The 57,358-nt window shown below is 69.9% G+C and carries 46 protein-coding genes (1 of these 46 cut by a window edge); 5 read left to right on the top strand and 41 right to left on the bottom strand.

Annotated elements, in window-relative coordinates:
- The first annotated feature begins 370 nt into the window (after positions 1-370).
- Positions 371-2,731, top strand: coding sequence for a GumC family protein (locus tag KUG38_RS17095; RefSeq protein WP_216918916.1), 2,361 nt, complete (start codon positions 371-373; stop codon positions 2,729-2,731).
- 9 nt (positions 2,732-2,740) lie between these two features.
- Here KUG38_RS17095 and KUG38_RS02605 read toward each other — a convergent pair whose 3' ends face one another.
- The 28 genes from KUG38_RS02605 to KUG38_RS02740 form a co-directional block, all read right to left on the bottom strand.
- Positions 2,741-3,325, bottom strand: coding sequence for a protein-tyrosine phosphatase family protein (locus tag KUG38_RS02605; RefSeq protein WP_216918917.1), 585 nt, complete (start codon positions 3,323-3,325; stop codon positions 2,741-2,743).
- Positions 3,326-3,365: 40 nt separating this feature from the next.
- Positions 3,366-4,031, bottom strand: a complete 666-nt coding sequence (locus tag KUG38_RS02610) for a hypothetical protein (RefSeq protein WP_216918918.1) — start codon at positions 4,029-4,031, stop codon at positions 3,366-3,368.
- Complete coding sequence (locus KUG38_RS02615) at positions 4,028-4,966, bottom strand: exosortase/archaeosortase family protein (protein ID WP_216918919.1); 939 nt, start codon at positions 4,964-4,966, stop codon at positions 4,028-4,030. Before KUG38_RS02615 ends, KUG38_RS02610 begins: the two co-directional genes overlap by 4 nt.
- Positions 4,963-6,870 (bottom strand): polysaccharide biosynthesis protein, encoded by a 1,908-nt coding sequence (locus tag KUG38_RS02620; RefSeq protein WP_353617699.1) that lies wholly within the window; start codon positions 6,868-6,870, stop codon positions 4,963-4,965. The genes KUG38_RS02615 and KUG38_RS02620 overlap by 4 nt, the downstream gene beginning before the upstream one ends.
- A 359-nt stretch (positions 6,871-7,229) precedes the next feature.
- The gene (locus KUG38_RS02625) at positions 7,230-8,168 is read right to left on the bottom strand and encodes an MraY family glycosyltransferase (protein ID WP_216918921.1); all 939 of its coding nucleotides are present in this window, start codon (positions 8,166-8,168) and stop codon (positions 7,230-7,232) included.
- Positions 8,165-9,088: an SDR family oxidoreductase gene (locus KUG38_RS02630; RefSeq protein ID WP_216918922.1), complete on the bottom strand. Its 924-nt coding sequence runs from the start codon at positions 9,086-9,088 to the stop codon at positions 8,165-8,167. The genes KUG38_RS02625 and KUG38_RS02630 overlap by 4 nt, the downstream gene beginning before the upstream one ends.
- Positions 9,089-9,105: 17 nt before the next feature.
- On the bottom strand, positions 9,106-9,840 hold the full coding sequence (locus tag KUG38_RS02635) for a YdcF family protein (RefSeq protein WP_216918923.1): 735 nt from the start codon (positions 9,838-9,840) through the stop codon (positions 9,106-9,108).
- Between the two features lie 28 nt (positions 9,841-9,868).
- Entirely contained in the window at positions 9,869-10,750 is an 882-nt protein-coding gene (locus KUG38_RS02640) for a glycosyltransferase (protein ID WP_216918924.1), read from the bottom strand.
- Positions 10,747-12,498 (bottom strand): carbamoyltransferase family protein, encoded by a 1,752-nt coding sequence (locus KUG38_RS02645; RefSeq protein WP_216918925.1) that lies wholly within the window; start codon positions 12,496-12,498, stop codon positions 10,747-10,749. The genes KUG38_RS02640 and KUG38_RS02645 overlap by 4 nt, the downstream gene beginning before the upstream one ends.
- 294 nt (positions 12,499-12,792) lie before the next feature.
- The gene (gene asnB / locus KUG38_RS02650; protein ID WP_216918926.1) at positions 12,793-14,631 is read right to left on the bottom strand and encodes an asparagine synthase (glutamine-hydrolyzing); all 1,839 of its coding nucleotides are present in this window, start codon (positions 14,629-14,631) and stop codon (positions 12,793-12,795) included.
- Between the two features lie 5 nt (positions 14,632-14,636).
- Positions 14,637-15,857: a glycosyltransferase family 4 protein gene (locus KUG38_RS02655; protein ID WP_216918927.1), complete on the bottom strand. Its 1,221-nt coding sequence runs from the start codon at positions 15,855-15,857 to the stop codon at positions 14,637-14,639.
- Positions 15,854-16,888 carry a GDP-mannose 4,6-dehydratase gene (locus KUG38_RS02660; protein WP_216918928.1) on the bottom strand — a complete coding sequence of 345 codons (1,035 nt, stop codon included), beginning with the start codon at positions 16,886-16,888 and terminating at the stop codon, positions 15,854-15,856. The genes KUG38_RS02655 and KUG38_RS02660 overlap by 4 nt, the downstream gene beginning before the upstream one ends.
- Before the next feature lie 106 nt (positions 16,889-16,994).
- Positions 16,995-17,798 (bottom strand): glycosyltransferase family 2 protein, encoded by an 804-nt coding sequence (locus tag KUG38_RS02665; RefSeq protein WP_216918929.1) that lies wholly within the window; start codon positions 17,796-17,798, stop codon positions 16,995-16,997.
- Positions 17,795-19,252: a hypothetical protein gene (locus KUG38_RS02670; protein WP_216918930.1), complete on the bottom strand. Its 1,458-nt coding sequence runs from the start codon at positions 19,250-19,252 to the stop codon at positions 17,795-17,797. Before KUG38_RS02670 ends, KUG38_RS02665 begins: the two co-directional genes overlap by 4 nt.
- On the bottom strand, positions 19,249-20,427 hold the full coding sequence (locus tag KUG38_RS02675) for a glycosyltransferase (RefSeq protein WP_216918931.1): 1,179 nt from the start codon (positions 20,425-20,427) through the stop codon (positions 19,249-19,251). Before KUG38_RS02675 ends, KUG38_RS02670 begins: the two co-directional genes overlap by 4 nt.
- Entirely contained in the window at positions 20,424-21,689 is a 1,266-nt protein-coding gene (locus KUG38_RS02680) for a glycosyltransferase family protein (protein WP_216918932.1), read from the bottom strand. The genes KUG38_RS02675 and KUG38_RS02680 overlap by 4 nt, the downstream gene beginning before the upstream one ends.
- A gap of 1 nt (position 21,690) precedes the next feature.
- Complete coding sequence (locus tag KUG38_RS02685; protein WP_216918933.1) at positions 21,691-23,754, bottom strand: glycosyltransferase; 2,064 nt, start codon at positions 23,752-23,754, stop codon at positions 21,691-21,693.
- Positions 23,751-24,686 (bottom strand): glycosyltransferase family 2 protein, encoded by a 936-nt coding sequence (locus KUG38_RS02690; RefSeq protein ID WP_216918934.1) that lies wholly within the window; start codon positions 24,684-24,686, stop codon positions 23,751-23,753. Before KUG38_RS02690 ends, KUG38_RS02685 begins: the two co-directional genes overlap by 4 nt.
- Positions 24,686-26,713, bottom strand: coding sequence for a glycosyltransferase family 2 protein (locus tag KUG38_RS02695; RefSeq protein WP_216918935.1), 2,028 nt, complete (start codon positions 26,711-26,713; stop codon positions 24,686-24,688). Before KUG38_RS02695 ends, KUG38_RS02690 begins: the two co-directional genes overlap by 1 nt.
- Positions 26,706-28,049, bottom strand: coding sequence for a glycosyltransferase family 4 protein (locus KUG38_RS02700; RefSeq protein ID WP_216918936.1), 1,344 nt, complete (start codon positions 28,047-28,049; stop codon positions 26,706-26,708). The genes KUG38_RS02695 and KUG38_RS02700 overlap by 8 nt, the downstream gene beginning before the upstream one ends.
- Complete coding sequence (locus KUG38_RS02705; RefSeq protein ID WP_216918937.1) at positions 28,046-28,930, bottom strand: glycosyltransferase family 2 protein; 885 nt, start codon at positions 28,928-28,930, stop codon at positions 28,046-28,048. The genes KUG38_RS02700 and KUG38_RS02705 overlap by 4 nt, the downstream gene beginning before the upstream one ends.
- 22 nt (positions 28,931-28,952) lie before the next feature.
- Positions 28,953-30,074, bottom strand: coding sequence for a glycosyltransferase family protein (locus tag KUG38_RS02710; protein WP_216918938.1), 1,122 nt, complete (start codon positions 30,072-30,074; stop codon positions 28,953-28,955).
- A gap of 16 nt (positions 30,075-30,090) precedes the next feature.
- Positions 30,091-30,975: a glycosyltransferase family A protein gene (locus KUG38_RS02715; protein WP_216918939.1), complete on the bottom strand. Its 885-nt coding sequence runs from the start codon at positions 30,973-30,975 to the stop codon at positions 30,091-30,093.
- Positions 30,972-31,883 (bottom strand): glycosyltransferase family 2 protein, encoded by a 912-nt coding sequence (locus KUG38_RS02720; RefSeq protein WP_216918940.1) that lies wholly within the window; start codon positions 31,881-31,883, stop codon positions 30,972-30,974. Before KUG38_RS02720 ends, KUG38_RS02715 begins: the two co-directional genes overlap by 4 nt.
- Positions 31,876-33,105: a glycosyltransferase family 4 protein gene (locus KUG38_RS02725; RefSeq protein WP_216918941.1), complete on the bottom strand. Its 1,230-nt coding sequence runs from the start codon at positions 33,103-33,105 to the stop codon at positions 31,876-31,878. The genes KUG38_RS02720 and KUG38_RS02725 overlap by 8 nt, the downstream gene beginning before the upstream one ends.
- Complete coding sequence (locus tag KUG38_RS02730; RefSeq protein ID WP_216918942.1) at positions 33,102-34,652, bottom strand: asparagine synthase-related protein; 1,551 nt, start codon at positions 34,650-34,652, stop codon at positions 33,102-33,104. Before KUG38_RS02730 ends, KUG38_RS02725 begins: the two co-directional genes overlap by 4 nt.
- A complete protein-coding gene (locus tag KUG38_RS02735; protein ID WP_216918943.1) occupies positions 34,649-35,578 on the bottom strand; it encodes a glycosyltransferase family 8 protein in 930 nt (309 codons plus the stop codon). The genes KUG38_RS02730 and KUG38_RS02735 overlap by 4 nt, the downstream gene beginning before the upstream one ends.
- Before the next feature lie 49 nt (positions 35,579-35,627).
- Positions 35,628-37,547 carry an ABC transporter ATP-binding protein gene (locus KUG38_RS02740; protein ID WP_216918944.1) on the bottom strand — a complete coding sequence of 640 codons (1,920 nt, stop codon included), beginning with the start codon at positions 37,545-37,547 and terminating at the stop codon, positions 35,628-35,630.
- 381 nt (positions 37,548-37,928) lie between these two features.
- On the opposite strand from KUG38_RS02740, the gene KUG38_RS02745 reads away from it, so the two are divergent.
- Positions 37,929-39,062: a TIGR03790 family protein gene (locus KUG38_RS02745; protein WP_286195572.1), complete on the top strand. Its 1,134-nt coding sequence runs from the start codon at positions 37,929-37,931 to the stop codon at positions 39,060-39,062.
- On the opposite strand, the gene galE is transcribed toward KUG38_RS02745, so the two are convergent.
- From galE to KUG38_RS02790, 9 genes are all read right to left on the bottom strand, one after another.
- A complete protein-coding gene (galE, locus tag KUG38_RS02750) occupies positions 39,016-40,062 on the bottom strand; it encodes a UDP-glucose 4-epimerase GalE (RefSeq protein ID WP_094585499.1) in 1,047 nt (348 codons plus the stop codon). The two genes, KUG38_RS02745 and galE, sit on opposite strands and share 47 nt — an antisense overlap.
- Complete coding sequence (locus KUG38_RS02755) at positions 40,059-41,027, bottom strand: GDP-L-fucose synthase family protein (RefSeq protein WP_216918945.1); 969 nt, start codon at positions 41,025-41,027, stop codon at positions 40,059-40,061. The genes galE and KUG38_RS02755 overlap by 4 nt, the downstream gene beginning before the upstream one ends.
- Before the next feature lie 130 nt (positions 41,028-41,157).
- On the bottom strand, positions 41,158-42,282 hold the full coding sequence (gene gmd / locus KUG38_RS02760; protein ID WP_216918946.1) for a GDP-mannose 4,6-dehydratase: 1,125 nt from the start codon (positions 42,280-42,282) through the stop codon (positions 41,158-41,160).
- A gap of 305 nt (positions 42,283-42,587) precedes the next feature.
- Positions 42,588-43,316 carry a Bax inhibitor-1/YccA family protein gene (locus tag KUG38_RS02765; RefSeq protein ID WP_106220722.1) on the bottom strand — a complete coding sequence of 243 codons (729 nt, stop codon included), beginning with the start codon at positions 43,314-43,316 and terminating at the stop codon, positions 42,588-42,590.
- A gap of 103 nt (positions 43,317-43,419) precedes the next feature.
- A complete protein-coding gene (locus KUG38_RS02770; RefSeq protein ID WP_216918947.1) occupies positions 43,420-43,926 on the bottom strand; it encodes an FUSC family protein in 507 nt (168 codons plus the stop codon).
- 10 nt (positions 43,927-43,936) lie between these two features.
- Entirely contained in the window at positions 43,937-44,953 is a 1,017-nt protein-coding gene (locus KUG38_RS02775; RefSeq protein ID WP_216918963.1) for a PhoH family protein, read from the bottom strand.
- Positions 44,950-45,369, bottom strand: coding sequence for a 30S ribosomal protein S16 (gene rpsP / locus KUG38_RS02780; protein WP_216918948.1), 420 nt, complete (start codon positions 45,367-45,369; stop codon positions 44,950-44,952). The genes KUG38_RS02775 and rpsP overlap by 4 nt, the downstream gene beginning before the upstream one ends.
- Positions 45,370-45,415: 46 nt before the next feature.
- Entirely contained in the window at positions 45,416-46,909 is a 1,494-nt protein-coding gene (gene ffh, locus KUG38_RS02785; RefSeq protein WP_216918949.1) for a signal recognition particle protein, read from the bottom strand.
- Positions 46,909-48,876 carry an ARC6/PARC6 family protein gene (locus KUG38_RS02790; protein ID WP_216918950.1) on the bottom strand — a complete coding sequence of 656 codons (1,968 nt, stop codon included), beginning with the start codon at positions 48,874-48,876 and terminating at the stop codon, positions 46,909-46,911. Before KUG38_RS02790 ends, ffh begins: the two co-directional genes overlap by 1 nt.
- A gap of 108 nt (positions 48,877-48,984) precedes the next feature.
- On the opposite strand from KUG38_RS02790, the gene pdhA reads away from it, so the two are divergent.
- Positions 48,985-50,094, top strand: a complete 1,110-nt coding sequence (gene pdhA, locus KUG38_RS02795; protein WP_216918951.1) for a pyruvate dehydrogenase (acetyl-transferring) E1 component subunit alpha — start codon at positions 48,985-48,987, stop codon at positions 50,092-50,094.
- Positions 50,095-50,381: 287 nt separating this feature from the next.
- Positions 50,382-51,158 carry a hypothetical protein gene (locus KUG38_RS02800; RefSeq protein ID WP_216918952.1) on the top strand — a complete coding sequence of 259 codons (777 nt, stop codon included), beginning with the start codon at positions 50,382-50,384 and terminating at the stop codon, positions 51,156-51,158.
- A gap of 12 nt (positions 51,159-51,170) precedes the next feature.
- On the opposite strand, the gene KUG38_RS02805 is transcribed toward KUG38_RS02800, so the two are convergent.
- The gene (locus KUG38_RS02805) at positions 51,171-52,103 is read right to left on the bottom strand and encodes a sigma-70 family RNA polymerase sigma factor (RefSeq protein ID WP_216918953.1); all 933 of its coding nucleotides are present in this window, start codon (positions 52,101-52,103) and stop codon (positions 51,171-51,173) included.
- Positions 52,104-52,348: 245 nt separating this feature from the next.
- Positions 52,349-53,989 (bottom strand): NAD(P)H-hydrate epimerase, encoded by a 1,641-nt coding sequence (locus tag KUG38_RS02810; RefSeq protein WP_216918954.1) that lies wholly within the window; start codon positions 53,987-53,989, stop codon positions 52,349-52,351.
- A 148-nt stretch (positions 53,990-54,137) separates the two neighbouring features.
- Here KUG38_RS02810 and mnmA point away from each other — a divergent pair, with 148 nt between their 5' ends.
- Complete coding sequence (gene mnmA, locus KUG38_RS02815) at positions 54,138-55,253, top strand: tRNA 2-thiouridine(34) synthase MnmA (RefSeq protein ID WP_216918964.1); 1,116 nt, start codon at positions 54,138-54,140, stop codon at positions 55,251-55,253.
- On the opposite strand, the gene glf is transcribed toward mnmA, so the two are convergent.
- The gene (gene glf / locus KUG38_RS02820) at positions 55,238-56,362 is read right to left on the bottom strand and encodes a UDP-galactopyranose mutase (RefSeq protein WP_286195574.1); all 1,125 of its coding nucleotides are present in this window, start codon (positions 56,360-56,362) and stop codon (positions 55,238-55,240) included. The two genes, mnmA and glf, sit on opposite strands and share 16 nt — an antisense overlap.
- Before the next feature lie 24 nt (positions 56,363-56,386).
- On the bottom strand, positions 56,387-57,358 hold the 3' portion of the coding sequence (locus KUG38_RS02825) for a radical SAM protein (RefSeq protein ID WP_353617700.1). It continues 81 nt past the right edge of the window; only the last 972 of its 1,053 coding nucleotides appear in the window; its start codon lies beyond the right edge, outside the window; it ends in the stop codon at positions 56,387-56,389.

The following is a 57,358-nucleotide window of genomic DNA, read 5'->3' on the forward strand; positions in this document are numbered from 1 at the left end:
ACTGGCCTGCAGATCCCTGGCGTACAGATGTTCTGGGAGGAGAAGCCACCGAAGGACATTAATCGGATTACCACCATAGACGCCCGAGTCAAGGGGGCATTCTTTGCTGGTTGCCATTATCATCGGCTCAACTTTCCCTGCGGTTCATAACGTGACAACGACGGGTGTTCCTCCTGAGACCTTTCCGGGTGGAAGCGCGCGCCCGCTGTCCCTTCCCGCCGCGGGTGGTCCGGGTCCAGGCGCTTTCGATCCGTCGCAGCAGAGCCCTCTCAGCCCCATCGGCGAGGGCCAGTCCGGCGGCGGCGGCCTGGGGGGCCTCGTACGGACGGTCAAGCGCCGCCAGTCCATCTTCCTGATCACCTTCGCGGTGGTGACCGGCGTTCTGGCGATCAACACGCTGCGTCAGCGCATCTTCTCCCCCGTCTACCAGGGGGGGTTCCAGATGCAGATCAGCAACCCCTTCGACAACCCGGGCGGCGGTGGCGGCGGCGGTTCCGTTGAGACGATCGCCCGCAGCGAGATCAAGACCGATGTGCCCAGTCTCATCGTTCTGATGCGCAGCCCCCTGCTGCTCGGGCCGGTCGCCCAGCGCCAGGGCGTGCCGCTCCGGGCCCTGGAGAGCAACCTCTCCATCAATCAGGAGTCGGCCAGGGTCGACAACGTCCTCAACGTGTCCCTGCGCTGGCCCGATCCAGCCAAGGGCAAGGCCATCCTGCGCCAGCTCGCCAAGGATTACACCGCCTTCTCCCTGACCCAGCGCCAGGCGGCGGTCAACTCCGGTGTCCGCTTCCTCGACGAGCAGGCCCCCGCCATTGAGGAACGGGTCACCAAGCTCTCCCAGGAGATGCTCAGGTTCCGGGAACGGAACAATTTCGTTGACCCGGCCACGGCGGCCAGTCAGATCCTCGGGGCCCGGGAAGGTCTCGTCAACCAGCTGCGCACCCTTCAGAACGAGCAGGTGCAGCTCGACAGCCAGCTGAAATCGATCCAGACCGGCAAGCTGCAGTTCACCCCCAGCGGCGCCCCCACGGCCCTTGAGCAACTGGGCCGGAACAGCATTCTGGTGCCGGGCAGGGGAGGCTCTTCCGGAGCCGAGGCGGCCAGCGGCACCAAGACACCCCTTGACCTCCTCAACCAGTTCGAGCAGGAACTGGCCACCGCCAAGGGCACCTTCAAGGAGAACTCCCCGATCGTTCAGTCCCTGATCGCCCGCCGCAACCAACTGCTCCCCGTTGTGCAGCGGCAGGCCGCCGACGCCGTCAAGGCCCGGCTGCTTTCCAACGTGGCCCAGCAGGATGAGATCAACCGCCAGATCCTTCTGCTGAGCGAGAACTTCCGGAACAATCCCCAGAAGATGTCGGAGTTCGAGAACATCAACCAGCGGCTCTCGATCGCCAGGGAGCAGTACTCCTCCTATATCCAGGCCAGGGAGCGTTACCGGCTCGAGATGGCCCGTTCCATCTCCCCCTGGGAGGTGATCGGACCACCCGATTTCGGCGGCAGTCCGGTGGAGCCCAACATCCAGCGCAACCTGCTGAGGGCGATCATGATCGGTCTCCTGGCCGGTCTCGGTGCCGCCATCCTCCGCGAGCGGACCGACAACGTCTTCCACACCCCCATGGAGGTGGAGAAGGATCTGCAACTGCCAGTTCTGGGTCTGATCCCCTACCTGCCCCTGGAGCCCGGTGTCGACATCGCCACCAGCATCTCCAAGATGTCCTCGAGCGAGCGCTTCGCCATCAAGGAGTCCCTGCGCAGCCTGTTCACCACCTTCCGACTGCTCCGCGCCGACAGCAACATCCGCATGGTGGGGATCACCTCCTCCACCCAGGGGGAGGGCAAGTCGACGGCGGTTGCCGTGTTCTCCCGCACCCTGGCCGACCTCGGCCTCAAGGTGCTCGTCATCGACTCCGACATGCGGCTGCCGATGCAGGCCCGCTACCTGGGGGTGGAGCAGGGCGATGGCCTCTCCACGCTGCTCTCGGATTCGACCCGCAAACCGACGGATTTCATCCACTCCATTGTCGAGAACATGGATGTGCTTCCGGCCGGCCCGAAGCCGCCCGATCCGGCTAAGCTGCTGAATTCCAGCCGCTGCAAGGAGATCATGGACGAGATCCGTGCCCTCCCCGGCTACGACATCATCATCGTGGATGCCCCTCCCTGCCTGATGCTGGCCGATCCGATCCTGCTGGGAGAGAAGCTTGACGGCATCCTCTTCCTGGTCGGCCTCGGCAAGGTGAGTCGTGAGCTGGCTCCCCAGGCCAGCCGTCGCATCCGGGCCTCCGGGGTGGATGTGCTCGGGATCATCTGCAACCAGGTCAACTTCCCCAGCCGCCTCAACGATTACGGCTACGAATACGGCTACTACTACCACTACGCCTACGCGTCGGCGTCGGGTTACGCCAAGAGTGCCAGCGAACCTTCCACGGGTGGATTCGGCAGTTATGTGCAGCGCTATCGCGACAGCTACATGAAGGGTGCCGCGACCAATTCCTACATCTCCGCCCGCTACAACGAGGGCGAATCCGACGTCAAGACCTACTACCGCGACGACGAGGATCAGCCGTCTGCGCCCGTCGCCACCAATGGCGGCCTCGGACCCACCGCCGGCTCCTCCAGCTCCCTGCCTCCCGCCGAGAGGGTTCCCTCCCGCCGCCACCGTGCCTCCAGTGAAGGTGGTGGCGGCCCGATGGGCTGGCTGCGCAAGCGCTTCGGCAACAGGGGCTGAGGGCCCTTTTCAGGGGCCGTTCCCCCCGCCAAGGAGGGGCTCCACCGGCCCCGTCGCCCACCCGTCGCCCTGGGCTGGGCGGGTGGACAGCAGGATCTCGAGCATCACCAGGTGGTCATAGATGGGCATGGCCATCGGGTGGCAGCGACGCACCCAAGCCAGGGCCGCCAGCGGATCGATGCCGCGCAGTCGGGCCGTGAGGCCAACCGCCAGAAGGGGGGAGCGTTCGTACCCTGCCATGCAGTGCAGATAGATGGGCGCAGCCTGGTTCACCAGCGCTTCCGCCCTCGCCAGGGCCAGGGCCAATCGCTCCTGACGCAGGGGCTCCTGTTGCCTGTGGTCGGGCAGGGAGACCCGGTCGCTGCTCCAGCCGGGGGGAACGATCAGGGCGCTTTCCTCCTCCGGGTAGCAGCAGCTGAAGCGGCTGCGGATCCCGGCCTCTTCCAGCTGTTGCCAATGCCTGGCCGTGCGCGGCATGGGACCGATCGCCAGCTGACCGTTGAGCACCCAGCTGCAGGGCAGGGAGCGGTCGGACATCGGCGGCAGGGGCCGGTCCTGCCTCAGGCTCTGGAGAAACCGCCGCAGGGGGCCCATCATCGGCGTGCCCACCACGGGTGGCGCTTGTCGGTTGCGCTCACGTCCGGGTTCGCAGCACCGGCTCCACCAGGGCCAGCACCTGCTGCCAGAGGCGCTCGGAGGGGGGCTTGCCCTTGGGCCCACGCAGGCTGATCAGGGTGCAGGCATAGACGCGATGGGGCTGGAGTCCGATCACCTTCTCGATGGCGGAGTCCCTGCCGACCGCCAGACGATCGGTGATGGTGGTGAGCTGTTCCCGGGTGACCCCGAAGGGCTTCTCCGGGCCAGGGCCTGGCACCAGGCAGGTCTGGAGGGTGGGGCGGTCCTGGGTCAGTCCCCTTGCCGTCGGGACTGGGGTGCCGATCAGCCGGCGCTGGCTGAGATTCAGGCTGGCCTGCCCCCGGCCGATGACACTGGTCTGGAAGTTGAAACGCTGGCGCACCGCGCCGCCCATCAGGGTCAGCTCGAACCCGTCCCGCAGGGGCAGGACCACCGGAGCCGATGTCGCCACTTCGTAGCTGCGCTTCGCCGGCCAGGCGGGGGCGAGGGCGGGAGCCGTCTCCGGCAGCAGCCGGGCCCCCCGCAGCGCGGTCTCAAGATCCTCGGCCGGGAGAGGGCGCGGAGCCGCTGGCCAGCGCGGCAGCAGGATCGCCTGGGTCGCCAGAAGGGACGCAGCGATGGCCAGCGCGCCGTACCACCGCACCAGCAGGGGAGGGGTGATCACGCCCCTTCCCCCGATTGCGGCGGGGCGGGCAGGGGGGGCAGTTCGCGCTCGAGCAGCCGCATGTAGACCATGCCGAAGATCAGCACCGCCACCCCGGAAAAGACCAGGGAGCCGGTGCTCTCGTGGAAGAAGTCGAACAGCCAGCTGCCCTTGGAATGGCCGTTGCCCGCGAACACCGCCAGCAGGGCGATGCGGAAGGTGTTGCAGACCAGGCCGATCACCGGTGCCACCAGCAGCACCACGGTGCGGCTGGTCCAGGAGCGGATCGGAAAGGCCAGCAGGAAGATCACGGCCACGCAGACGATCTGGGCCATCAGGTCGACCCCGTTGCAGGGGCCCAGCACCCGTACGCCGCCGCCTGGCAGCAGCACGCTGCGGTCGTTCACCGTGACGTCGAGTCCGAGCACGCTCAGCCAGAGACCGGAGAGGCTCGCGGTGAGCAGGCTGATGGGGGCTTCCGGCAGGGTTCGCATCAGCAGGGCGAAGCTTGGAAGCAGCATCAGGCAGAGCAGCGGATCGCGGAAACGGCCCAGGCTGGCCGGTTTCTCCGCCATCAGAGCCAGGCTGAGGCCGCCGACCGGCGCCAGGGCGAACAGCAGACCGTCCCAGTGCAGGATCAGCGCCGAGCGGGCCAGGACCCAGACCAGCAGCAGGCTGCCGATGACCAGTCCCCAGGCGCCTGGGCTGGGCCGGAGGTCCTCGAACTGGTCCTCCATGCAGATCACCGCCCCCCCCCACACCAGCACCGCGAACACGGTGATGTGCTCGCTTTGGCTGCTCTGGAAGACGGCGATGTTCTGGACCGCCACGGCGGCGGCCAGGGCCAGCCAGAGGTTGCGGGGCGTGGGCGGGGGAACGGCCGGGATCGCAGCCCGCCAGCCCGGAGGAATTCTCTGAAGGAGGCCGCTGGAGAGTCGCTCGATGGTGTTGCTCATCGGGCCAGGGCGTCGAGCAGAGGGGAGGCCGGGAGACCCTCATCAGGATCGTATTCCGGGACCAGGCGCCGCAGCAGCTGGCTCGAGGCGGCTTCGTCCCACTGGGCGAGTGCCTCATGCAGCTGCTGGATCAGGGGCCCCAGCTGTTCGCTGTCCCGATGGGGTTCGGTGGCCCTGCGGATCAGCGGGTGCTGGGTGGGCTGGTCGGCGGCGCTGATCAGGAGCTCTTCGTAGAGCTTTTCCCCCGGCCGCAGACCGGTGTACTGGATGGCGATGTCCCCGTCGCTGTTGTGCTCGTCGCGCACCCGCAGCCCGGAGAGCTCGATCATCTGGCGGGCCAGGTCGGCGATCCGGACCGGCTCGCCCATGTCGAGCAGGAAGAGATCGCCGCCCATGGCCATGCCGGTGGGCTGCAGGACCAGCTGGACCGCCTCCGGGATGGTCATGAAGTAGCGGGTGATGGCCGGATGGGTGACGGTGACCGGCCCACCTCTGGAGATCTGCTGATGGAACAGGGGGATCACCGAGCCGGAGGAGCCCAGCACGTTGCCGAACCGGACCATCGAGAGGATCGGGCCACCGTCCGCGATCTCGGCCGCAGCGGCCTGGATCAGCAGTTCGCAGATGCGCTTGCTCGCTCCCATGACATTGGTGGGGCGAACGGCCTTGTCGGTGGAGATCAGGGTGAGCCGGCTCACGCCCGAGGCCCGGGTGGCGGCGATCACGGCCTCGGTGGCGCCGATGTTGTTGGCGATGCCGGCGCAGAGGTTGGCCTCAACGAGGGGAACGTGCTTGTAGGCGGCGGCATGGAAGATCGTGTCGACCCGGTGCTGACGGCAGATCAGGGTGAGGCGGGCCGCGTCACAGGCATCGCCGAGGACGGCATGGAGCTCGACGCCGCAGGGCTGGGAGCCCAGCTCCCGCTCGATGGCGTAGAGGGCGAATTCGTTGCGCTCGACCAGCAGCAGCCTGGCGGCGCCCAGGCCCACGACCTGGCGGCACAGCTCGCTGCCGATCGAGCCACCGGCGCCCGTCACCAGAACCACCTTCCCCGCGACGCCGGCCTTGAGCAGCGCCGGGTCGGGGTTGGAGGGTTCGCGGCCAAGAAGATCCTCGATCGCCACCGGCTGCAGGTCGGAGACGATCCTCTGGCCGGTGGCCATCTGGGCCAGGGAGGGGACCGAAAGGACTTCCAGGCCCCGGTGGGTGAGCTGATCCACCAGCAGCCGTTTGCGCCGCCGCGACATGGTCGGCATCGCCAGCAGGACCTTGCGGACGTCGTGACGCTCGATCAGGCGGGGCAGCCGCAGGGGCGAGTGGATGGCCATGTTCTGGAGGGTCCGGCCCTGCAGGCCCTCGTCGTCATCGAGGAAGCCGACGATGCGGAAGCGGGGGTCGTTGCGCAGGGCCAGCAGCAGACCCATGCCGGAGGCACCGGCGCCGTAGATGAGGGTGCCATCACCCTGGGAGCCGCCGGGGGAGTGGTTCTCCCGTTGATCAAGGTGATGGACCAGGACGTCGCGCAGCACGATGCGGCTGGCGATGGCCCCGCCGGTGAACAGCAGCCAGTAGAGAATCCAGAAGGATCTTGGTGGCTGGGCACCGCCGATCAGGGTGCTGCTCAACAGCAGGATCAGCACCATGGCGCCGGAGCGGGGCACCAGCCCGTAGAGGGAGTGGCTGCCGGCGTAGCGGGTGAGCCCCCGATACCAGCCCGAGACCACCAGAACAGGCAGGCCGGTGATGACGGCCAGGGGCAGCAGCAGGATCGTGGAGGGCATGAAGCCCTTCAGGGTGGTGGCGTCCGGCAGACGCAGGATGAAGGCGCCGAGATAGGAGGCGACGATCATCAGACCATCGAAGACCACAAGCAGCAGCCGGCGGGCCAGCAGCTGCTTCTGCACGTAACGAAGAAATGAGAGCTGGGGAATCAATCGTTCAGTTCGGCGGTGATCGACGAATCAGGGAATGCAGTGGGGATGCAGTGGGAATGCAGCGGTGAAACAAAGCTGCGGCGAAGAGAAGGAATCGACGTCTGAATGGCTGCCCGCCAGTGTTGGCTTACATCGATGACTTGCCCGCACAACGCTTTCGCTCAAGCGAACAGGAGGCGAGCAGATGCATGAGAGGAGTGATTGGCGCCGACTGGACGGATCAAGGCTAGGCAATCACATGGAGATCGTCATTCTCACACACCAATAGTGTGATGCCGGAATGGATCATGGCCTTGGCAATACCTGCACCCTTTGACGTTACTGCCCATTCAGGGGGAGAAGGGGACGGCCTGGTGCCGATCGAGCCACAGGCCCAGAGCCAGCTCCAGCAGCAGCAGGCCGAGCTCCAGGGGCAGGCCCTGGAGCAGCAGGGCCGCCCCCAGCAGGGCGGTGGCGCCGATGTAAAGCAGGGCCACCCGGGCATGGGGCCAGCCGGCCTGATGCAGGCGCTGATAAAGGTGCAGACGGTGGGCCTGGAAGATGGGTTGCCCCGCGGCCAGCCGGCGCAGGACGCAGAGGCAGGCGTCCCCCAGCAGCGGGAACCCCGCCAGCAGCAGGCCCAGGGCCAGGGCCGGCGTGGCCTGCTGCAGCACCATCCCGGCGATGACCGCCCCCAGGAAGGTGCTGCCCACATCCCCCATGAACACTTTTGCCGGGCTCCAGTTCCAGGCCAGGAAGCTCAGCAGGGCACCGATCAGCGGCACCAGGCCGTGGCCGCCATCGGGGGGCAGCGCCAGCACGGCCACGGTCAGCAGCACCGCGGCGCAGCCGGCGACGAGGCCGTCGAGCCCGTCGCTGAAGTTGACGAAGTTGATCACCGCCGTGGCCGCGAACACCGCCACCGGCACCAGCCACCAGCTCAGGGCCAGGGGGGAGATCGCCACCAGCGCCACGGCCGTGGCGATCTGCACGCCGTAGCGCCAGGCGGCCGGCAGATCGAGGCGATCGTCCAGCAGGCCCACCAGGGCCAGCGGCAGACAGATCAGGGGAATCCAGGCCGGCCAGCCCTCCCCGGCGAACGGAGCCAGGGCGCTGCCCACGAGCACGAAGGCCAGCCCGCCGCCCCTGGGGGTGGGCCGCTGATGGGAGCTGCGGGCGTTGGGCTGATCCACCAGCCGGCGCCGCAGCAGGGGCAGGAGCCGGTGCAGCAGCAGCGCGCCGAGGCCGGCGCCCAGCAGCAGGAACGCCGGGCCGTGCAGGGGGGTCATGGCACCAGCGGCAGCAAGGGAAAGGGTTCGGGGGATCCCCCCAGAAGGTGGTGGGCCGGCGTGAAGCCGGCCAGGTCGGCGCCCATGCGCAGCACCGCCTCGAAGCGCTTCGGGGAGAGCAGCAGCAGCGGCGAGGCGAGGGCCAGGAACAGCCGCGGCGGCAACGCCACCAGGCGGCAGCGGCGGGCCCGATCCCCCCGGTCGGTCGCGTCCTGCAGGCGCCGGAGCATGGCCGCGTAGCTCAGGGTGTCGTCGCCGCCGAGGGGGAGGTGCACCGGTTGGGACGGGTCGAAGCCGTCCTCGGCCAGGCGGTCGGCCAGGTGCAGGGCCACGGCGGCCAGCTGGCGGCAGTGGATGGGCTGGCGCAGCCCTCCTTCGCCGGGCAGGGGCAGCAGGGGCAGGCGGCGCAGCAGCTGGCGCAGCCGGCTGAGGTTGCGATCACCCAGGGGGCCGGCCTGGCCGTAGATGAGGGTGGGGGCCAGGATCCGCAGGGGGCGGGCGTGGGCCGCGCACGTCCGGCTCAGCGACTCCTCCGCCTGCCGTAGCCGCCGCACCAGATCGCGGTCGAAGCGGTTGGCGGCGAAGCGCTTGGTGATCACCGAGGAGGAGGAGCAGGCGATCACCCCCTGCAGCCGGCCGAAGCCGGCAGGGTCGCGGCCGGCGAACCGCTCCAGCCAGGGGGCGAACGACCAGATCGGGGCAAAGCTGACCAGCAGCCCCGCCGGCACCTCGGCCCCGGCACCGGTGTCCTCCAGGTCGCAGCGCAGGAACGGCGGTGCCTCGCCACCGCCGCTATCGCCGCTGGCCGGGGGCAGCGGCGGCCGGCGCCCCGCCACCACCAGCTCCCGCCCTGCCGCCAGAGCGATCAGGGCCTGGCCGCTCGGGCTGGTGGCCCCGAAGAGCGTGATCGGCGCAGGCATGGGGGGGACCAAGGGGATCAGACGCAGTCGTTGCCGTCAAGGCGGCCGTCCCATCCGGTGAGGCGCCACAGGGAGGCGCGCAGCTGGTCGCGCCGGAGGCGAAACTCGGATTCGGGCCGCAGATCACCGGTCTCGGCTTCGGAGCCGACCACCCGCCAACCTGTGCCGGCATAGACGATCCGGGCGATCGCCAGGGTGCGTTCCATATGGGTCGGGGCGGTCACGATCGTGACCTGGCCGGGTTTCGGCCACTTCTCCAGCAGCCTGGCCAGATGGGTGACGAGGCCCACCGTGTCGCAGGCCGGCAGCAGTCGCACGATCCTGGAGGTGTCCTTTGGCCAGAGCTGGCGATCCTTCAGGTGGTTGGTGGTGATGGCCTGGTACTCGGCGTTGCCCTGCAGCACCAGATAGGCCCCCGGCCGGTCCCGCCAGAGGAGCATGGCGGACTGGCTGCGCCAGGGATCCTCGATGAAGGCGGAGATGACGTCCGGGCCCGTGGCGGGGGCCTTCGGGACGTTCGTGACGGCCTGCCGCGACGGCCGGGGGGAGGCGCCCCGTGTCCCCTGCCAGGCGGGAGCGAAGAACCAGGCGAGGCCGCCGGCGACACCCAGGGCCAGGATCCCCAGCCGGGTCTTCCGGTTCCACCAGAGCCGCTGCAGCAGGGAGCCCTCCCTCTGCCGCGGCTTTTTCCTGCGGACCCGTTGCCGCCGCGGTTCCCGGTCGTCCCCAGGTGGCCTCTCCTCCTCGGGCAAGGGAATCGCTGCGCAGGCCTGGCCAAGCTTATCGGTCCCGTCTGGGGGGTCTCGGCCCCTGCCCGGCCCCGGGCCGGCGACTCCAGAGGCGCCGGACGTAGCGCAGGCCGAAGGGGAGCCCCCAGAGCCACCCGAAGGACCGGCGATAGGCCAGGGTGACCTCCTGAAGCCGCCGGCCGGTCTGCTGACCGCTGGCCCCCGCTTCCCCCATGTGGACCAGTTCCAGATCCAGTCCCCTGGCCGACAGATCCCGGCTGGTGCTGAGGCGCAGGAAGTAGTCGAGGTCGGCGGAGAGCCGGAAGGGTTCGGCGTAATGGTCGAGGCGCCGCCGGGCCCCGGGGCCGATCAGGGTGGCCTGGTGGGGAGGGGTGGACCCGAGGAACAGGCTGAGCCGGAAGGCCCTGCAGCTGGAGAAGGCGGTGCGCCGTCCCAGCCGCGTGGCCCCGTCCGGCCCCTTGCCCGCGTAGCGGCCGCTGCAGACCACCAGATCCGGCGGCTGGCCCCCGCGGGGGCCCCACCGCGTCGCCTCCATGGCTTCCTCGAGCACGGTGCGGGAGGGCGCCCAGTCGTCACTGCCCCAGAACAGCAGCCAGTCCTCCGGGGGCGCAGCGCGGAAGCCCTGGTTCATGGCCCCGAAGATGCCGGGGAGCGCCGGATCCTGGGGTTGCCAGCGGAAGCGATGGTCCCGGTGGCAGAGAGCCTCCAGCCAGGTCCGGTGCTCCGCTCCGCTGGGCCCGTCGATGAACAGCACCTTCCAGTGGGGCCAGCTCTGGCGCTGCAGGGAGTTCACCAGCCGCGGCAGCAGCTGGTGGGAATCGAGGGTGGGAACGATCAGCGTGAGCCCGGCGGCGGCGGCACCGTCGGGCGGCCTAGCGCCGGTGGCGGGGCCGGATGGCGGCGTGGCGCTCACCCCTGCCGGCGGATCAGCACGTCGCCGAGCACGAGCAGGTCCATGCGGGTGCGCAGGAAGCAGTCGAGGGCCTGGGCGGGGGTACAGACGATCGGTTCGTTCTCGTTGAACGAGGTGTTGAGCACCATGGGCACGCCGGTGAGGTCGGCGAAGGCCCGGATCAGGCGGTAGTAGCGGCCGTTGTCGGCGGCATTGACGGTCTGGAGCCGGCCGCTGCCGTCCACGTGGGTGACGGCCGGGATGCGGGGGCGCTGCTCCTCCCGGATCGGGTACACCTGCATCATGAACGGGACCTCCCCGTCGAGGCTGAACCACTCGCCCACCGACTCGGCGAGCACCGAAGGGGCGAAGGGGCGGAACGATTCCCGGCGCTTGATCTTCAGGTTGAGGATGTCCTTCATGTCGGCGCGGCGCGGGTCCCCGAGGATGGAGCGGTGGCCCAGCGCCCTGGGTCCCCACTCCATGCGGCCGTCGAACCAGCCGATCACCAGCCCCTCGGCGATCGCCGCGGCCACCTGCTCGCACAGGACCCCCTCCTCCGGCCGCTCCAGGCTGCATCCCGCCTGCTCCAGGGCCGTGCGGGTGTCCGCGCTGGCCAGGAGCTCCTCCACTTCAGCGGGGGCCGGCTGAGTGCCCAGGTAGGCATGGCGCATCGGCGTGGAACGGGGCTGGCCCAGACCGTGCCAGACCTCGAGGGCGGCGCCGAGGGCACCCCCGGCGTCGCCGGCGGCCGCCTGGACATAGACGCGCCGGAAGGGGGTGGCCAGGGTCACCTTGCCGTTGGCCACGGAGTTGGCGCCGCAGCCCCCAGCGATGCAGAGCTGGTCGCTGGGGTGGCTTCGGTGCAGGGCCCGCAGCAGGTGGAAGAAGGCCTCCTCATACATCGCCTGGGCCGAGCGGGCGATGTCCATGTGGTGCTGCTCCAGCGGTTGATCCGCGCGGCGGGCGGGGCCGAGCAGGGCTTCCAGCTCCGGGCTCCAGTGGCTGCCCACCACAGGAGCGCCGTTGCTCCATTGGTGGGGCAGCTTCTGGGTGGCGTGGAGGAAGTAGCGCAGATCCAGGCGGTAGGTGCCGTCGTCCTGCAGCCGCACGATGCGGCGCATCGCCTCCATCCGGGTGGGCTGGCCGTAGGGCGCCAGTCCCATCACCTTGTATTCGTCGCCGTAGTTGGGGAAGCCCAGGTACTGGGTGATGGCCGTGTAGAAGGCGCCCAGGGAATGGGGGAACCAGATCTGGCCATCGAGGCTGAGCTGGTTCCCCTGGCCATACCCCCAGGCACCGCTGGCGAAGTCACCGAAGCCGTCCACCGAGATCACCGCCGCCTCCTCGAAGGGGGAGGCGAAGAAGGCCGAGGCCAGGTGGGCCCGGTGGTGCTCCACGAAGTGCAGCTGGGCCCTGATCGCCGCCCCGGGGAAGGCCTGGGCCAGCTGCTGGCCCAGATCGGCCCGTTCCCGCTTGTTGCGCCAGCGGGCGACCAGGAAGCGGGGATCGGGACGGTGGCCCAGGGTGTAGGCCACCTTGCGCCAGCGGTGGGCCCCCGGCTGGGAATTGATGGCGACGTGGTCGAGGTCGGCGGGCCCGACGCCGGCATCGGCCAGGCACCAGGCGATGGCCTCCGCTGGGAACCCTGCCCAGTGCTTGATGCGGCGGAAGCGCTCCTCCTCGGCGGCGGCGACGATCACCCCATCCCGCACCAGGGCGGCGGCCGCATCGGCGTGGAAGGCATTGATGCCCAGGATGAGCGTCATGGAGCTGCGGAACCGGATGGCGGGTGGAGGACGGGCTGGACGGGTGCGGCCCCGCGATGGGGGGTGGGCGGAATCCTGTCCGGGCCAGAGGCGCTGGAGCCCTCCCGATGGTCCCCACCACCCGGTCGGCCTCGACATCCCCGGTCGGACGGCCGGATCAAGGGATGGACCGGATCAAGGGATGGAGATGGGCAGCGGATGACACCGCGGAGAAGGAGTCCGCCGGCGGCGGGATTCTAGGCGACCTTTCCGGAGCCATCCCGGCCATCGCCGACGGCCACGCCGGGAACCGGCTCATGGGCGGGGCGCCGGCGAGAGGCTGAGGCCGAGGTGCGCCTCCAGCCAGTGCTGGAGCACCATCAGGCTCCAGCGCCGGTACCAGGGCGTCAGATCGATCCCCCGGGGTGTCGAGGGCAGTCGCAGGGCCAGGGGCGAGGCCGGGTCGTCCAGCCACAGCTGGAACGGGAACCGGAACCCCTGCTTGGGGCGGTTCAGGAACCAGTCGGGCAGTTCCGGCACGCTGCGGGCCAGCAGCTGCTTGCCCTCCGCCAGCCGCAGGGCGGCGGGGATCGGCGCCAGTCGGCGCTGCAGCTGGGCGTCCACCAGGGGCAGGCGCAGCTCCAGCCCGGCGGCCATCGCCATCACGTCGCTGTCCGGCAGCAACTGGTTGCGCAGGTAGCGGCTGCCCTCCAGCCAGGCGACCCCTTCGCGGCCCCCCGGCACTTGGCCGCCGCCGCCGCCTCCCCCGATCCCGCCGCGGGCCACCGCCGGCACCGCGGGTCCGGCGTTCAGACCCCAGTGCGCCAGCAGACGCTGGGTTTCGGCGGGGGAGAACAGGCCCCGGAAGCAGCCGTAGGCCTCCGCCAGGGAGGCGGGCGCTTCCAGGAGTCCGCTGATCCGCTGCAGCCTGGCGCCACGCCCCTGGGGCAGCCGCCTCAGCAGCCACGCCGCCGGCGGCCCGGCGGGGCCGATCAGGCTCCGCCAGCGCCGCAGTTTCGGCACCATCCGGAAGCTGGGGTAGCCACCGAACAGCTCATCCCCGCCGAGCCCGGAGAGGGCCACCTTCAGCCCGTGCTCCGTCGCCAGCCTGGCCACGCACCAGGTGTTGTACCCGTCGATGGAGGGCTGGTCCTGGCTGGCCAGGAAGGCCGGCAGCCACTGACGGGCCTGGTCGGCCGTGAGGTTCAGGGGCGTGTGATGGGCCCCGAAGTGGGCGGCGATGCGGGCGGCCGGCCCGGATTCATCGAAGCCGCCGGCGCCCGGGGTCGCGAAGCCGATCGTGAAGGTGTGCAGGCCCCGGGGGGCGAGCGCCAGCAAGGAGGCCGAATCGAGTCCGGCGCTGAGGAACAGCCCTACCGGCACATCGCTGACCATGTGGGCCGCCACCGAATCCTCGAGGGCCGAGCGGGTGAGGGCCACCGCCTCGGCCGCCGTCATGCTGGTTTCGCCGGTGGCGCCCACCAGGCTCTCGGGCAGGGCCCCCCAGGGCTGCACCGTCAGCCGACCCTGGCGCCAGGTGGCGGCGTGGCCGCAGGGAAGGCGCTGCACCCCCGCCACCAGGGTGTCGGGCTCGCTCACCGATCCGGTGGCCAGGTAGCGCCCCAGGGCCTGGCGGTTCAGGCTCGGCGGCTGGCCGTCGGCGGCCAGCAGGGCCCGCAGCTCCGAGGCGAAGGCGAGGCAGCCCCCCGGACCGCTGCGCAGGTAGAGGGGCTTGATGCCGTGGGGATCACGGGCGAGCAGGGCGCTGCGCTCCCGGGTGTCGTAGAGGCAGAAGGCGAACATGCCCCGCAGCGCCCCCAGCCCGTCCTGGCCCCGGCTCACCAGCCAGGCCAGCAGCACCTCCGTGTCGCCGCTGCCCCGGAAACGCTGCCCCTCCGCCTCAAGCCGGCGACGCAGCTCGGCATGGTTGTAGATCTCGCCGTTGAACACCAGCTGCCAGCGGCCGCAGGCGGAGGCCATCGGCTGGTGGCCCAGGGGAGAGAGATCCAGGATCGCCAGGCGCCGATGCACCAGGCAGGCCCCGGCGTCCTGCCAGACGCCGGCATCATCCGGGCCCCGGTGGGCGAGACGTGGGCCGACCCTGGCGGCGAAGTCGCCCGGGTCCCTTCCCAGCTGGCCCGCGATGCCGCACATCGGCCCTAGGCCTCCCGCAGGGAGGGAATCCTGCCGGGGGGGGCAATCGCCTCCAGGTGGGCGAGGAAGGTGCGCCGGGCCGCCTGGGGGCTCGCCTGCTCCCGCACCCACGTGAGCGCGCCGGCGGAGAGGCGTTCGCGCCGGTCCCGGTCGGCACCGATCGCCGCGATCGCCGCCGCCATTGCGGTGGGATCACTGGCCACCAGCTGGCCGGTGCGGTCGTCGATCACGTAGTCTTCCGGGCCGCCGCAGCGGGTGCTGACGACCGGAACGCCGCAGGCCATCGCCTCCAGGGCCGCGATGCACAGCCCTTCCTGGTGGGAGGGGATCACGAACACATCCAGGGTCTGCAGCAGCTCCGCCAGGGCCCCGGGGGCCAGACAGGGCAGGCAGCGCACCCGCTCGGCCAGTCCCATCGCCACCAGGGGCCCGCGCAGGCGATCGACGTCCTGTTCGCCGGCCAGCACGAGCTCGACGGGGTGGCCGGCGGCGACGAGGCGGGCCACGGCCTCCAGCAGCAGGGTGATGTGCTTGCGGGGATCCCCGTAGCGCCCGGCGAAGCCGACGCGCCAGGGCACCAGCCGTTCGGGGGCGGGACGGAAGATGGCGGGATTCACGGGCATCCGCATCACGCCGTCCATGGGGCGGTGGGCCAGTGCCTCCAGGGCCCTGGCGGTGTAGCCGCTCAACGCCAGGATCCGCCCGCGGGGGGCCCGCAGCACCTGGCGCTCCAGCCGCTGCAGCACCGGTCCGTTGAGCATCCGGTCGAGCAGCCGCCGGGGCCGGGAGAAGCCCCTGACGCGGTCGACGCGATCCTCCTTCCAGGGGGTGGCCACCCAGGCCAGGAAGGGAATCCCCAGGCGGGCGAAGGGGACGGCGCAGAGGGGATTGCCCGTCACCGACAGGTGCAGGTCGCAGCCGGCCACCAGCTCCCTCCAGGCCCGCCGCGGCAGGTAGTGGGTGAACTCCAGCTCCGGCAGCCAGGCCCCCAGGCCATGGCCCTCATGGTCGCCGTAGACGCGGCGCTGGGTCTGGGCCGGCTTTCGGCCGCTGGGGACCGCATGCAGCGGCACCGACAGACGGGGATGGCTGCTCCAGGGGGCGTACCAGGCGAAGACGGGCTCGATGTCGAGCTCCTCGAGCATCCGGGTGACCGCGGTGGTCATGGCGGGCACGCCGCCGTCCACCGGTTCGATGGTGCTGACCAGGGCCCGGGGCCGCCTCATTGCCTGAGCCAGCCGAACAGATCGCGGTTGTCACGGACCCAGCGGATCAGGTGGCGCACGCCGGCATCGACGCTGATCTCCGGCGCCCAGCCCAGCTGCTCGGCGGCCTTGCTGACGTCACAGATGAACACCGGCTGGTCGCCCGGCCGGGACTGGCCGCTGAGGGGCGAGAGCGTGATGGCCAGCTCCTCCTCCAGGAAGCGCAGCAGATCCCGCAGGCAGAGGGTGTTGACGGGGCCGCCGCCGATGTTGAAGGCCTGGCCGCTGATGCGGTCGCGGCTGTGCCAGGCGGCTTCATAGGCCCGGGCCAGGTCGCGCACGTCCAGCACGTCCCGGGTCTGCCAGCCGTCGCCGTAGAGGGTGATCGGCCGTTCCAGCAGGGCGGCGATGCTGAACCAGGCCACCCAGCCCTGGTCCTCGATGCCGAACTGGCGGGTGCCGTAGATGCAGGACTGGCGGAAGGCGCAGGTGTGCAGGTCGTAGATGCGGGCGTAGTCGATCGTGTACTGGTCAGCGACCCCCTTGGAGCAGCCGTAGGGGGAGTGGAAATCGAGGGGCTGGCTTTCCGGCACGCCGGAGGGGAGATCGCGGAAGCGATAGCCGTGGGAGGTCAGTTCCACCGGCACCGATTCCATGCCGCCGTAGACCTTGTTGGTCGAGGCGTAGAGCACGAAGCTCTCAGGCGAATGGAGTCGCACGGCCTCCATCACGTTGAAGGTGCCCAGGGCGTTGATCTCGAAATCCTCCCGGGGGTTGGTGTAGGAGGTGGTCACCGCCACCTGGGCCGCCAGGTGCAGCAACATGGATGGCCGGACGGCGGCCACCACCTCGGCGAGGGCTTCGGCCTGGCGGATGTCGACCCGGTGGAAGGCGATGGCGGGATGCTGATCGAGCAGCCAGCGGAGGTTGTCCTCGGTGCCCCGGCGGGAGAGGTTGTCGAGGATCGCGACCTCCCACCCCAGGGAAGCGAAGTGCTGGGCGGCGTTGACGCCGATGAAACCGGCGCCGCCGGTGATCAGGATCGAGGGCATCGAGAAGAGCGAGACGGGGGAATCGACGGGTGACTCGAAGCGGGCAGTCCGGCGGTCAGGGCGGACCTTAGGGCAACCTCCAGATCCTGCAGGGTCCTGTGGGCATTCAGGGGGGAGTCGAGGGGCTGCAGCGGCCCTCCAGGAGCATCAGATGGAGCAGCAGTTCGGCATACATGCGCTGCTGGGCGTAGGCCCAGCCGCGCCAGCCCTCCAGCACCCCCCCCTTCCAGACCAGGCAGAACAGCAGGGCCGCGAAGGGGGCCAGGGGGGTGTGCTTCCGCAGCCGATCCGCCACCGACAGCTGGCGCCAGGGGGTGGCCCGCAGCTTGGCCGCCTCGATCGCCAGGTAGGAGCCCTGGGAGGCCAGCCAGCGCTGCAGGGGCTTGCGGTCGTCGTGGAAGATCGGCTGCCGCAGCCGTCCCACGGGTCCCGACAGGACGATGCGGTGGCCGTGGCCGTCGTTGCGGTAGCGGCCCAGGCCACGGCGATAGAGGCTGGTGCGCGGGGGCAGCATGCCGCTGCGCAGGGGCCGGCCGCCGATGCAGTAGCGGAACGGGATGGCATAGCCGGCCATCGCGGTGGCGGCCGGATCCCTGATCACCGCCTGGATTTCGGCGGCCAGCGGCGGCGGGATCAGGTAGTCCGCATCCAGGCTCAGCACCCAGGGGGAGCTGATCTGGTCGAGGCCGAAGTTGCACTGGTCGGCGAAGCTGTCGAATGGCCGGTGCAGCACCCGGACGGACCCATGGCCGGCGAGGATCGTGAGGGTGGCGTCGCTGCTGCCGCTGTCGATCACCAGGATGGAGTCCAGCCAGCCCAGATGGTCGAGGGTGCGGCCGATGTTGGCCTCTTCGTTGTGGGTCAGGATGAGGGCGGTGAGGAGCGCGGCAGGGGGCTCGGACAGACTCATGCCTGGGGCTGGGAGTGCTGCTCCAGGAAGATCTGCCGCTGGCGCTGCTGCTCCTGCCACAGGGCCAATTGCTCCTGCTGCTGGGACACCAGGGTGGGGATGGCCAGGAAGGAACCCAGGCAAAGGCTCATCAGGATGAGCACGAAGGGATCGCCGTAGAGCTGGGCCGCCGAGAAGAACGCCGGCACGTTGGCCAGGGCGAAGGACATCAGCCCCATCAGCAGGGCGGAGGTGGACTGGGGCAGCTGCTTCAGCAGGCGGAAGTTGCGCAGCAGCACCAGGGCCAGCAGCACGAAGATCACCCCGAGCACCACGATGCCCGGGATGCCGAGTTCAAGGATGAGGCGGCCGCCGCCCCCTTCGGAGACGAAGCCCACGCTCTGGATGGCATCGCGGGCGGCATTCCTGACCAGGCCGCCGGTGCTGGCCCCGGCACCCACCCCCATGCCGATGCCGTCGGAGATCTCGATGGCCCTCAGGGTGGCGCCGATGCCCTGGGAATCAAAGCGCTCGACCAGGTCCTGCTGGATGGTCAGGGAGCGGTTGGTGTACTCGCCGAAGTTTTCGCCGAGATTCTCCGAGAGGATGAAGGCATAGAGGGGATAGGCGATGCCGGCCACCCCGAGCACACTGGTGATGACCCGCTCCTTGGAGGCGGGGCTGGCCCGGCGGCTGAAGAGCAGCAGATAGATGGCCACGAAGGCCATGATCAGCACCTGGGCCTTGCGTCGGCCGGTGAGGATCGTCAGGAAGGCGAAGCCCGCGGCCAGCAGCAGCAGCCCGAACTGGTTGGTGGATTTCTGGCTGGCGATGCCCATCGACGCGGCGATGCAGGCCGCCGCCGACAGCTGCCAGGAGGCGATCTCACTGGTGCGCCAGAAGCCGGAGGCCCCCTGGGCGGAGAAGCCGTGGCGGAACGTGATAAGCAGGCCCTCACCCACCTCCTGGAGGGTGGGATGGTCGACCCCCTGGAAGCTGAGATAGACGGTGAAGGCCATCACCGTCGACCCGACCAGGTAGAGCGTCAGCAGGCGCTTGAGGAACGGCAGGGAGCAGCCCACCTGGAAGCCCACCCAGAGACCGAAGGCCGGGGCCAGGAAGAAGGCGGCCCCGATGGCGGTGAGGCGGATGTCGGAGAAGCGGGCGAAGCTGTTGAGGCTCTGCAGGGCGATCAGGGTGAAGTAGACGGTCACCCAGCCGTCGAACTGCGGCACGGTCCAGAACATCGCCCGCAGATTGAAGCGGCCGGCTCGCTCGAACAGCACCACGCCGCACAGGGCAAAGCCGATCAGCACGAGGCCGACCATGTAGCCGGGCTGGTCCGGGGTGATCTTGCGCAGGGGATCCTGCACGAAGCCGATCAGCAGGGTGACCATCAGGCCGGCCCGCCAGTCGCCGTCGAGCAGCACGGCGGCCAGGGCGCCGAAGAGCACGATCAGCAGCAGGATGGTCATCGGCCGGCGGAGGAGGTCAGCACCTGGCGGTAAGCGTCACGCAGCTGAAGGGCGATCGTGCTCCAGGAAAATTCCATCTGAGCCAGGTTAAGGGCGGACGCCCGCATTGACAGGGATGGCCGCACCAGGGCGGTGGCCAGGGCCTGGGCGAGGGCTTCGGGGTCGCTGCCACAGACCAGGCCGGCCCCGCAACGGTCCACATCGGCGGCCACGGCCACCTCCGGGGACAGGATCACCGGGGTGCCGGCGGCCAGGGCCTCCACGGCGGCGATGCCGAAGTTCTCCGCCGCCGACGGCAGCACGTACCAGTCAGCGGCCTGCAGCGCCCGCCACTTGGCCTCCCCCTCCACGAACCCCAGCCAGCGGCAGCGGGTTTCGAGGCCCAGCCGACGGCTGCGCTCCTGCAGGCCAGCGACGTACCGCGGCTCACCGTCCCCGGCGATGGCCAGCTCCCACGGGGCGTCGGGCTGGCGCCGCTGCAGCAGGGCCAGGGCGTCCAGCAGGTTCTCCAGACGCTTCTTGGGGTGCAGCCGCGACAGGAACAGGAAGCGGACCGGTGCGGCGCCGTCCCGGCCGGCCGCCGCTGGGGCCCCTGGTTCGGGGCCACGCACCCCCAGGGGCAGCACCAGGGTGGGGGGAGCCAGGCCGAGGGCGGCGGCCTCATCCCGTTCGGCGCCGGTGGTGAAGTGCAGGGCGGCCGCCCGCTGCAGGTTGCGCCGTTCGATCAGCCCCAGCATCAGACGTTTGCGGCCGCGGCTCTGGGCCAGGCTCCACGGGCTCAGCTGGCCGATGCTGCGCAGGATGTAGGGAACGCCGGCCCAGCGGGCCTGGGCCATGGCACTGGTGGACGGGTAGGAGAACAGGGCATGGATATGGAGCAGGTCGTAGTCCTTCAGGTGGCGGGCCAGCCAGAGGCTGAGACCGGGACTGACGGCGAACTCCCGCAGGGCGCCGACGGGCGGACTCCAGCGGGGAAAGGCCAGCACCGGCACCCCCTGGTGCTGCTGCCAGCGGCCGGTGACCAGATCGGGATGCAGCCCGGGGCCATGGTCGTTGGTGGTCAGGATGGCCGCGTCCACCTCCCGGAGCCGCAGGGCCGCCACCATGTCGATCACGGCCCGGCTGGGGCCGCCCCGCAGCGGGCTGATCGAGGGGATGACATGCAGAACCTTCATGGCGCCGGCCGAGCGGCCAGGAAGCCGTCGAAGGCCGCCCCCCAGGCCGCGGCCACCGCCGGGGCGGCATAGGCGGCGATGGCGTCCAGGTTGTGCCGATGGCGCTCACGGAACCAGCCGGCCCGGCGCCGCAGCTCCACCAGGGCGTCGAAGATGGCCGCGCTGCTCTCGATGTCGCAGTAGATCCCCTTCTCCAGGTCCTCGACGATCCACTGCAGCGGGTTGCCCGCCGGTCCGGCCACCAGCACCGGCGTGGCGTGGGGCAGGTATTCGAAGAACTTGGAGGGCAGGTTGTCGTTGTGGCGGGGGCCGATCAGCACCAGCAGGCCATCGGCCGCCTCCGCCAGCTGGTGGGAGCGCTCGTTGCTCGCCGCGGCATGGACCTGCACGATCTGGCGCAGGCGGGGGTCGCTGCGGATGGCCGCGCGCGCCGCTGCGTAGAGATAGCCGTAGAGCTGGATCTGGAGCCCACCCTGCTCCTCGGGCCGCCAGCGCCGCGCGGCCTCGAGCAGCGGCTCGATCGGCCGCCAGGGCCCGAGGTTGCCGGGATGGAACAGCGTCAGGGTCGCGGGGTCTGGAGGGGCAGCCGGCGGAGCTTCGCCGGGTTCGAAGCAGTCGGGCAGGAACCGGGCCGGCGTGGCGCCCAGCAGTCCCTCCTCCCGGTAGCGCTCCAGGGTGAGGGGTGAGGCGAACACGGCCCCCGCGGCGGCGGCCAGCACGGCCCGCTGGCGCTCGGGGTGGGCCGGATGGAAGTGGCCCTTCTCCCGGTGGCCGAAGGGATCGTCGTAGATGGCGATGAAGGGTTTGCCGAGCCGCCCGGCCACCTCCCGGGCCACCTCAAGCACGCGGAAATCCGGGCAGATGCCGGCCACCACATCGCAGGGGAGGCGCGCCGCCGTCGCCAGGGCGGTGGCCCTGAGGCCCTCGAGGGCATGGGCCTGGGGGTCGTGGCGCCCCAGCCGCTCCAGCCACCGGTGGATCAGCTGGCGCAGGCCGAACCAGAGGTGGAGCGGGGTGCCGGGCCGGCGCCGGTTCCTGCGGATGGCGCAGCGCTGGGAGCGGGAGACCCGCCGGCTGTAGTGGCAGAAGCGCTCCTGGCCGGGGAAGGGCTCCGGGGTGACCGCATCGAGCCGGGGGTCGGGGCCGACGACATGGAATTCCCAGCCGGCCGCCGGCAGATGGGGCAGGAGCTTGGCGTAGCGGCGGGCCTGGACGCCGCCGCCCCCGGGCGGCTGGAGGGAGAGGATCAGGGCCCTGGGCATCTCAGGGGCGCTCCAGCAGGGCCAGCCCCGCCAGGATGCCGTCTGCGGCCGTCCGCACACTGAAGTGGCTGTTGACGAGCTCCCGCGCCGTCTCCCCCATCCGGGCGGCGCCGGCCGGATCGGCGGCCATCCGCCCCATGGCCGCGGCCAGGGCCGCCGGCTGGCCGACGGGGCTCACCAGGCCCGTGCGGCCCTCGAAGACCAGATCCTCGGCACAGCCCACCTGGTCGCTCACGATCGCCGGCAGCCCGCAGGCCATGGCCTCGTTCACCACCAGCCCCCAGGTCTCGCCGTGGTCGGAGGGCAGCACCAGGGCGTCGGCCACCGCATAGGCCGAGGGCATGCCCGACTGGTTCACGAAGCCGGCGAAACTCACCGGCAGGCCTTGCTGGCTGGCCAGTGCCCTGCAGGCCTCCTCAAGGGGGCCGGTGCCCACGATCAACAGATGCACCGGGTGGGACAGGGGCTCCATCACCAGCTGCCGCAGCGCTTCGAGCAGGTCGAGCGGGCGTTTCTTGGGCTGGAGCTTGCCGGCGAACAGAAAACAGAAGGCCTCCCGGGGGATGGCCCAGTCCTGGCGCAGCTCATCCCGGCGGGGGCGCAGGGCCGCGGCCCGCTCGCCGAAGTAGGCGTTGTCGACGAAGTGGGGCGAGGGCACCAGCCGGTTCTGGGGCACACCGAACTGGCGGTACCAGCGGGCATTGGCCGTGCCCACGGGAAGGCCCACCGACACCCCGCGGAACAGGATCCAGTAGGTGAGGTTCAGGGGCCAGGGCCTGGGACGGAAGGCATTGGAGTCCATCCGCAGCAGCACCGGCAGGCCCTGCAGCCGGGCGGCGATGAACAGCTGCACCATGCCCAGGAAGTGCCAGCCGGTCAGCAGCAGGGCATCGGGTCGCTGCCGGGCCGGGCCGAACCCCAGTTCCCCCAGGGGCCGGGTCAGCCACACGCCCCGGTAGCCGGAGGTGATGCCGCGGCCCCGGCCGCTGGCGGCGCGGTGCCAGGGGTACCCCTCCAGCAGCGGCACGTCCCACTCGAAGGAGACCCCGAACCCCAGGCCCTGGGTGCGGGCGTCCGGAAGGGTGAGGTAGAGCACGTCCGTGGCCACGCCGGGGGCGGCGGCGAGGGCCTGGAACAGGGGCGTCTGGTACTGCACCGGGTGGCTGCCGGCGATCAGCAGCCGCCGGCGGCGGGTGGGCAGCAGGGCCGGACCCTTGCGCTGCAGGCGCAGGGCCCAGAGCAGGCCGCGCCCTTCGGCGATGAGGGTGGGGGGGATCCACCAGGGATGGCGCAGGTGGTGACGGCTGCGCACCGACCCCAGCCAGCCGCCCAGGCAGGCCCCCAGGGCCGCTGGCAGGGACTGGGTGCGCAGCTGGAAGTAGTAGCGCCCCACGGCATGGTCGGGCTTCACGGTGGTGAGGTGCTTGCCGTAGCTGCGGGTGCCGCCCCGCTCGGCCCGGAGGTGGTGGATCAGGGCACCGGGCACGTACTGGATCGGATGGCCGGCCTGGCGCCAGCGGAAGGCGAATTCAGCCTCGAAGCGGTAGGCCACCCGCACGAAGTTCTGGTCGAAACCGCCCAGCTCCAGGGCCAGCCGGCGGGGGATGGCCACGTTGCCCCCCATGAATTCCTCCACCGAGCGGGGCCGCAGGCTGTTGAACAGGAACGGCCCCTCCTCCGGGTCGCTCTGGCCCCGGTGCCAGGGCTGCAGCACCCGCCCGGCCAGCATGGCGTCGGGCTCGGCCCCGCCGGCCCGTTCGTGGGCGTTGAGCAGCTCCGGGTCCGGCAGGATGTCGTCGTCAAGGAACAGCACCCGATCGCCGCGGGCCTCCCGCAGGGCCACGTTCATGGCGCCGGTGATCGAGGGGGTCGGCAAGCGCAGCCACTTGATCCGTCCCTCCGCCTGCCAGGCGCCCAGCCGGGCTTCGCAGTCGGGATCGTGGCGGGGCGTCTGGTCGACCACCAGCAGCTCGAACGGGGGTGGATCCAGCGCCAGCAGGGCGGCAACGCTGTCGATCAGCACCTGATCGCGGCCGAAGGTGGGAATGGCGACGCTGAGGGTCATGGCAAGGCGGCCAGCTTGAGCCTGGCCTTGAGGTGCCAGGGGTTGAGGGCCAGGGCCTGGCGCAGGTACTGGCGGGCCAGATCCGGACGCTCGTGGCTGAGGCAGGCGCCGATGAAGTAGGCCCCGTCGGCCTGCCGGCGCGGTTGGGCCCGCAGGCCGCGGCAGCGTTCGCTCAGGGCCTCGGCCTCCTCCAGGACGGGCGCCTCCGGCTGCCCGCCGCGGCGGGCCCGGGTGGCCGCCACGATCAGGGCATGGAACGCCTCCTGTTCCCGGCGCCGGGAGCCGCTGATCGAGCCGGGGGAGAGGGTGGCCTCGTAGAGCACCTCCGGCACCACCAGGTGGCTGCCGAGCTCCACCATGCGGCTCCAGAGATCGATGTCCTGGGCGAAATAGAACATCGGCCGATAGCCTCCGGCGCGCTCATAGGCGCTGCGCCGCATCATCACCGAGCCGTGGATGGCCGGACCGGTGAGGCCATCGGCCAGCTCCCCGGGCTCCGGAGCGTTCACGCGCACGGTCGCCCCTTCCGGCACCACCAGCCGCACATGGGTGGAGCAGAGGCTGGCTTCCGGGTTGTCCTCCAGGCAGCGCACCTGCCGCAGCAGCCGGCCCGGCAGGGAGATGTCACCGGCGTCCTGGCGGGCGATGAAGACCCCGCGCGCCACCTGGCAGCCCTCGATCAGCGAGCGGGTCAGGCCCCGGCCCGGCCGCTCCAGCACCCGCAGCCGCGGGTCGGCGGCGGCCCGCGCCGCCAGCAGGGCGCCCGTGTCGTCGCTGGAGCCGTCGTTGACGACCACCACCTCCAGGTTCACCCCCTCCTGACCGGCGAGGGAATCGAGGCCGGCGGCGAGGCCGGCCCCGCCGTTGCGAACCCCCATCACCACCGACACCAGCGGGGCCGTGCCGGATTCGTGCTCCACAGTCTCCTGCATCACCTCAGGTCATGTTCCCCCCCGGGGCGGGGTTCTGGCTGCAGCCGTGTCCGGACTCCCATGCTCAGCCGGGCCGCCCGCCCCCAGCCCAGGGCCGTGGCCAGCAGGCCGTAGAGCAGGAACTCCAGCTGCCGTCGCGGCCGCCGGGCTCCGTGGCGCCGAGCCAGCTGGAACAGACGTCGGGCGGCCTGCTCGGCGCCGGCGGCGCCGCATTGGCGGCTGAGCAGGAAGGCGGAGCGGCAGAAGCGGGCCATCTCGGGGCCGTCGGGGTTGACGCCGGCGGCCAGGGCGCTGCGCAGCAGGGAGTCCTGGGCCCGGGCCCGGTCCGCCAGCTTGCGGGGGTCGAGGTGGCCCCGGTCGCTGAGGTGGTCGTCGCCCATGTGGATCCGCCGCACCGACACCTCGCCAGGCACCCACACCAGGGGCGTCCCGGTCGCGCCGGCCCGGCCGTCGTACTCCCAGTCCTCCTCGTTGATCCAGGGCTGCCAGGGGCCGATGCGGTCGAGCAGGTCGCGCCGGTAGAGGGGACAGCTGGTGGTCCACCAGCGCTCCAGCAGCAGCCGGGGGAACAGCCGCTCCAGGTGCTGGCCGGTGGCCCGCATCGGGCCGCGCCGTTCGACGGGCCGCCGGGAATGGTCCTCCTCCAGGCTGGGGCCGTAGGCGATCCCGGCCCCGGGAGAGCGCTGCAGGGCCCCCACCTGGGCGCTGAACTTGCCGGCCAGCAGCAGGTCGTCGCTGTCGAGGTACTGGACGAATTCGCCGCGGCTGTGGTCCAGGCCCCGCTGGCGGGCGGCGCCGGGGCCGCCGTTGGGCTGGTGGATCACCCGGATGAGGTCCGGATGGGCGGCGGCCAGGCCATCGGCCACCGCGGCGGTGTCGTCGCTGGAGCCGTCGTCGACGATGACGATCTCGATCGGCCGGTGGTCCTGCTGGAGCACGCTGGCCACCGCTTCGCGCAGCAGGGCGGCGCGGTTGTGCACCGGGATGATCGTGCTGACCAGGCCGGGCACCGGGGCGGGCCGCAGGTCGGCGATGCGCTCGAGGGCGGGGCGCCGCATCACGGCCCGGGCCCGCTCCAGGTTGGGATTGTCCTTCTGGTGCTTGAGGGGCTGGCCGCGGTGCCAGAGGTGCACGATCGGCTCGTAGCCCCAGATCCAGGTGGGCCGGGTGAGGCAGCGGTCCCAGAACTCGTTGTCCTCGCCGCCCCAGCCGACGAAGCCCTCATCCATGCCGCCGATGGCGGCATAGGCCTCGGCGGTGATGGCCATCGAGCCGCCGGCCTCCAGGTTCTGCACGATCGCCTCCGCCGGCCGTGCGTCGTAGGCGTCGGAGCCGGCCAGCACGGCCGCGCTGTGGGCCTCGTCGAGGTAGAAGACGAACCGCTTCGGGTTCACCACCGCGTAGCCGCGGGCGATCCGCTCCAGCAGGCGGCGGGCGTAGCCGGTGGGCACGAGCATGTCGTTGTCGTGCAGGAGCAGCACCGGGGCTCGGGCCTCGCGGGCGCCGAGGTTGAAGGTGTGGGAGCGGTTGTAGGGGGCGGCCGGGTCCGGCAGGGGCCCATGGACGTGGCGCACCCAGGGCGGCAGGCGGTCGGCGATGCGGGGCTCGCTGTCCTGCTCGATCACCAGGCACTCCAGCCGCACGCCCTCCTGGGCGGCGAGGGACTCCAGGGTGGCCAGCAGCAGGGGCAGCCGCTCGCTGCCCCGGTGGCCGATCAGCACGCTCAGCTCCGGCGGCCCATCGGCCCAGCCGGGGCTGGCGCGGCGCCGGATCGGCGCCGTCGCCAGGCAGCGGCGCAGCAGGCGTCGGCCCAGCTCCGGCTGGATGGCCGGCGCGTGCAGGCGGGAGGTGTAGCGCCACAGGCAGGCCTGGCCCCATCCGTCGGGAGCGGCCTCCAGCCGCTCGCGGCGGTTGGCGATCCGGAGCTGGGCCGGTGCCGGCCGGCGCAGCAGCCCCTCGTAGCGGAGCCGGTCCATCAGCCACACCCCCAGCCGCTCCCGCGGGGTGGGCCCTGCCGCTTCAGCCATGGGAGGCACCGGGGTCGTCGAGGCGGGCCGCCGCCGTCAGCAGGTCCTCGCCAGCCGCCCCTCCGCCTGCGGCACTGCCGGCGCCTGTGCCGCCGGAGTGGGGCCACTCGCTGCCGGCGCTGCCGTGGCGGAAGCGGAGCCCCAGCAGCCGGCGCAGCCCCTCGCCCCGCCGACGGCCCAGCCAGCGGTCCAGCCGTCCGGCGGGGGGCGGCGCCGGCTCGGAGGGGGCCTCCGGCAGGGGGGGCAGTTCCATCACCTGGTCGAGGGCGCGGCGCCAGGCGGCCAGGGAGGCCGCCTCGCTGTAGCGCCCCGCCACCAGGCCGTGACCGGCCCTGGACAGCCGCTCCAGCAGGGCGGGGTCCCGCAGCCGCGCCAGTTCGCCGGCCGCGGCGTCCGTATCCCCGCAGGGGAACAGCAGGGCCGTGGCGTCGTGCACCAGGGCCCCCTCCAGGCCCGCCCCCACGTAGCGGCTGCTCACCACGGCCATGCCACTGGCCATGGCCTGCCAGGCCACGATCGGGCCCGTCTCCCAGGAGGAGGTGATCACCAGGGCATGGTGATGGCCGTAGATCTCCGCCGCCAGCCGGCCCTGGTCGACATGGCCGAGCATGCGCACGTGGCCGCGTTCGATCCAGGGGGTCAGGGAGGCCTCCAGGACCGGACGCTCCCTGCCGTCACCGGCGATGCTGAGCTGGACGTTGATGCCCCGGGCCTGCAGCGCCTCCAGCAACGGCGGCAGATCGTGGACCCGCTTCTGGGGCTGCTCCAGCCGCCCCACCCAGGCCAGCCGCAGGGTGGTGGCCGGATCGCCGCCGGGGGGCTGCCAGGCCGGCACCGGCACGCCGTAGGGGGCGTAGAGCACCCGGCTCGGATCCATCCCGCTCCGCCCGCTCGCCAGCCGGCAGGCCAGGCGGTTGGTGGCGATCACCGCGTCGATGCCGGCGCCGTGAACCAGCAGGTCGCCGAAGTAGTCCGCCTGCAGCGCATGCAGGGTCATCACCACCCGTCCGTGGAACCGGCCCTGGCGCCGGGCCCGCTGGGCCGCGGGGTAAAGGTCGACGAGGTTGACGCCGAGCACCAGGTCCGGGTCCAGCCTGCCGAGCAGGCTGGCGATGGCGCGGATTCGGCCTTCGGCGCTGCCGCTGGGGTTGACGATCGGCTCGGCCGCCAGGGCCGGATAGGCCCGGGCGTAGGGACCATGGCGGTGATGGTCCCCGTCGGGCACCGCCACGGTCACCTCCAGCCCCCCCTCCCGCAGGCCAGGCACCAGGTTCGCCAGCCAGTCCTGGACACCGCCGAGCAGGTAGGCGGACGGGGCGAGCACCAGCACCCTCATGGCGTCCGATCCAGGTGCACGATCCCCGGCCCGGCCGCGTTCAGGGGCGGCACGGGCAGGTGCGGCAGGGGGGCGATGGGCCGCACGTGGTGGCCGAGCTGGCGGATGTAGGTCCCCTCCGGCCCCGGGCAGCGTTCCCACTTGCGGACGAACACCTCCTGGTTGGCGGAGGTGTACTTGCCCCAGACGCGCTCCGACTGGCCGTCGAAGGAGGTGGTGGCGGGCTGGTCGTTCGCATGGTGCAGATAGGGACAGGCCACTCCACCGATCCGCACCCCCGCGAGGGAGGCCCGGGCGGTGTAGTCCATGTCCTCGAAGCCGATGCCGCTGAAGCTCTGGTCGAAGGCGCCGATCCGCTCCCAGCAGCGGCGGCTGATGGCGAAGTGGGACCAGGTGTTGTTCAGCAGGCTGAGGTCCACCGACTCCCAGGCCATCGCTTCGGCCCAGCGCCGCAGGTAGGGGTCGATGCGCAGATCGTCGTTGAGCACCAGGGTGGTGGCGGTGGGGCTGGCCTGAAGGAGTTCGTTCCACATCTGGCAGAGCCCCACCACCCGCTCATGCAGCAGGAAGCGGCGATGGGGCGGCTCGCCGTTGGCCAGCTCGCGGCACAGCCGCTCCAGGTAGCGGCTCTGGCTGGCCCCATCACCGTGGCCGTTGACCACCACCAGGATCGGCACCTCCGGAAAGCTGCGCCGCAGGGAGCGGTAGAGGGGACGGAAGTAGGTCTCGTAGCGGGCCTCGAAGGTGGTGATCGCGAAGCTGAAGCGGTCGCCGAGGGGCCGCCGCGGCGGCAGCAGGGCCCGCGGGATGCGGCGGCGGCTGCCGTGGACCACGGCCCGGGCGGCGAGGTAGAGGCGCAGGTTGAGGGAGGAGCGGTTCATGGCGGCGGTGGTGGGTGCTCCCTCAGGGGCGCCCCAGGGCGCCGATCGCCTCCACCAGGGCGCGGTAACGCTCCTGGGGGCGGATGTGGTCGCGGAAGCAGCGGGCACAGTCCTCCCGCCGGGCGTCCAGGTCGGCCCCCAGGTGGTGGGCCGCCGCCAGGAAGCCGGCGCCGTCGTCGACCATCACGCCGCAGCCGAAGTCCTCGACGAACTGGAAGCTCGGCTGGCGGCTGCAGATCACTGGCACCCCCATGGCGAGGTACATGCACAGCCGGTTGGAGCTGACCCCCATGGCCTGGAACTGGGGCGCCGGATTGGTGTAGACGGCGAGGCCGATGTCGTAGCCCACGGCCGATCGCCAGGCCTCCTGCCAGGACAGCCGGCCGGTCTCGATGTGGAGCCGGCCCCCCAGGCTCAGGCGCCGCAGCAGGTAGAGCGCCAGGGGGTCCACCCCCAGGGGCTGGACCACGGCGCAGAGCGCCGGATCCTCATGCAGGGCGTCGAGCAGCCAGTCGGCGCCGGCGGTGAGGTTGAAGCCCCCGGAGATGGCCAGGGTGAGGGCATCCGATGGCAGGCCCCAGCGCTGGCGAAGCTCCCGGCGCAGCACCTGATCCCGCTGGGGGGGCTGCCGGAAACAGCCGGGGTAGACCAGAACGGGCTGGTCCGGCGGCAGGCCGGCATAGTCGCGCACCAGATCCACCCGGTGGGTGTCGTTGACGATGGTGAAGCGCGCCCGCCGGTAGGCCTGCAGGCAGAGCCCTTTCCAGCGTTCCGAGCGGGGGCCCCGGTAGCTGCCGGCGCGGATCTCGTCCCCCAGGACGAAGGAGGGACGGCGGTGCAGGCGGGCCAGCACGCCCACCACGGCGATCGGATCCTCGGTGGTGCCCGAGAAGCAGGCGTAGCGGCGCCAGCGCGGCCGCCAGGCCTGGCTGAGCAGCCAGCGCATCGAATAGGCCACCGGGTGCGTGCTGACCCGGTCGCCGTAGGGGGCGGTGCTGCCGCAGGGCCCGGGGGCGAAGACATGGACGTCGTAGCCGTTCTCCAGCAGGGCGGAGATGATCGCCTCGTTGGGGGGCGAGTGCAGCAGCTCCGGCACCAGCAGGAAGTGGGCGGCGATCGGCCGTGGCGACGAGGGACCGGTCATGGAGGAAACGATGGGGCTAGAGCGCCCTGGGGGTGCGGGTGGTGCTGAGGTCGGTGGGAAGCTCCAGCCTGCCGGCGCTGTAGTCCTCCAGCAGCCGGTGGGTGTAGGAGCGGATGAAGTCCACCGGGAAATCCTTGCGCGAGGGGTTCGGCGCCGTTTCGGTCTTCTCCCGGGCGGCGATCCGGTCGTACCAGTTGTGGTAGTGGGTGATCGTGCCGTCGAGCCCGTAGAAGTTGCCGAGCCCGTAGCGCAGGTAGGCCAGCTCGTCGCTCCAGATCGCCGGTGGGGAGGCCGGCGTGAACAACGGCTCGCTGGCCCGGTTGGACACATAGACGTCCATGGGCACCCAGCTGAGCCGGCGCCGCTTCAGTTCCATCGGCAGGTGGTGGGTGATGTGGGGGCCCTGGAAGTCCACCTCGTAGCGCGGCCGCGGGAACCGCCCCTTGCGCCGCCAGTGGAGGCGCCGGCAGCGGCGGAACCGCTGGGTGTGCATCAGCAGGAAGGAGCTCTCCGGCATGCCCGCACCGAAGGGGCGGGTGAGCGGTCCGCAGCCGATGTCCTGCGGTGAGACCAGCGCCACCCCCTCGTGGAAACGCGAACGGCACAGCTGGAACCAGTCCGGTGCCAGCAGGATCACGTCCGCATGCAACAGCAGCGTGTACGGAGAACGGGAACGGTTCAGCAGGGCATTGAGCGCGTCCGGCTGGCTGCAGCGGCGCTGCACCACCTCGGCCCCCCGCTCGCTGGCGATCGCCACGGAGCGGTCGGTGGAGCCATTGTCCAGCACGCAGACGTGGGTCTCCAGGCCCCGGGTGGTGCGCTGGAGCGCCTCCAGGCAGTGGGGCAGGAACAGCTCGCTGTTCCAGCTGGTGATGCCGACGAAGAGTTCGGGGGTCGTCATGGTCGGGGGAGGAGCCGCAGGCGGCGCAGCAGCCGCACCGGCAGCTGGCGCTCCAGGGCCGAGAGTCGCTCGCCGAGGGCGGACTTCTCCGCCAGCAGCCGCTGCACCAGGCGATCGAGGGAGGCGCTGGCCCCGTAGCGGGCGTAGATGGTGGCCAGTTCGGCCGGAAAACGTTCCCCCTGGCGCCGGGTCTTCACGGTGGGGTAATAGCGCATCGCCCCCAGTTTCTCCTGGGTGACGATGCCGGAGCAGCGCTGCGAGAAGCGCCACCAGAGGTCGTAGTCCATCAGCAGGCTCAGGGACTCGTCCACCTGCCCCCCGGCCTCCTGCCAGAGGGAAGCGCTCCAGAAGCAGCTCTGCTGCAGGAGGAAGCAGCCATTCTCGATCGCCAGCATGGTGTCCTCGGATCCCTCCCGGCCCGGCACATGGCGCAGGAACTGCTGGTCGGCGCTGATGATGTCGCCACTGCCGATCACCCAGCGGCCGCCGGGCTTGGCGGCGAAGCAGGCCAGCACGGTGTGGAAGGCACCGGGCAGATAGACGTCGTCGGAGTTGAGCCAGGCCAGGATCGAACCGCTGGCCCGGCGGAAGCCCTTGTTGATCGCGTCCGACTGGCCCCGGTCGGGCTCGCTGATCAGCACCGAGATCCAGGGGCGGTAGCGCTCCAGCACCGCCGGGGTGTCGTCGGTGCTGCCCCCATCCACCACGATGATCTCGACGTTGTCGTAGCCCTGCCAGAGGATCGAGAGCAGGGTGTCCTCGATGTAGGCCCCCTGGTTGAGGGTGGGGATGACGATGGAGAAGAGCGGCCGGTCCGGGTCGCTGCGGAACCGATCGGGCACGGAAATGGCCGCGGCTCCGGACCAGCCGTAGAGGGGGCGGGTTTCGGGCAGGGGCACCTCAGCCATGGTGGGGTCCGGCCGCGACGGCCCGTTCCATGCAGGCCAGCAGACGGGGCGCCACGTCGTCGATGCCGGACTCCCGCCACACCCTGGCCCGGCTGCGCTCCCCCAGGCGGCGCCGGCTGTCCGGGTCGTTGCTGAGCCGGTGCAGGCCGGCGGCGAAGGCCGCCAGGTCGAGGTAGGGGACGGCCAGCCCGCAGCCGTCGGCCACGAAGTCGACGATGCCGCCGCCGCCCTCGAAGCAGATGGTCGGCACGGCCGAGGCGGCGGCCTCGAGGGCCACCAGGGGATAGGGGTCCTCCCGCGACAGCAGGCCATGGACGGCGAAGCGGCCGATGACGCCGATGGCGGAGGGCATCGGTGGCAGCAGCAGGGCCCGGTGCTCGAGCCCCAGCAGCTGCAGATCCCGCCGGGCCATCAGCACTGGCTCCTGCCCTGGCGAGGCCCCGAGCCAGACGGCCAGGAAAGGCTGGCCGGCGAAGACCCGCTCACATTCCTTCACCAGCAGGGGGAAGAGGTCGAAACCCTTGCGGGTGATCGCCTGGCCTGCGAAGCCGAACACGAAGGTGCCCGCCGCCAGGGCCGCTTCCAGGGGCTCCAGTGCGGGCTCCAGTGCGGGCTCCAGGCTGGTGGGCTCGCCCGGCAGGGTCTCCGGCGGGGGCTGGCCCTGTCCGGGGGCGGCGTAGGGCAGGAATCCCGGAATCACGGTGCAGCGCTGCAGGGGCAGTCCGTGGTGGGTGTGCAGGGATTGCCTCACCCCTTCGGCGCAGGCCACCACGACGCTGGACATGGACAGCTGGCGGGCCACGGCCTCCGGGCTGCTCATGGTGGCCAGGGTCGTTTCCAGTTCATGGACATGGCTGAGGCAGGCCGGGCGGGCCGGATCGGCGGCGAGGCCCCGGAGGTGCTGGCCCAGCACCAGGGTGTTCAGGTAGATCAGCTCCGGCCGGTGACGCTGCACCGCCCCCTCCAGCAGCTCGGCGGGACTGGCCGCCCTTCCCCGTCCCAGCCGGGCGGCAACACGCTCGCGCAGGGGCTGGAAGAGCGGCCGGCTCCAGGCCTCGGTGGGCGCCAGGGCTTCGAAATCGGGGCGCAGGGGACCATCACTGAGCAGCACGACCGCCGGTTCGATGCCGCGCTTCTGCGCCATCAGCCAGCGCAGCAGCCAGAGCAGCAGCAGCGGGGCACCACTGCGGGTGGCCATGTGGGAGACGAACAGCACCCTCATGGGGCGATCACCTGCTTCCAGACAATCAGGGTGAGCAGGAAGGCCAGGGTCCTGGTCCGGTCGGTGCCGCTGCGGTGGGCCTCCAGGATCCGCCCGATCAGCTCGGGATCGACCAGATCGTCGATCCGTCCGGCGTGGTCGAGCAGGAAGGCATGCATCCGCGGGTCGCGGTACCAGTCGGCGCTGAGGTCGTAGCTCACGTAGCGGGCCCGCCGCATCGGCGGCGTCCAGTAGAGGGGAGGGGCCTTGGGCAGCATGCGGCGCCGGTCGAAGCCGTTCTCCTCCGGAAAGCTCAGCAGTTCGGGGCAGTTGCGGGCGATGGCATGGCGGTGCCAGTTGGAGCCCAGCTTCCAGCCATCGGGAAGGTTCCAGATCGCCTCGATCCAGCGGCGGTCGTGGAACGGGGAGCGCCAGGCACTGGAGGCCCGGTACATGCGGATGCCGTTGGCGTAGAAGTTCGGCACCCGCTGCTCGAAGTAATAGCGGGTGAGGCCTTCCAGGAACCCACCGCGGCAGAAGCCCGCCAGGCGAGCGGCCCGACGGTCGCGGCCCTCTGCCACCAGCTCGGCGGCCAGCGGCGGCGCCAGGTGGTGCAGTTCCTCGGCCGAGAAACTGGGGTGCCGGTTCAGTTTCATCCTCCAGAACCGGCCGAGGGCGACGTCGGGGGCCAGGGAGGCGAAGCGGCCCAGCCAGCCGCGGTCGAAGTAGTAGGAACGGGCGAATTCCCCCAGGGTGCCGACGAAGAACGTGGCCTCGGCGGGGATCGCGGCCTTGAGGGGATAGAGGAAGGTGTGCCAGTGCCAGGCGGTCTTGGTGCCGTTGGTGACGCTGGAGATGGTGGGCGCGTGGGCGAAGACGTCGTCCAGCTCGAGGCTGATCAGCTGGTGGGGCAGATCGAAGCGCTGGGCCATGCGGCGGGCCACCTGCACGTCGGTCGCGTCCTCCCGCCCCATCGTGATCAGATGGGGACGCAGGCCTTGGCGCAGCATCGACGCCAGGATCACCCGCGAATCGAACCCGCCCGAAAGCGAGAGATAGGGGTTGTCTCCCGCCAGCCTCAGGACCGCGGCGTTGAGCGCGTCGACGGCGGCGTCGGGGTCGGCAGGGGCCGGCGGGATGTGGTCGAGAACCGCGACGGTGTGGAGGGAGACCCTGCCATCGGTGAAGTGGAGGATGCTGCCGGGGGGCACCCGGCGGATCGCCGGGTGGAGGGTCTGGTTGTCGGTCAGGTTCTCCAGCTGGCAGAGATCGCCGAGGGCCTGCCAGTTCCAGCTCCAGGCCAGGCCGCTGCGGCGCAGGATCTCGGCGACCCGGTCGCCGTGGAAGAGGCGGCCGTCGTGCTCAAGGACGTAGTAATGGGTGGCCCCCACCGGCGAGGTGACCACGGTCACGTCCCCGGCGTCGGTCTCGATCACCAGCGCGTACTCCCCCTGGGTCTCGGCCAGGGCGCGGCTTCCCTGGCGCAGGAAGCGACCCAGCAGATCCGCCTCGGTGCTGTCGGCGTAGCCGATGCAGGTGAGCCGATGGTCGCCGATCTGGATGGTCATCGGTGGCGGGGGGCCAGCCTGCCGAGCATGGCCTTGCCGGCCTTCTTGACCCGGAACCGCAGGCGTCCGAGCCGTTCCCCCAGGGAGGTGCTGGGGGTGCCTTCCAGGGGCAGGTGCCCCCAGGGCGTCTGCTGGCGGATCTCCAGGTACCGCTGCCGCCAGGGGTGGGTGCAGCGATGGTGCCAGGGCTTGGCCACGCCCGACCCTGCGAAGTGGATCACCGCGGGGCTCGTCCGGGCCCGCTCCGCCTGCCGGCCCAGGGGGGTGTCGGCAGCGGTGTACTCGGGATGCATCCAGAGGTGGGGCAGGGCGTTGTAGCGCCAGTCGAGGGGACGCCAGCGGGCCTCGAGCAGGGAATTGAGCACGTCCTGGTCCCAGTGCTTGATCCGCTCGGGATGGGTGCGGGCGAACTCCAGCCCGTTGGCCAGGATGTTCTCCCGCCGCCAGCGGCCCAGATCGATGAGCATCGCCCCGGCATTGAAGACGAGGGAGCCCTCCGCCAGGCCGAGGCGGTTGCGGTCGAACTCCTGGTTGTGTTCCTCCACCGCACCGATGCTGTTCCCCTCCAGTGGTGATTCCCAGAGGTCCCGCAGCGTGTCGACCACGATCAGGTCGGAATCCAGGTAGAGGACCTTCTCCACCGCATGGGGAAGGGCCGCCGGCAGCAGCAGCCGGAAATAGGTGGCCAGGCTGATGTGGCCGAAGACGGGGAAACCCGCGAGCATCTGCTCATCCAGCTGCAGAAAGGAGACCGAAGGAAGGAACTCGCCGAGATAGGCCGCCAGCCGTGCTCGTTCCGCGGCATCGATGACACCGTGGAGGATATAGACGCTGAGGCTTTCTGTTGGATTGGAGAGCTGCAGGGACTTCAGCATCACGGCGCAGTGCCGGATGTAGTTGTTGTCGATCGTGCAGGCAATGATCATGAGAACGATTCGTGCTCCTGCAAGGTCGGCCCAGTGAGTGGGAAAGCCATCAGACGGGTGCTGCCGATAGGGACGTTTGCTGGGGGTGTTTGGATTGGTCATTCCAGAGTCTGGCGTAGAGACCCTCCTGGGCCAGCAGCTCATGGTGGCGGCCCCGCTCCACGATTCTTCCTTCGGAAAGCACACAGATCACGTCGGCATTGACGATCGTACTGAGACGGTGGGCGATCACCAGAACGGTGTGCTGGCGCTCGAACTGTTCGATCGCTTGTTGCACCAGACGTTCGCTCTGACTGTCGAGGGCACTGGTGGCCTCATCGAGGATCAGCAGTTCAGGTCGGCGCAGAATCGCCCTGGCCAGGGAGATTCTCTGGCGTTGGCCGCCGCTGAGCCGGTAGCCCCGTTCTCCGATCTTGGTGTCGTAGCCCTCGGGAAGGTCGCTGATGAAGCGGGAGGCCTGGGCCTTGGCTGCCGCCGCCATGATGTCGTCCATGGAGGCGTCCTCGACACCGAAGCCGATGTTGCTGGCGATGCTGGCGTTGAACAGGAAGGTGTCCTGGCTGACGACCCCCAGCCGCTGCTGCCAGCTGGCCAGATTGATCGACCGGATATCGACGCCGTCGACGAGGATCCGGCCGCCGGTGGGCTCGTAGAGGCCCACCAGCAGATCGGCGATGGAGCTCTTGCCGGCGCCGCTGGAGCCGACCAGGGCCACCGTCTGGCCGCGGCCGATCGTCAGCTGGATGGAGGAGAGGGCCTCCGGCAGATTGGGGCTGTAGCGCAAGGAAACGTCGTCCAGCTGAATCCGATCGCTGAGTGCCGTAAAGGGCACGCCACCGGTGCGGATGAATTCCTTGTCGTCATCGCGCAGGATGTCGTTCAGACGCTCCACACTGGCACTGTTGGCCGCATAGCCCGTGGCCAGGCCTGTGAGAGTGCCGACCCTCTGGTTGAGTCTCTGGAGGGCGATGATGAAGGTCACCAGGCTCGGCAGGACGCCGCTGCTGCGATCCTTGAACACCATCAGGCTGAGTGCCGCGATGATGGCGATCGAGATGATCGGCAGCATGTTGGAAATCGGCTGCACGACGTTCGACAGCTTGCTCTGTCGGATGGACAGACGTTTGCTTTCGCCAAGCAGTACCTTCAGTTTTTGCCTGGAACTTTCCAGCTGCCCCGTGCTGTGCAGGAGCCGCAGACCCTGGATCTGCTCGTTCTGATGGCTGGACAGTTCGACGCCCACCGTTTGCTGCTCGCGTGAATTCCTGCGAATCCGGGGCAGCAGCACTTTCTGGATGGTCTGCATGACGCTGGCCATGGCGAAGGCCACCAGCAGAAGCCATGGGGAGATGGCCACCAGGATGCCTAGGTAGATGATCAGCTGCAGGCTGTTCATCAACAGCCCGTTGGCCAGGTTGATTTCCTTCTGAACGGTGCTGCCGCCGGAGCCGACATAATTCAGCAGGTCGCCCACCCGGTACCGGCTGGCACAGCCGAAGGTCAGGGAGAGGACCCGATCGTTCAGTTTGGCGGTGATTTCGGTGCCCATCCGGGCCCCCATCACGGCGGTGCTGACGCTGTTGATGTAACTGGTCGCCGCCATCAGGCCCTGCAGGGCCACGGCGGTGGCCAGGAGCAGGATGAAGATGCCGTCGCGACCGGAGCGGGTGCTGAGGGTGCTGTTCAGCCAGTCGTGCAACCAGGGAAGCTGGCTCAGGGATCCGAGGACGGAAATCTTGCTCCAGTCACTGTTCTCGGGAGCACTGATCAGGCTGACCGAAAGAAAGATGATCCCGAGGGTGGCGCCCTCACTGAGGCTGGCGACCAGACTGGTGGAGAAGTTGAGCGCCAGAAGCTTCCAGTATTTCTTCGCCGAATGACGGATCAGACGTGCTGCGGGCCTCTGGTCGGTCAGGGGGGCTAGCAGGGGGCTGGGGAGTCGTCTGGCGATGCGATGGAGAAGCGGCATCAACGGTGAGGCGGAAAGGGAGCAGGAATCGGCGGCTGGGGAATCGGGGCTGTGGCGGGGTGCCGATTCCGGTCGGGGTGTCGCCTCCGGGTCTCACGAGGCGAGCTCAGATCTGAGGCTTGCATCAGCCCGGCGGGCCAGGGGATCGGGATGGCAACGATCTGGGAGGCCGGTGACCTCAAATCTAGGCCGCTACCGGGGTCCTGCACGACGTTGGGCTGGTCCTACGATTGGTATCGCCGCAGGGCAGGACGCCGTTTGGGTCGCCGTCCGTCAGCCCTTGACCTCCTGTCACCCACTCTCTTCGCCCCTCCTTCCCAGGACTGATCCGGCTGCGCAGCCGCAACTGCCGGCCCCGTCCCCAGCCTCACCGCTTCCGCCATGGCCCCTCCTCCGCCACGTGCGTGGCGCCGCCGCCTGGCCGTGGGGGTGGCGCTGCTGCTGCCCCTGACCCTGGCGGCCAGTGGCAGCCCCTGGAGCGGGAAAGGCTCCCTCGGCGCCGGGACTCCCTCCCGCGGCCCCCTCGACCATCGCCACCTGGCGATCATCATCAACGCCGCCGATCCCCTCAGCGAGACCATCGGGCGGGAGTACCAGGCGGCCCGGCTGATCCCCCCGGACCAGGTGATCCGGGTGCGCTTCCCGCCCGGGAAGGCGTCGCTCAACCCTGGGCTGTTCCGCCGCATCAAGGCCAGCGTCGACCGGCAGACCCCGCCCCATGTCCAGGTCTATGCCCTGGCCTGGGCAGCCCCGTACCGGGTCGGGTGCCAGTCGATCACCAGCGCCTTCAGCTTCGGCCTCGATGCGCGCTTCTGCGCCAGCGGTTGCCGCCCCACCGCCCTGAGCCCCCTGTTCGCCCGCGGTGACGTGCGCCGCCCCTGGGATCAGCTGCGGGTCCGGCCCAGCATGATGCTGGCGGCCACCAGCGGGGCGGCGGCCCGGCGCCTGATCCAGCAGGGCGTGGCTTCGGACGGGACCGCACCACCGGGGACGGCCTACCTGCTGAGCACCAGCGATGCCAGGCGCAACCGACGGGCCGCCGGTTACAACCGGGTCATGGCGGCCATCGGCTCCCGCCTGCGGGTGCGGATCATCGAGAGCGACACCCTGGTGGGCGCCCAGGACGTGATGGCCTACGTCACCGGGCTGGCCTTCCCCGTGGGCCTGCGCACCAACCGCTTCCGGCCCGGTGCCGTCGCCGACCATCTCACCTCCTTCGGGGGGCAGCTGACCGACAGCCCGCAGATGAGTGCGCTCCGCTGGCTCGAGGCCGGCGCCACCGGCAGTTACGGCACCGTGGTGGAACCGTGCAGTTTCCCGGCCAAGTTTCCCGATCCCGGCCTGCTGCTCGCCTACTACCTCCGTGGCGACACCCTGATCGAGAGCTACTGGCGCAGTGTGGCCATGCCCGGTCAGGGGGTGTTCATCGGCGAGCCCCTGGCCAGACCCTGGCCAGTGGTGGGTGGCGTCAGCCCTGGTGACGCCGCTGGTGCCACGCCCAGGCGTGCTCGATGATCGTTTCCAGCTCCGGGAAGCGGGGTCGCCAGCCGAGTTCCTGGTGGGCCCGGGTGGCCCCGGCCACCAGCTGGGGAGGGTCACCGTCGCGGCGCTTGGCCACATGGGCCAGCAGGCCCCGGCCGGTGACGGCCTTGGCGGTTTCGATCACCTGCTGCACCGAGTAGCCGGTGCCGTTGCCGAGGTTGTAGATCAGCGGTCGGCGCTCGCTCTCCTCCCGTTCCCGCAGCCGCAGCAACCGCTCCAGCCCCAGGACGTGGGCGTCGGCCAGGTCGGCCACGTGGATGTAATCGCGGATGCAGGTGCCGTCCGGGGTGGGGTAGTCGTCGCCGAAGATCTGCAGGTAAGGCTCCCGGCCGCTCATGGTGTCGAGCACCCTGGGGATCAGGTGGGTCTCCGGGTTGTGATCCTCCCCCAGGTCACCGTCGGGGTCGGCACCGGCGGCATTGAAGTAGCGGAAGATCACGCTGGGCAGGCCGTAGGCCGCCGCGAAGTCGGTGAGCAGCTGCTCCACCATCCACTTGCTGCGGCCGTAGGGATTGATCGGGGCCTGGGGGTGGTCCTCGGTGATCGGCACCTGCTGGGGAATGCCGTAGGTGGCGCAGGTGGAGGAGAACACGATCGGCAACGGCCGCTCGGTGGCCACCAGGGCCTCGAGCAGGGTGAGGGTGTCGCCCAGGTTGTTGCGGTAGTACTTGGCGGGATCGGTCACCGATTCGCCCACATAGGCGTAGGCGGCGAAGTGCAGCACCGCCTCGATCGGCTTGCCCTCCAGGGCGGTGCCGTCCAGGGCGGGATGGCGGCCCCGCAGCAGGGGTTCGAGCACCTCACGGTCGCCCACCTGGCCCAGCACCAGCGGCACCTTCAGGGTCTTTTCGACGATGTCGGCATGGCCGTAGACCAGGTTGTCGAGCACCACGGGCTGGTGCCCCGCCCTGGTCAGGGCCCGGACGGCATGGCTGCCGATGTAGCCGGCGCCCCCGGTGACGAGGATCCTCACAGCCGCACCTCGGCACCGCTGGCCCGCTCGCTGACGAACTCCGCCACGGTGCGGCGCAGTCCGTCCGGCAGGGGAATCGTCGCCCGCCAGCCCAGGCCGGCCAGGCGGCCCACATCCAGGAGCTTGCGGGGGGTGCCGTCCGGCTTGGAGGTGTCCCAGGCGATGCGTCCGCGGAACCCGACCGCCTCGGCCACCATGGTGGCCAGCTCCTTGATGCTCACGTCCGTTCCCGTTCCCACGTTGATGTGCTGGAGCTCATCGGCGCCCGGTTGCCAGTGGCGCAGGCAGAACAGGGCCGCATCCGCCAGATCATCGACGTGGAGGAACTCCCGCCGCGGGCTGCCGCTGCCCCAGCAGACCACCTCCTCGGCGCCGGTCTCCCGGGCCTCCTGGAAGCGACGGATCAGGCCGGGCAGCACATGGCTGTTGGTGGGGTGGTAGTTGTCGCCCGGGCCATAGAGATTGGTGGGCATCAGGCTGATGGCATCGAAGCCGTGCTGCTGCCGCAGGGCGCGACACAGCTGGATGCCGGTGATCTTGGCGATGGCGTACCACTCGTTGGTGGGCTCCAGGGGCCCGCCGAGCAGGGCCTCCTCCCGGATCGGCTGCTCGGCCAGCTTGGGGTAGATGCAGCTGCTGCCGAGGAACAGCAGGCGCCGGGTGCCCTGCCTCCAGGAGCTCTCGATCACGTTCTGCTGGATCTTGAGGTTGTCGAGCAGGAAGTCGGCCGGGTAGGTGGCGTTGGCGAGGATGCCCCCCACCCGCGCCGCCGCCAGCACCACCACGTCGGGCCGCTGGTCGGCGAACCAGGCCGCCACAGCGGGGCCGTCCATGAGGTCGAGGTCCGAGCGGCCCACGCGGAGCAGGTGGCGGTGGCCTTCCGCCTCCAGGCGCCGGGCGATGGCCGAGCCGGCCATGCCGCGATGGCCGGCGATGAAGATCCGATCGTTCGTTGAGATCAGCATGGGGAAATCGTCAGGCCCCCGCGCTGCCGGGCGGGGTTGCGGACCGCGGGAGAGGGCGTCGTTCCAGCGAAGGTCCGCTTCGACGAGAACGGGTCACGGCCCTGACCATAGCGGCGTTTCTCAGGCCGATTCACGGGGCGGCCGTCACCCCGACCTGGGGGGGATTCTCCATCGAGCCGACGACGGTGAACCCTTCCCGTCGCAGGGTGGCCTCCTTGGCGGCCTCCTCCTTGTCGGTGGCCACCATCTCCGCCACCAGTTCCTCCAGGGTGGTGGTGGGGGTCCAGCCCAGCCGCTCCCGGGCCCGGGTGGGATCCCCCAGCAGGGTCTCCACCTCCGCCGGCCGGAAGTAGCGCCGGTCGATGCGCACCACCGTGGCGCCGGTGTCGCGCCGGGCGCCCGTCTCCTCGACGCCGCTGCCGTTCCAGACGATGCCGCCCCAGCCGAGTTCCTCGGCGGTGAGCTCGATGAAACGGCGCACCGACTCCTGCCGCCCCGTGGCGATCACGAAGTCCTCGGGTTTCTCCTGCTGCAGCATCCGCCACTGCATTTCCACGTAATCCCGGGCGTGACCCCAGTCCCGCAGGGAGTCGAGGTTGCCCATGAACAGGCCCTGATCCAGACCGGCATCGATGCGGGCCAGACCCCGGGTGATCTTGCGGGTGACGAAGGTCTCTCCCCGCCGGGGGCTTTCGTGGTTGAACAGGATGCCGTTGCAGGCGTACATGCCGTAGGCCTCCCGGTAGTTGACCGTGATCCAGTAGGCGTAGAGCTTGGCCACGCCGTAGGGACTGCGCGGATAGAAGGGGGTGGTTTCCTTCTGGGGAATCTCCTGCACCAGCCCATAGAGTTCGCTGGTGCTGGCCTGGTAGATGCGGGTCTTGTCCGTCAGCCCAAGGATGCGGACGGCTTCCAGGATCCGCAGGGTGCCGAGGGCATCGGAGTTGGCCGTGTATTCGGGACTTTCGAAGCTCACGGCCACGTGGCTCTGGGCTCCGAGGTTGTAGATCTCGTCCGGCTGGATCTGTTGAACGATCCTGATCAGATTGGTGGAGTCCGTCAGATCGCCGTAGTGCAGAACCAGGCGGGGATTCTGCTCGTGGGGATCCTGGTAGAGGTGGTCGATCCTGTCGGTGTTGAAGCTGCTGGCCCGCCGTTTGATCCCATGCACCACATACCCTTTCTCCAGGAGCAACTCCGCCAGGTAGGAACCGTCCTGGCCGGTGATCCCGGTGATCAGAGCCGTTTTGGTCATGGGGTTTCCGTTGTGTTCAGAAGGTGATGGGGCCACGCCTGCCGAGGCGGCGTGCAGGTTGCCCCTGGTGCTGGGCCATGCCTGGCGGGTCCGGCAGGAGTCGCTGGGAGCTTAGCCGGGCCGTCGGGGGGCGTCCGCCGATGGTCGCCACAGCGGCGCCTGGAGATGGGCGGTGACGGTGGTGGGGAGGGAGATCGTGCTGACCGGCGCCGATGGATCGCGACAAAAAAAGATGGACCCATCCGGAATGGACAGGCCCATGGGGAAGGCTTGGATGAGGAGAACGATCAAGGCCTGGGACGGCCTCAGTCGCGGCGGCCGCCACCCTGCAGGGCGATGATCAGGCGCAGGATGAAGATGAACAGGTTGATGTAGGTGAGATACATGCCCAGGGCGCCGGCCAGATACTGGTCGTCGCTGTAGGTGCGGGGCATGGTGTAGAAGTCGACGAAGGCGGCTCCCACGAACAGGACGGTGCCGAAGCCGGCGATCATCAGCTCGAAACCGTTGCCGCCGAAGCCGGGGATGAAGATCCCGCCCACCAGCTGCACCACCATGGCGATCAGCAGGCCGACGATGCCCAGGCCCACCACCCCGCTCAGGGCCTGGCCGAGGTTGTCGCTCATGTTGCGGCCCACCACCGAGGCGATCACGAAGGTGATGCCGGTGGCCAGGGCCGCGGTGCCGATCGCTCCGATGCCGGCGGTGCCGATGGCCATCGCCACGATGCCGCTGAGGGTGAAGCCGGTGATCAGGCTGTAGGTGGCCAGGATCGGCAGGGCGGTGCCGTTATTGCCCTTCATGGCGGCGTTCTGGGCCACGAAGAACAGGATGAAGTTGCCGATCAGCGACACCCAGAACAGGGGCATGAAGATCGGGTTGCCGATCATCGAGAGGCCACCGACCACACCGACGGCCGTGAGCACCATGCCGCCGCCCACGTAGGGGAGGGCCTTGTTGACCACGTTGGGTCCGACCAGGGCGCTGGACTGGGCTTCGCGAATCGCTTCCTGAAAGTTGCTGCGGGCCGGCATGGCGCTGGCATTTCAAACTGAATCCATCTTGCCAGCGGCCCCAGGGTTGCGGCGGGGGCGCCGGTTCGGATCTCCCCATGGGGGCCCCTTGTGCGGACAGGCTTCAGGCCTCGTCCAGGGGCTGGCGCCGCGATCCGGGCCACAGCCACACCGCCAGCAGGGCCACGGCCGTGCCGATGCAGGATTCCAGGAAGCGCAGCAGGGCATTCACCCCCGGACTCAGGGCCGGATCCAGGCTGCCGGTGACCATCACGACGATCACCGTGATCGCCGCCAGGCGGCCGTGGCTGGGCACGTTGATCGCCGCGCAGAGCATCACCGTGGCGAAGATCGCCAGGGCCATGCCGAGGGGGTGAAAGGGCAGCAGCGTCAGGTACACCGCACTGGTGATGGCGCCGATCGCCGACCCCAGAATCCGCAGCGAGGCGGAGGAGGCCGCATCCTTGCGGGTCACCTGGGTGACCATGACGGCGGAGATCGCCGACCAGAGGGCGCCGATCTTGGGCAGATAGCCGGGAAACAGGCTCGTGAACCAGAAGCCCAGCAGGTAGGCCACCAGGGCGGCCACCGCGATCTGGGCGGGAATGCGCAGCCGTTCGGCGCTCTTCATGGTTCCGAGTTCATGGTTCCGATCGGGCAGGGGGGGCGTCCGTCCGTTTCCTGGCTGGGGGGGAGCCTGGGCGGGCATCGCGGCGGGCGTAGGCCTGCACGAGCCTTTGCACCAGCGGATGGCGCACCACGTCGGCGTCGGAGAAGCGGCAGATCGCCACGCCTTCGACCCCGGCCAGCACCTGCTCCGCCTCCACCAGGCCGCTCAGCTGGCCCGGGGGCAGGTCGATCTGGGTGGTGTCACCGGTCACGACCATGCGGGAGTTCTCCCCCAGCCGGGTGAGCACCATGCGCATCTGGGCGCAGGTGGTGTTCTGGGCCTCATCGAGGATCACGAAGGCATCGGCCAGGGTGCGTCCGCGCATGAAGGCCAGGGGGGCCACCTCGATCACGCCCTTCTCCAGGAGCTGGCTGGTGCGCTCCTGACCCAGGAGCCCGTGGAGGGCGTCGTAGAGGGGACGCAGATAGGGATCCACCTTCTGCTGCAGGTCGCCGGGCAGAAACCCGAGCCGCTCGCCGGCTTCCACCGCCGGCCGGGTCAGCACCAGCCGCTCCACCTTGCGCTCCTGCAGCATCCGCACGGCCAGGATCGTGGCCAGGAAGGTCTTGCCGGTGCCGGCGGGGCCGATCGCCAGGGTCAGGTCGTGGCGTTCAATCGCCTCGACATAGCTGTTCTGCCGCAGGGTGCGGGGACGCAGGGGACGTCCGGTGACGCTTGTGGCCAGCACCTGGAGCCCCATGCTGCGGTGCTGGTCGGAGCGCCCCGTGTCCAGGGCCGTCATGGCCGCCTGGATGTCCACCGGTCCGATGGGTTCGCCCCGTTGCCACAGCGGCTCAAGGAGCTGGACCAGGGCCTGCAGCCGCTCCACCTGGGCACTGCGGCCCCGGATCTGAAGATCGAGGCCCCTCAGGACGATCTGGGCACCTGTGAGGGCTTCAAGCCGACGCAGGGAAGCACCGTCGGTGCCGGCCAGGGCGATGGCGGCGGCGCTGTCGGGCAGGGCGAACGTGGAGGAGAGCTCGCTCAGGCCTCGGCGGCGGCAGGTTCGGCGGCAGCGGCAGCTTCGGCGGCGGCGGCAGCCTCAGCGGCCTGCTTGGCGGCCTCGGCTTCCTTGGCGGCGGCCGCTTCCTTGACCGCAGCAGCGGCGGCTTCCTCACGGGCCGCAGCCTGCTTGAGCTTGCCGACGGTCTCGGCCGGACGGGTGGTCTTCTCGATCAGGCCGCCCTTCTCGAGCAGGCTGCGCACGGTGTCGGTGGGCTGGGCTCCCTGGCCCAGACGGACGCGGATGGCCTCGGCGTCGAGGCGGGTTTCCTTGGTGCGGGGGTTGTAGAAGCCCAGTTCCTCGAGCGGACGGCCGTCGCGGCGGGAGGTGCTGTTGGTGGCCACCAGACGGAAACTCGCTTCCCGTTTCTTGCCGAACCGCTTCAGCCGGAGCTTGATCATCTGGAAAAGGGTGCTCGAAATGCAGCCCCCAATCCTACAGGCCGGCTCAGAGCTGTCCGAATCCCTTGCGCTTCTTGGCCGGCTTGGGGGGTTTGCGGGGCTGGCCGCCGCCGCGCCCACCGGGGCCGCCCATCCCCGGCATGCCACCCATTCCCGGCATCCCGGGCATGCCGCCCATCCCGGGCATGCCGCCCATGCCGGGAAAACCACCCATGCCAGGCATCCCGGGCATCCCCGGCATCCCGCCCCGGGTCATCTGCTGCATGAAGCCGCGCATCTTCTGGAAGTCCTGGAGCACCTTGTCCACATCCGCCGGGGTGTGGCCGCTGCCGGCGGCGATGCGGCGGCGGCGGGAGGGCTGGGCGGCGAGCAGTTCGGGCTGGCGGCGTTCGGCCTCGGTCATCGAGCCGATCATGGCCTCGATGCGCTTCAGCTGGCTCTCCCCCTGCCGGAGCATGCCGTCGTCGATCTTGTTCATCCCCGGGATCAGCTTCATCAGCCCGCCCAGGGAGCCCATGCGCTTGATCAGGCGCATCTGCTGCACGAAATCGGAGAAGTCGAAGCTGGCTTCCTGCAGCTTGCGCTGCATCTTCTCCACGTCGGCCAGCTCCACCTCCTTGGTGGCCTTCTCCACCAGGGTGAGCACATCGCCCATGCCCAGGATCCGGCTGGCCATCCGTTCGGGGTGGAACGGCTGCAGGGCCTCCACCTTCTCGCCGGTGCCGATGAACTTGATCGGGGCGCCGCTGACCTTGCGGATCGAGAGGGCGGCCCCGCCGCGGGAATCGCCGTCCAGCTTGGTGAGCACGGCGCCGGTGATGCCCACCTGCTCGTGGAAGGCCCTGGTCAGATCGGCCGCCTCCTGGCCGATCATCGAATCCACCACCAGCAGCACCTCATCCGGCGCCGAAGCCTCCCGGATCCGGACCATCTCCTCCATCATCGAGGTGTCGATCTGGAGGCGGCCGGCGGTGTCCACCAGAACGGTGTCGAAGCCCTCGTCCCGTCCCTTGGCCACGCCGGCGGCGGCGATCGCCTCCGGGGCGGCGTCGCTGCCGAGGCTGAAGACCTCCACGCCGATCTGGCGGCCCAGGGTCTGGAGCTGGTCGATGGCGGCCGGCCGGTAGACGTCGGCGGCCACCAGCAGGGGACGGCGGCCCTGCTCCTTCAGGTGCAGCCCCAGCTTGGCGGTGGCGGTGGTCTTGCCGGCCCCCTGCAGGCCGGCCATCAGGATCACGGTGGGCCCTTCGGCGGCCCGGGCCAGGGGGGCATTGGCGCCGCCCATGGTCTCCACGAGCTGTCCGTGCACCAGCTGGATGAACTGCTGGTCCGGGCTCACCCCGCGCACCACCTCGGCGCCCACCGCCTTGCGCCGCACCTCCTCGATGAACTCCTTCACCACCGGCAGGCTGACATCGGCCTCCAGCAGGGCCCGCCTCACATCGCGGAGGGCGCCATCGACGTTTGTCTCCGAGATGGCCGCCTGGCCCCGCAGTCCCTTGACCGCGTCTTCAAAGCGCTGGGAGAGTTCGTCGAACATCAGTTGAGGGATTGGGTGGCCACCAGGCGCCAGCTGTCGCCGTCGCGTCCGAATACATAACCATTGCGCAGCTCCATGGGCGCCGTGGTCTCCACCACCGTCCCCTTGTCATCGAGGCGCCGGTCGCTGTAGCGGAGCCGGGCGACGGCGACGATGCGCCGGGGCCCGCTTTCCGAAAGGGTCAGGTCGGTGATCCGCACGTCCAGCCGCTGGGTCTGGCCCTTGGCGGCATCACTGCGGCGCTCGCTGGCGAGCCGCTCCACCGGCCCTTCCCGGGCGATGCGATCCAGCCCCTGGGGCATGGGCTCACCGGCCAGCACGTCACCCTTGACCGTCAGCCAGTTCTCCAGCAGCCGGCGGACCTGGGCCGCATCCGGACGGGGGCTGGTGAGGGGCGTGAGGCTCTGGCTGATCGCCGGGGCGGGGGTGGGCGCCGGGGCGGCTGGAGGCTTGGCGGGGGGAGCCGGCAGCGGAGCCGGCGGCGGCGGTGGCGGCGCGCTCTGGCGCTGCCGCAGCACCCAGGCGCCGGCCAGCAGCAGCAGCAGGGCGGCGCCGCCCGCCAGCAGCCAGGGCCGGGGGGGCACGGGCCAGCGCAGGGGCACCTCGTCATCCAGTTCCCCGTCGTCGTCGGCATCCGGTTCTGCGCCCGGTGCAGAAAGGGGGGCGAAGACCTCCGGGGCCGAGGCGGGGGGAGCGAAGGATGCGGAGGCCGGAAAGTCAGGGGTGTCGAAGGTGGGGAAGGGGGGAGGGGCCGCAGCGGCCGGCGCCGCCGGCGCCGAGAGGTAGGCACGGCCCCGGCGCTGGTCCTCCCGCTCCACATAGGCCACCACGTCCCGGTCGCTGAAGTAGGCCACCAGATCCGGTTCCGCTTCCAGGTCCCGGTAGCCGGGCAGCACGTCCCGCACCAGCCAGTCGCTGCAGTAGGCGCAGAGCTGGCCGAGGGGATCGTCACTCTTGGCGGCCGCCCAGGCCTTGAGGTCCTCGCTGGCGCCGCTGTCGAAGCAGGCCCTCGCCGTGTCGGCTTCCCCCAGCAGCAGGTGCAGGTTGGCGAGCAGGGGCTCGACGCCCTCCCGTCCGCTGCGCTGCAGGCGGTTTCTGGCATCGGCGATGCGTTCGGGTTTGCGCTGGGCGAAACCGGAGGCGGTGAGGGCGATGGTGGCCAGGAAGTCGGCCGCCTCGGATCCGCTGGCCGCCCAGCGGCTGAACAGATCCACCTGTTCCTGGACGGTGAGGAAGGAGCGGATCTGGTGGAAGAAGGTCTGGAAGTCCTGGCGGGGGAAGTGGGGATCGCCATCCCCTTCGAGGCCCCCGCGCCGCTGCACCAGCTGCTCCAGCAGCGCCAGTCCCTCGCGCCGCTCGGTGCCGGCGGCCAGATCACGGCTGAGCAGATCGAGGACGCGATAGGGGGTGAGCCGATCCAGCCGGGCGTTCATGGTTTCCCTGAGCTCGGGTTGCCTGCCGAGACGTTGCAGCAGCTGCAGGCCCTGCCGCAGGGTGCGGGCGGCGGCTTCGAAGCGCCGCTGCTCCTCCAGCTCCTTGGCGGCCTCGAGGCAGGACAGTCCCGCCAGGAGGGTCAGATCGGTTTCGCGGCCGCTGCCCAGGGTGGGGGCCTGGGGCAGCTGCAGGCAGCGGCTGGCCAGCTCGAAGGCGTCCAGGGGCTGGCCGCCCTCCATCAGCAGCAGCAGTCCGCCCACCTGGCGGGTGGTGGCGATCTCGAGGGCGGGCTGCAGGGAGCCGGCGGTGTCGGCCAGCCCCGTCAGTTCCGCTTCGTAGGCGGCACGACGATCATGGTCACAGAGCAGGTCGGCGCTGGCGCGGAGCAGGTCGGCCCGCGCCTGCAGGGTTTCCGGGGTGAAGCCCGCGTGGGGCAGCCGGTCCAGTCGCGACTGGAGGGTGCGCAGGACCCCCTGGGCGTCGGCGGAGGGAGAGACGCCCAGCAACCGGAAGTGATCGATCGGCAGGTCCAATCCGATGAGGCCGCTGGGGCGCGACTGTAGTCAGAGGCAGTGGTTTTGACTGTCATCAGGGAACGGACCCCGTACAGTCGTGGCCACGAATCGCATCGCCTTCCTGCCATGACTCAGGAATTGACCGCGGCGCGGGCAGCGCAGCCCGGCATCGTCGGGGCAAGCTCCTCGACCGAGGAGGCCGGCAGCCATGCGGTGCGGCTCGAGGGTCTGTACCCCGCAGAGCGGGCCAGTGTCAGCCGGGAGGAGGGCCTGATGCTCTACCGCGACATGACCCTGGGGCGCCGCTTCGAGGACAAGTGCGCCGAGATGTACTACCGCGGCAAGATGTTCGGCTTTGTGCATCTGTACAACGGCCAGGAGGCCGTTTCCACCGGGGTGATCCGGGCGATGCGCCTCCAGCACGACTGGTTCTGCAGCACTTACCGCGACCATGTCCATGCCCTGAGCTGCGGTGTGCCGGCCCGGGAGGTGATGAGCGAGCTGTTCGGCAAGGCCACCGGCTGCAGCAAGGGGCGGGGCGGGTCGATGCACCTGTTCTCCCGGGAGCACCATCTTCTCGGCGGCTATGCGTTCATCGGCGAGGGCATCCCCGTGGCGCTGGGGGCGGCCTTCACCAGCCGCTACAAGCGTGATGCCCTCGGCCAGGCCGACAGCGATGCGGTCACGGCGGCCTTCTTCGGGGATGGCACCTGCAACATCGGCCAGTTCTACGAATGCCTGAACATGGCCTCGCTGTGGAAACTGCCGATCCTGTTCGTGGTCGAGAACAACCGTTGGGCCATCGGCATGGACCACAACCGGGCCACCAGCGAGCCGGAGATCTGGCGCAAGGCGGCGGGCTTCGGCATGGTCGGCGAAGAGGTCGACGGCATGGATGTGCTGGCCGTGCGGGCGGCGGCCCAGCGGGCGATCGCCCGGGCCCGGGCCGGAGAGGGTCCCACCCTGCTGGAATGTCTCACTTACCGCTTCCGCGGCCACTCCCTGGCGGATCCCGACGAACTCCGCGAAGCGGCCGAGAAGGAGTTCTGGGCCAAGCGTGATCCCATCAAGCAACTGGCCGGCCGCCTGGTCGAGGACGGTCTGGCCGCGGCCGAGGAGCTCAAGGAGATCGACAGGGAGATCGACGCCGTCGTGGCCGATTGCGTCGAGTTCGCCCTGGCGGCCCCCGAGCCCGATGGCAGTGAACTCACCCGCTACATCTGGGCCGACGACTGACCAGCAGGCTGTTGGCGGTACGGCGCCGGCCATGCTGGAACAGCTCGGATGGGGCCGACTTCTGACGTCCGGGATTGTTGAAATGTCCCTGCTTTATCCCAGCCTTCCGTCATGATGACCAGGCGATGTTCTTGCATTGAGCCGATGTTAGTATCGCTGAAATCGCCTGGACGGCAGCGGGTCTGATGGCCAAGCGTGTACTTGTCACTTTCACGGATCACCGCATGAAAGTGGCCCGCCGTCGCCTATGCCGCCAGGCGAAAGAGATGGGGGTGTACACGGATATCTTGGGGGCTTCTGAGTCCGATCTCGATCCTTCTTTTCGCCAGCTTTTTAAGGAGTATCTGACACCGGAGCACCGGGGTTTCGGCTACTACGCCTGGAAGCCCCAGATCGTTCTTCAGACCCTCGAGCGCCTGCAGGATGGCGACCTGGTGCACTGGGTTGATTCCGGCTGCCACCTCAACCCGGCGGGACGGGAGCGCCTGCTGGAGCTGTTCTCCATGGCCGCGGCGGCCCCTTCAGGCCTGCAGGGTTTCGAATGTCTGCCTCCCAACGGATCCCTCATCTACGAGGGCCGTCAGTTCCCCGACCAGTTGGAGGCCAGGTGGACGAAGGGCGACCTGCTGGACCGGCTGGCGGTGCGCGACCGGCCCGAGATCACGGGCACCCAGCAACTGGGGGCGACCACCTTCTTCGTGCGCAAGTGCCCTGCCGCCATGGACTTCATGCGGCACTGGGTCAGGGTGTTCAGCGAGGATTTCTCGATGATCGACGACCGCCCGTCCCGTTCCCCCAATCTGGAGGGGTTCATAGAGCACCGCCACGATCAGTCGATCTATTCGATCCTCGGCAAGTTGCTGCCCATCTCGACGACATCGGTGTTTGAGTTCTGGTTCCCACGGGCCGACAACTGCTGGCTGCCGGACTGGGAAAGGGTCGGCGAGGCTCCGATCCAGATCCGCCGCGACCGGGGCCTCAAGGGGGAGAGCCGGCTGAAGATCGCCGGGCTCCAGGCCAAGGGCTGGTTGAAGCGGGTTCTGGTGGGTGGGGGCCGCCGCTGAGGGCTCGGCCGATCAGGACAGGGGAACGGAGCTGCGGGTCGAGAGGGAGCGCAGCTTGCGCAGGGCCTTGAGTTCGATCTGCCGCACCCGCTCTCGGGAGACATCCAGCTGCCGACCGATTTCGGCCAGGGTGTGTCGCTCCATGCCGTCGAGGCCGAAGCGAAGGGCCAGCACCTCCTTCTCCTGGGCCGAGAGGTGGCCCATGAGCTCGGCCAGCTGCTCCTGGTGCATGCCCCGCTCGATGCGATCCAGCGGCTCCTCGGCGGAACCATCGGCGATCAGGTCGCCCAGGAAGCTGCGGCCGTCTTCCGCATGGATGGGGGCATCCAGGCTGGAGATGGTGAGCGCCTGGCGCAGCAGGGAATCGAGTTCCTCGACGGGAATGGCCATGGCCTCGGAGATCTCCCGGCGGCTGGGCATGGCGCCGAGCTTGTGGGCCAGCTCCAGGCTCACCTTGCGGACCGTCGTCAGCCGTTCGCTGAGGTGCACCGGCAGGCGGATGGCCCGGGACTGGCAGGCGATCGCCCGGGTCATGCTCTGGCGGATCCACCAGAAGGCATAGGTGGAGAACTTGTAGCCCCGGGTGGGATCGAACTTCTCGACGGCACGCTCGAGACCGAGGGAGCCCTCCTGGATCAGATCGAGCAGCTCGAGGCCCTTGCCCTGATACTTCTTGGCCACGCTCACCACGAGACGAAGATTGGCGCGCATCATCCGCTCCTTGGAGCGGCGGCCGACCTTGATCGTCTTGTTCTCCTGGATGGAGTATCCGGGTTTCGATTCCTCCACCAGGTGCATCATCGCCTGCACCTGGTTGCCGAGCTCGATCTCCTCGGCCGGGGTCAACAGAGGCTCTCTCCCGATGGAGGTGAGGTACCAGGTGATGGAATCACTCCCTCTGCGGGTGGAGCCCTCCCTTCTCGTCGCGACGGCGGAGACGGTCATAGGAGGGGGCGTAATGGCGCCTTCGAAAGTGTGAACGGATTATCCACCCACTGGCAGGGGCAGAAAGTGTCTGGAACAACTTTTAAGGATTTACATGTGAACCCACACACAATCGGATTTCTTTAGTGATTGTCTCCGGTTGGATGAGCAAAGGGCTAAATCTTCCGTGGGCCTGCACGAAGAACCACCAGTGTCGCCAGATGGGGAAGTGGCCTTTACCGTCCTATGTCGAGCGGTCCGGATCTTCATCCCAGCGACCCCTGCCCCGGCTCCCGCTCCTGCCCCGTCGCTCCCCGTGCCAACCCCTCGGCCACCGCGAGGGGGGTGACCCCGCCGGCCCCGTGCCGGCGATGGCCCCGGACTCCCGCCTGGGCGTGGTCGAGGGCGGCGGCCGCCAGCCAGGCGGCATCGGCCGGTGCCCCGGCCTGCGGCCCCCCCCTGGCGGCCAGCGCCAGGGCCCCCCGGCCCGCCGCGTAGCCGGCGAGCACATCCCCGAGTCCGGCCCTGGCCGCCTCCGGGCTGGCCTCCAGCAGCTGCCAGCGGCGCCCGTCGGGGGCCGCCACGACGCTGCGTGCCCCCTTGAGCAGCACGCTGGCGCCGGTGCGGCGGGCCGCCGCCGCCGCCGCCTCCGGCCGCGGGAGCGGGGCCAGGTCGGGAAAGAGCCTGCGGAACTCCTCCGCGTGGGGGGTGATCCAGGTGGGGCCCCGGCGCGTTTGGAGCCAGTCGCTGCCCATGGTCGCCAGGCGGTTGAGCCCATCGGCATCGAGCACCAGCAGGCCGCCGAAGTCGGCCAGGTCCTGCCAGCGCTGCCGTTCCGGGTCGTCGATCTCCGCCGCTGGCGGCGCACCGGCGGGGCCGACCCCGCCCAGGCCGGGACCCAGCAGCACCGCATCCAGCCGATCCAGCCAGCCCGCGTCCAGATCCGCCAGGGCCAGCCCCCCGGTCGGGGTGGCCCCCAGGCCGGGCTCCAGCACCACATGGGGGTGGATCTGCCAGAGGTGGGGGGTGACCTCCTGGGGCAGGGCGGCCCGGAGGCTGCCGCACCCGGACGCCGTGGCGCCGGCCAGGGCCAGGTGGGCGGCCCCCCGGAAGCGGCGGCTGCCGGCGACGACCAGCAGGCGGCCGCGGGCGTATTTCCCAACGGCCGGTTCCGGGACGGGCCAGGGGGCGGAGCCCTGGTCGCTGGCCCCCAGGCCCAGCAGCGGCTCGCCGCCGGGTTGGCCCAGGAGCGTGGCCGGCAATCCGAGGTCGATCCGCTCCAGCTGCCCCACCCAGCGCAGGGCCGTGTCCTGAACCAGCCCCCGTTTGATCAGGCCGATGGTGTAGGTGGTGGCGGCCGTGGCGGCCACGCCGCCGAGCAGGCCACCGTCATCGGCGTCCAGGCCGGTGGGGACATCGATGGCCACCAGGCCGCCGGGCCGCCGCTGCTGCCGGTCCTCCAGCAGGGCTTCGATCAGGGGGCCGGCCGGGCGCTGCTGGCCGATGCCGAAGAGGGCGTCCACCCAGAGGGCCGGATCGCCCGGATCGGGCGGGGCCTCCAGCAGGGGGATGCCGAGCCAGCGGGCATGGCGGAGGTGGGCCTCGGTGAGGGGGCGGCGACGCTCGAAGGGGCACCAGATCCGCACCCGGCCCCCGGCCAGGTGCCATTCCCTGGCCACCACCAACCCATCGCCGCCGTTATGGCCCGGACCCACGAGCACCAGCAGGCCATGCTGGCGGTCGCAACCCGGCCGTTCCGCCAGGCGGCGGCTCACCGCCAGGGCGGCCTTCTCCATCAGGGCCTCCACCGGCAGGCCGCTGGCGAACAGCTCCTGCTCGATGGCGGCCATGGCGGCGCCGCTCACCAGGACGTGATCGGCATCCGCCGGCGGCCAGGCGGTGGGCATCGGCCCGAGGTTCACGGCGGCCCGAGCAGTGCTCTCCCATGATGGAGCTGTCCGCCCGTTCCACCCATCGGGATCCTTGAGCCCCACCGCCGCCACGGTCTCCGTTCCGCCTGAGTCCCCCGCCCAGCCGCCCGCTGTCACCCCCGAGGTGGCCGAGGTGCTCGCACGCCTTGGCGACTGGCCGGGTGAACGGCGGGTGGCGGTGGGCCTCTCCGGCGGCGTCGACAGTTCCCTGACCGCGGCCCTGCTGGTGGCGGCCGGCTGGGAGGTGGAAGGCCTCACCCTCTGGCTGATGAGCGGCAAGGGCGCCTGCTGCGCCGAGGGTCTGGTGGATGCGGCCGGCATCTGCGACCAGCTGGGGGTCCCCCACCATGTGGTCGATTCCCGGACCCGGTTCCAGGAGCAGATCGTCGATTTCCTGGTGGAGGGGTACGGCGATGGCCTCACCCCGCTGCCCTGCTCCCGCTGCAACCGGGCGGTGAAGTTCGCTCCGATGCTGGAGTGGGCCGAGGCGGAGCGCGGCATCGGCCGCCTCGCCACGGGCCACTACGCCCGCCTGCGGCAGGACGGCCGCCACCAGCTGCTGCGGGGCCTGGATTCCCACAAGGACCAGAGCTACTTCCTCTACGACCTGCCCCAGTCCGTGCTGGGCCGGCTGGTCTTCCCCCTCGGTGAGCTCACCAAGGAGGCCACCCGCGCCGAGGCCGCACGCCTCGGCCTGCGCACCGCCGCCAAGCCCGAAAGCCAGGACCTCTGCCTCGCCGACCACCACGGCTCGATGCGGGCGTTCCTGGATGCCTACCTGGCGCCCCGCCAGGGCGAGATCGTCCTGGCGGACGGCACGGTGCTCGGGCAGCACGACGGGATCGAGCACTTCACCATCGGACAGCGCAAGGGGCTGGGGGTCGCCTGGAGCGAACCGCTCCATGTGGTGCGGTTGGATGGGGCCATGAACCGGGTGGTGGTGGCCCCCCGGCGGGAGGCAACGCGCCAGTCCTGTGTGGTGGGAGCCATCAATTGGGTGTCGATCGCGCCGCCCAGCGGGCCGGTCGAGGTGGAGGTGCAGGTGCGCTACCGCAGCCTGCCGGAGCGGGCCCTGCTGACGCCCCTGCCCGAAACGGCCGCCGACCACGCCGCCGGACGGCCCCATCGGGCCCGGCTCGACTTCGCCGAGCCCCAGTTCTCGGTGGCTCCGGGGCAGGCGGCGGTGGCCTACAGCGGCGAGGTGCTCCTCGGTGGCGGGCTGATTCAGGCCGACGCCTGACGGCTCTCGCTGCGGAACCGGTTCATCGCCGATTCGATCACCACGTGCATGTCCATGTACTTGTACTCGGAGAGACGGCCGCCGAAGATCACGTTCTCCGTGCCCTGGGAGAGCTCCTGATAGCGCCGGTACAGCCCCTGGTTGTGGGCATCGTTGACCGGGTAGTAGGGGATGGCGTCACCGCTGCAGGGGCGGGGGTACTCCCTGGTGATCACGGTGACGGGGGAGCTGGAGCCTTCGAAGTGCTTGTGCTCGATGATCCGGGTGAAGGGCTCGCTGGTATCGCAGTAATTGATCACGGCATTCCCCTGGACGTTGTCGGTCTCCACCACGGCGTTGTCGAACTCCAGGGAGCGGTACTCCAGCCGCCCCAGCGCGTAGTCGAAGTACTGGTCGATGCAGCCGGTGTAGACCACCTTCTGGGCCAGGCGCCCCAGCGGGGTGCGGTCGGCGAAGTAATCGACGTTGAGGCGGACCTCGATGCCCTCCAGCATGGCCTCGAACAGGGCCGTGTAACCGCCGATCGGAATGCCCTGGTAGCGGTCGGAGAAATAGTTGTTGTCGTAGGTGAAGCGCAACGGCAGCCGCTTGATGATGAAGGCGGGCAGCTCACGGGGATCCTTGCCCCACTGTTTGCGGGTGTAGTCGCGGATCAGGGTCTCGTAGATGTCCTTCCCCACCAGCGACAGGGCCTGCTCCTCCAGGTTGGTGGGTTCGCCGGTGAAGCGCTGCGAGGCGATCTTCTGGCGGGCTTCCTCGGGCGTGCGCGTCTGCCAGAGCTCGTAGAAGGTATTCATGTTGAACGGCAGTGAATAGAGCTTGCCTCCGGAGATCGCCTTGGGCGAGTTGATGTAGTTATTGAATTCAGCGAATCTGTTGACGAAGGCCCAGACGGCCTTGTTGCTGGTGTGAAAGATATGGGCGCCGTAACGATGGACGTTGATGCCTTCCAGCTTCTCCGTATAGCAATTGCCACCGATGTGGGGGCGGCGCTCGACGATCAGACAACGCTTGCCGGCATCGGTGGCGAGTCGGGCAAAGGTGGCACCGAACAGCCCGCAGCCGACGATCAGATAGTCGTAGGAGGGGGCGTCGGCCTTGCGGCGCAAGGCGGCATCATTGGATGTCACTGATCAGCGAAAATCCTTCAGATCGACGGGCAGAAGGTTTTCGATCGATTGCTGGATCTCCGGCGGCTCCTGCATGCCATAGGTGGCGAAGATGTTGATGCCGGTGCTGGTGCACTTCTTGCAGAGTTCGCTGCCATAGCGCTTGGCCTGCATCACCTGGTAGGGGGTGTCCAGATAGTTGGCGATCGATGGGGCGGAGGGGGACTGCACGCAGCAGACCGAGAAGTTGCCTTCGTGGTCGAGGCAGACCTGGGACTCGCGCATGAAGCAGTTCTGTGATCGGTGGTCACCGATGGCCTGCTGTACCAGCTGGGGGCTGTAGTAGATGTACTCGAGTTCCGGGGGGATCGTTTCGAGCCCGTCGAACATCTTGTCGATGGGCATGTAATAGGCGTGGTAGGGGCTGAATTTCATCCCCAGCTTTTCGCAGAAGTGCTTAAACAGGTGCACTTCATGCAGGTTCTCCTTGTGTACCAGGTAACGCACGTCGATGTTCTTGAAGCATTCCCAGTCGCCGAGGGTTTCGGAGATGCGGATCAGGTTGGCGAGCACCGGTTCGATCCGGCCGCCCTTGTGGTTGATCTGGTAGGTGCGCTGGGTGAAGCCCGACACCGTGATCGTGAAATTCCAGAGGTGCAGGGGCTTGAGCAGGGACCAGTCGTAGTCGTAATTGAGATTGGAGGAGATGCCGCAAGGGACGCCATGGCTCTCGGCGCTGGCAATCAGTTCATGGAGCTTGGAATGGAGCGTCGGTTCCGTCCAGTTGTACAGACCGAAGCGGCAGTTGCCATTGGTGTCGGCCTTGGCCTTCAGGCAGATCTTCTCGAACAGCTCGATCGGCATCTCCGTCAGCTTCTGGCCGATGCTGTTCGTGTACTCGGGCATGCCGACGGGACAGGCGGTGCAGCGGAGATTGCAGCCACTCACCACATCCACCCAGAATTCAATGACTTTCTGACCGGGAGGTACAGGGGA

Source organism: Synechococcus sp. CCAP 1479/9, assembly GCF_019038535.1.
Classification (GTDB): domain Bacteria; phylum Cyanobacteriota; class Cyanobacteriia; order PCC-6307; family Cyanobiaceae; genus Cyanobium.

Excerpts from the sequence above, each read along its gene's own strand:
- rpsP (WP_216918948.1), bottom strand. The coding sequence starts at position 45,369 with ATGATCAAGCTCCGGCTGAAGCGGTTCGGCAAGAAACGGGAAGCGAGT.
- KUG38_RS02670 (WP_216918930.1), bottom strand. The coding sequence starts at position 19,252 with ATGACCATCCTGCTGCTGATCGTGCTCTTCGGCGCCCTGGCCGCCGTG.
- KUG38_RS02645 (WP_216918925.1), bottom strand. The coding sequence starts at position 12,498 with ATGACGCTCATCCTGGGCATCAATGCCTTCCACGCCGATGCGGCCGCC.
- asnB (WP_216918926.1), bottom strand. The coding sequence starts at position 14,631 with ATGTGCGGCATCGCGGGCCAGCTGGGAAGGGACCCGGGCGACTTCGCC.
- KUG38_RS02680 (WP_216918932.1), bottom strand. The coding sequence starts at position 21,689 with ATGCCCAGGGCCCTGATCCTCTCCCTCCAGCCGCCCGGGGGCGGCGGC.
- KUG38_RS02705 (WP_216918937.1), bottom strand. The coding sequence starts at position 28,930 with ATGAACCGCTCCTCCCTCAACCTGCGCCTCTACCTCGCCGCCCGGGCC.
- KUG38_RS02675 (WP_216918931.1), bottom strand. The coding sequence starts at position 20,427 with ATGAAGGTTCTGCATGTCATCCCCTCGATCAGCCCGCTGCGGGGCGGC.
- KUG38_RS02685 (WP_216918933.1), bottom strand. The coding sequence starts at position 23,754 with ATGACCCTCAGCGTCGCCATTCCCACCTTCGGCCGCGATCAGGTGCTG.
- pdhA (WP_216918951.1), top strand. The coding sequence starts at position 48,985 with ATGACTCAGGAATTGACCGCGGCGCGGGCAGCGCAGCCCGGCATCGTC.
- KUG38_RS02605 (WP_216918917.1), bottom strand. The coding sequence starts at position 3,325 with ATGGGCCCCCTGCGGCGGTTTCTCCAGAGCCTGAGGCAGGACCGGCCC.
- KUG38_RS02700 (WP_216918936.1), bottom strand. The coding sequence starts at position 28,049 with ATGAGGGTGCTGGTGCTCGCCCCGTCCGCCTACCTGCTCGGCGGTGTC.
- ffh (WP_216918949.1), bottom strand. The coding sequence starts at position 46,909 with ATGTTCGACGAACTCTCCCAGCGCTTTGAAGACGCGGTCAAGGGACTG.
- KUG38_RS02725 (WP_216918941.1), bottom strand. The coding sequence starts at position 33,105 with ATGAGGGTGCTGTTCGTCTCCCACATGGCCACCCGCAGTGGTGCCCCG.
- KUG38_RS02765 (WP_106220722.1), bottom strand. The coding sequence starts at position 43,316 with ATGCCGGCCCGCAGCAACTTTCAGGAAGCGATTCGCGAAGCCCAGTCC.
- KUG38_RS02690 (WP_216918934.1), bottom strand. The coding sequence starts at position 24,686 with ATGCAGGAGACTGTGGAGCACGAATCCGGCACGGCCCCGCTGGTGTCG.
- KUG38_RS02630 (WP_216918922.1), bottom strand. The coding sequence starts at position 9,088 with ATGCCTGCGCCGATCACGCTCTTCGGGGCCACCAGCCCGAGCGGCCAG.
- KUG38_RS02665 (WP_216918929.1), bottom strand. The coding sequence starts at position 17,798 with ATGAGTCTGTCCGAGCCCCCTGCCGCGCTCCTCACCGCCCTCATCCTG.
- KUG38_RS02730 (WP_216918942.1), bottom strand. The coding sequence starts at position 34,652 with ATGACCATCCAGATCGGCGACCATCGGCTCACCTGCATCGGCTACGCC.
- KUG38_RS02770 (WP_216918947.1), bottom strand. The coding sequence starts at position 43,926 with ATGAAGAGCGCCGAACGGCTGCGCATTCCCGCCCAGATCGCGGTGGCC.
- KUG38_RS02655 (WP_216918927.1), bottom strand. The coding sequence starts at position 15,857 with ATGAGGCGGCCCCGGGCCCTGGTCAGCACCATCGAACCGGTGGACGGC.
- KUG38_RS02745 (WP_286195572.1), top strand. The coding sequence starts at position 37,929 with ATGGCCCCTCCTCCGCCACGTGCGTGGCGCCGCCGCCTGGCCGTGGGG.
- KUG38_RS02615 (WP_216918919.1), bottom strand. The coding sequence starts at position 4,966 with ATGAGCAACACCATCGAGCGACTCTCCAGCGGCCTCCTTCAGAGAATT.
- KUG38_RS02625 (WP_216918921.1), bottom strand. The coding sequence starts at position 8,168 with ATGACCCCCCTGCACGGCCCGGCGTTCCTGCTGCTGGGCGCCGGCCTC.
- KUG38_RS02805 (WP_216918953.1), bottom strand. The coding sequence starts at position 52,103 with ATGACCGTCTCCGCCGTCGCGACGAGAAGGGAGGGCTCCACCCGCAGA.
- KUG38_RS02710 (WP_216918938.1), bottom strand. The coding sequence starts at position 30,074 with ATGACCGGTCCCTCGTCGCCACGGCCGATCGCCGCCCACTTCCTGCTG.
- KUG38_RS02810 (WP_216918954.1), bottom strand. The coding sequence starts at position 53,989 with ATGCCCACCGCCTGGCCGCCGGCGGATGCCGATCACGTCCTGGTGAGC.
- KUG38_RS02660 (WP_216918928.1), bottom strand. The coding sequence starts at position 16,888 with ATGCCCTCGATCCTGATCACCGGCGGCGCCGGTTTCATCGGCGTCAAC.
- KUG38_RS02740 (WP_216918944.1), bottom strand. The coding sequence starts at position 37,547 with ATGCCGCTTCTCCATCGCATCGCCAGACGACTCCCCAGCCCCCTGCTA.
- KUG38_RS02695 (WP_216918935.1), bottom strand. The coding sequence starts at position 26,713 with ATGGCTGAAGCGGCAGGGCCCACCCCGCGGGAGCGGCTGGGGGTGTGG.
- KUG38_RS02720 (WP_216918940.1), bottom strand. The coding sequence starts at position 31,883 with ATGGCTGAGGTGCCCCTGCCCGAAACCCGCCCCCTCTACGGCTGGTCC.
- gmd (WP_216918946.1), bottom strand. The coding sequence starts at position 42,282 with ATGACCAAAACGGCTCTGATCACCGGGATCACCGGCCAGGACGGTTCC.
- KUG38_RS02735 (WP_216918943.1), bottom strand. The coding sequence starts at position 35,578 with ATGATCATTGCCTGCACGATCGACAACAACTACATCCGGCACTGCGCC.
- KUG38_RS02755 (WP_216918945.1), bottom strand. The coding sequence starts at position 41,027 with ATGCTGATCTCAACGAACGATCGGATCTTCATCGCCGGCCATCGCGGC.
- KUG38_RS02715 (WP_216918939.1), bottom strand. The coding sequence starts at position 30,975 with ATGACGACCCCCGAACTCTTCGTCGGCATCACCAGCTGGAACAGCGAG.